Consider the following 55,872-nt stretch of genomic DNA (forward strand, 5'->3'; position numbering starts at 1 on the left):
ACGCGGCCCTCGGCTTCGAGTACGGCTACTCCGTGGAGCGGCCGGACGCGCTCGTGCTGTGGGAGGCCCAGTTCGGCGACTTCGTCAACGGCGCCCAGACCGTCATCGACGAGTTCATCTCGTCGGCCGAGCAGAAGTGGGGACAGAACTCGTCCCTGGTCATGCTGCTCCCGCACGGCTACGAGGGCCAGGGGCCGGACCACTCGTCCGCGCGGATCGAGCGGTTCCTGCAGCTCGCCGCCGAGAACAACATGACGATCGCCCAGCCGTCCACGCCCGCGTCGTACTTCCACCTGCTGCGCAAGCAGGCGTACGACCGCCCGCGCCGCCCGCTGGTCGTCTTCACGCCCAAGCAGCTGCTGCGCCTCAAGGCCGCGGGGTCGAGCGTCGAGGACTTCACGACCGGCACGTTCGAGCCCGTCCTCCCGGACCCGGACGTCGACGCCGCCGCCGTGGACCGCGTCCTGCTGTGCACCGGCCGCCTCTACTACGACCTGCTGGCCGAGCGCCGCAAGCGGCAGGACGAGAAGACCGCGATCGTGCGCCTCGAGCAGCTCTACCCGTTCCCCGAGGAGCAGGTCCGCCGCGAGCTTGCGAAGTACCCCGCAGCCGACGTGCTGTGGGTACAGGACGAGCCGGAGAACCAGGGCGCCTGGTCGTTCCTGCACCTCGCCATGCCGGAGGACCTCCCCCGCGTCGCCGTCGCGTCGCGACCGGCGTCGGCCTCGACCGCCGCCGGCACGGCCAAGCGGCACAAGGAGCAGCAGGAGGTCCTGCTCGCGCAGGCCTTCGACCGCGTCTGACGCGCACACGGCGAGGGCCCCGCAGGTCGGGCCCGTCGAACCCCTTTCGAGGGTCTGACGGGCTCAACCGGCGGGGCCCTCGCCGTCCGGGGTCACCACTTCTCGTGCACGTGCTCCCGGATGGAGTCGTCGTAGATCTCCCGCACGCCGGACGAGAACAGCGGGCCGAGCACCTCGGCGGCGCCGGCGGCGGCGTTGAGGTGGGCCTGCTCAGCCGTCCGCGCGCCGGGGATGACCGTGGAGACGCCCGGCTGCTGCCACACCCAGGCGATCGCGGCCTGGGCGGGCATGAGGTTCTGAGTCAGGGACGTGCGCGTGAGCTCCGCGAACCGGTCCGCCGCGTCGACGCCGGTCTCGAACGGGACGCCGGAGAAGGTCTCGCCGACGTCGAACGACTCGCCCTTCCGGTTGAACTTCCGGTGGTCGTCGTCGGCGAACTCCGTCTCCCGGGTGTACCGGCCGGACAGCAGGCCCGACGCGAGGGGCACGCGGGCGACGACGCCGACGCCCGCCTCGGACGCCGCGGGGAGCACCTTCTCCAGCGGCTTGAGCCGGAACGCGTTGAGGATGATCTGCACGGTGGCGACGCCGGGCCGGGCGATCGCTGTGAGCGCCTCGTCCACCGTCTCGACGGACACGCCGTAGGCCGCCACGGCGCCGTCGGCCACGAGCGTGTCGAGGGCGTCGTAGACCTCGTCGTCGGAGTAGACGGCGGTGGGCGGGCAGTGCAGCTGCACCAGGTCCAGCGTCTCGACGCCGAGGTTGCGGCGCGACCGGTCCGTCCACTCGCGGAAGTTCGCCAGCACGTAGTTCTCGGGCACCTGGTCCATCCGGCGCCCCATCTTCGTGGCGACGGTGATCCCGGCGTCCGGGTGGTCGGCGAGGAACGCGCCCACGGCTTTCTCGCTGCGGCCGTCGCCGTAGACGTCCGCGGTGTCGTAGAACGTCACCCCGGACTCGAGCGAGGCCTCCAGGACGTCCCGGGCCTGGTCGTCGGTGACCGTGCCCCAGTCCGCGCCCAGCTGCCAGGTTCCCAGGCCGACGACCGACACCAGCCGGCCCGTACGGCCGAGCACCTGTTTCTCCATCGTTCCTCCGTTCGTGGCGCACCACGCGTCCCCGCGTGACGCCATGCAGCCCGCGGCGCGCGGGGATGCGCCTGCTGTCAAGGCTGCCCCCACGCTACGTCGCCCGCACCGATCTGGCGTCCCGACTACGGTGTGAGCGTGAACACCGCATATCCCCCCGCCGTCCCCGCCCCGTCGGGCCGGCAGCTCCGCATCGCCTCGGGCGCCCACCGGGCCACGATCACCGAGGTCGGCGCGATGGTCCGCGAGTACTCCGTGGACGGGCACGACGTCTTCGTGCCGTTCGGCGAGGACGAGGCCGCCCCCGTCTTCAACGCCGCCGTCCTGCTGCCCTGGCCGAACCGGCTGCGCGACGGCGCCTACGTCGCCGACGGGACCCGGTACCAGGTCGCGGTGAGCGAGCCCGACCGGGGCACCGCCCTGCACGGGCTGGCCTGCTGGTACCGGTGGGACGTCGTGGCGGTCGCCGACGACGCCGTGACGCTCGAGCTGGCGCTGCCGGCGCAGAAGGGCTGGCCCTTCCAGCTCGTCTCGACCGTGACCTACCGGCTCTCGGACGCCGGGCTGGAGGTCGTGGTGCGCACGCGCAACGTCGGTGCGGGCACCGCGCCCTACGGCGTCGGCTTCCATCCCTGGCTGTCGACGGGCGGCGCGGCCCTCGACGACTGCACGGTGCGCCTCGACGCGCGCGAGCACGTCACCGTCGACGGCCGGCTGCTGCCCACCGGCACCGAGCCGGTCGCCGGGCCGTACGACCTGCGCGAGACCCGCACCCTCGCAGGGCTGGACCTCGACGACGCGTGGATCGGCGCCACCCGCGACGACGACGGCCTGTCCTGGGCCCGGCTCGGCCGCCCCGACGGGCGGACGGCGGCCGTGTGGATGGACGACTCGATGGACTGCTGGCAGGTGTGCTCGGCCGACCACATCTCCGGCCACGAGCGGTTCGGGCTCGCGGCCGAGCCGATGAGCTGCGTCGCCGACGCCTTCAACACCGGCGACGACCTGGTCCGGCTCGCGCCCGGAGAGGAGCACACCGTCCGGTGGGGCGCGACACTGCTGTGACCGGCCCGGCGTGGGAGCCCCGGGCCCCGCGCCCGGGTGCCCCACAATGGCCGCGCACCGGCGATCAGGGACCAGCCGGTGAACAGCCCCAGGAACCCCGAGGAACAGGACGGTGAGGGATCGGTGACCGAGCCGGAGGTGCGCATCTGCGTCGTCGGTGACGAGCTCAGCGTGGGGGTCGGCGACGCCCGCGCGCTCGGCTGGACGGGGCGCGTCCTGGCACGCTCCCGGTTCACGCGCCCGGCGATGTCGTTCACGCTCGCCGTCCCCGGGGAGACGACGTCGGGCCTCGGCGCCCGCTGGAAGGCGGAGGCGGAGTCCAGATTCGGTCCCGAGGCCACGTGCGACAACCGGCTGGTCGTGGCGCTCGGGCGGCACGACCTGGGTTCGGGCCTCTCGCTGGCGCGGTCGCGTCTCAACCTGGCGAACATCCTGGACCAGGCCGAGACGAGCCGGGTCGCGTCGTTCGTCGTCGGCCCGCCGCCCGGCCGCGAGGAGGACGGCGAACGCATCGCCGAGCTATCGGCCGCCTTCGCCGACGTCGCGGCGCGACGCCGCGTGCCGTACGTCGACACGTACACGCCGCTCGCGCAGCACGAGCAGTGGCTGGCCGACCTCGCGACCAACGGGAGCACCTACCCCGGGCAGGCCGGGTACGGGCTCATCGCCTGGCTGGTGCTGCACACGGGCTGGCACGCCTGGCTGGGGCTGCCCGTCGACGAGTGACCGTTGCCCGGGCCGGGTCCCCGGACCGGACCGGAGCCGTCATCCGGCCCGGACGCCGGCGCGCTCGGCCAGGCCGCGGACGTACGCGGCCTGGCCGACGTGCTGCAGGTCGTCCGCGACGACGCTCACGAGCCGCACCGCGAGCGTGACCGGCGGGTCCCAGCGCGTGTCGACGACCCGGTCCAGGTCCTGACCGGTGAGCGTCGCCACGTACGCCGCGGTGGCCGCGTGCACGTCGTCCAGGTAGCCGCGCAGCAGGCCCCCGTCCGGCCGCACCGCGGCGACCTCGTCCGGCGAGTGCCCGTAGCCCGTGTCGGACCGGCCCAGCGGGAGCCCGAACCGCTCGGCCCACCCGCCGGCCGTCCAGCGCTGCTCGGCTCCGGCGACGTCGGCGACATGGTCGTCCTGCACCCGCGTCAGGTGCCAGACGAGCCACGCGACGGTGTTGGAGTCCGGGTCGGGCCGGTATCCGAGCAGCTCGGGCGTGGCGCCGTCGAGCACGCGGTGGGCCTCCTCGGCCACCCGACCGAAAGCGTCGGTGAGCAGGGCGACGTGCGGTGCGGACATGGTGGCGACTCCTCGGTTGTCGGTGGGTGTGCCGCTCGGCGTGGTCAGCGCCGGTCGACGGTCACGTGCGCGCTGGTCACGGTGGCGGACAGGTAGGCGGCGGAGCGCCCCTCGGCCGGCTGCTCCGCGTGGTCGACGACGAGCGTGGCGCCGCTGCTCGGCAGCACGGACCCGTCGAGCACGACCTGCCCGGAGGCCCCGCGCACCTTCACGTTCACGGGGGTGCCGGGCAGGAGCCGGAGGTCGAGGGCGCCCGAGACCGTCTTCGCGGTGATCATCGGGCTGGTCGTGGGCGCCACCGTGGCCGCGCCGGAGACCGACGTGAGCGAGACGCGGCCCAGCGCGCCGTCGAGCGCCAGGCGCCCGGAGACGACCGACGCGCTGGCGTCGCCCGTGTGGTCGGTCACCGCGACCTCCCCGGAGACCGTCCTGACCGACATCGGGCCGGTCGTGCCGGCGGTGCGGATCGTGCCGGTCACCGTGCGCACCGCGACCTTCCGCCCGCCGGAGACCTCCACGTCGGCGTCGACCGTGCCGACGTCGACGGCGGCGTCCGGCGGGACGACGAGCCGCACCACGGCCCGCTCGCTGCGGCGGGGGCTCTTCACCCTGGCCACGACCGAGTCGAACCACGAGCTCTCGTACCCGACGCGCAGCCGGTCGCCGTCGCGGACCACCTGCAGCGGCTTGTCGGACACCTCGAGGACGTCGATCCTCGTGACCGTCGCGGCGGCGTCGGCGACCACCTCCGCGCGGCCGCCCTGGAGGCGCACGTCCACCCCCGTGACACCCTCGACCTCGATCGTCTGCGGGGCGGCGACCGCCCAGGTCTCCGTGCTCATGCGGCTCCTCGTGCTGGCTGTGACGTGCTGGCTGTGACGTTCCCTTCGAAGCCACCCTGCCAGACGTCGGCGACACCCGGGATCGGGGAGAACCCGGATCCCGGCCCCGATCCTGGCCGGGATTCCGAGGGCGGGGTCCCCGTGTGGGATCATGGGTCCGACCCCTCGTCCACAGTTTGAGGAGACCACCATGAGCAAGCGCGGTCGCAAGCGCCGTAGCCGCAAGGGCAACGGCGCGAACCACGGCAAGCGTCCCAACGCCTGAGGCACGCTGCACACGAAAGGGCCGGACCCCGTGGGGTCCGGCCCTTCGTCGTTCCCGGGCGTCGTTCGCGGTCAGGCGCCGAACGACATCACGGTGAGCTGCTCGTGGATGCGCACCCGCAGCGTCTCCGGCGCGCGCTCGGCGCACGAGCGCTTCACGAGCCGCTTGACGAGCTCCTCCACGCTCAGCTCGGCGAGGCACGGCGAGCAGTGCGCCACGTGGGCGCGCATGCGCTGCTCGTCGTCGGCCGTCATCTCCGAGTCGAGGAACTCGTAGAGGTGGACGAGCGCGTGCTCGCACTCGCTCTCCCCCTCGGCCGGCTCGTGCGGGATCGGGGTGATCGGATCGGTCATGACGTTCCTCCACGGGCAGCGACCAGCCCACGCTTCGCGGCGTAGTCGGCGAGCAGCTCGCGCAGCTGCCGGCGGCCACGATGCAGCCGGGACATCACCGTCCCGATCGGCGTACCCATGATCTCGGCGATCTCCTTGTAGGGGAAGCCCTCGACGTCGGCGTAGTACACGACCATGCGCCGGTCCTCGGGGAGCTCCTGCAACGCGCGCTTGACGTCGGAGTCGGGCAACCGGTCCAGCGCCTCCGCCTCGGCGGAGCGCAGGCCCTGCGACGTGTGCGACGCCGCCCGGGCGATCTGCCAGTCCTCGATCTCCTCGGCCTGGGACTGCTTGGGCTCGCGCTGCTTCTTGCGGTAGCTGTTGATGAACGTGTTGGTGAGGATCCGGTACAGCCAGGCCTTGAGGTTCGTGCCGGGCTTGTACTGGTGGAACGCGGCGAACGCCTTGGCGAACGTCTCCTGGACCAGGTCCTCGGCGTCGGCGGGGTTGCGCGTCATCCGCAGGGCCGCCGAGTAGAGCTGGTCGAGGTACTGGAGCGCGTCCCGCTCGAAGCGGGCGGCGCGCGCGGTCGAGGACTCCTCCTCCGGCGCGCGCTCGGTGTCCTCGGGGATCTCCACGACCCCCGGGGTGTCGTCGTGCTCCGTGTTCCCGCGCGGCCCGTCCGGGGCCGTCGCGCCCGTCGGGTCCAGGTTCTGGGTCATCACCGTCGAGCCTAGTCGAGCCACCGAGGCTGGTCCTCCGATCCACGAGGGGTGCGGTCCTGCGGCGCCCTGGTGCGGGTCGCCGGGTCGTGTGCCGTCACCGGGGACGGCGAACAACCGCACGTGCTCGGCGGGGTCGTGTCCGACGGCGGTCGGCGCGATGGGTGAGAGGGCTGCCACGTCGTGGTGCAACCTACGGGGGGCCCGCGGCATTCCCGCCGGGTCCCTGCACCATCCTGCGGATCTCCGAGGGATGACAACGATCCGTCGCCTCGCCCGCCGACCTGGACGGGCTCGAGGCGGCCCTCGACCTGACTCAGGACGCGACGTCGTCGGCGCAGGCGAACCGGCGCCGGTACGCCAGGGGGCTGGTGCCGAGGTGGCGGGCGAAGTGGTGCCGCAGCACCGCGGCCGTGCCGAACCCGACGAGACGTGCGACCTCGTCCACGGAGGCGTCGGTGGTCTCCAGCAGCTCCTGCGCCCGCGCCACGCGCTGGCGGGCGAGCCAGGCCGCCGGCGTCGTGCCGGTCTCCTGCCGGAACCGGCGGGCGAACGTGCGCTCGGACATCGCCGCCCGTCGCGCCAGCAGAGGCACGCTGTGCTCGGCGCCCAGGTGCTCCCGCATCCAGGCGAGCAGGCCGGCGAGCGACTCGCCCTCGCGCGGCAGCGGGTCGACGACGAACTGCGCCTGCCCGCCCTCCCGCTGGGGCGGTACCACCATGCGACGGGCCACCTGGCGCGCGGCGTCCGCGCCGAGCTCGGTGCGGACCAGGTGCAGCGCGGCGTCGATGCCCGCCCCCGTGCCCGCGCTGGTGAGGATCCGACCGTCCTCCGCGAACAGCACCCCGGCGTCCACGTCCGCCGTCGGGACGAGCGCGGCGAGGCGGTCGGTGTACATCCAATGGGTGGTGCAGCGGCGGCCGTCGAGCAGGCCCGCGTGAGCGAGCGCGAACGCGCCGGAGCAGATCGCGAACAGCCAGGCGCCGCGCTCGTGCGCACGGCGCAGCGCGTCAAGCATCGGGGCCGGCGCGGCGTCGTCGTCCTCCTCGATCCCGTACGCGACCACCAGGACGACGTCCGCGTCCTCGGTGGCCTCGAGCCCCGCGTCGACGACCACCGGGAAGCCCCCCTTGGTCATCACGGGCCCCGGCACGGGGGTGCACAGCGTGAAGTCGAACGACGGGCCGCCGGTGTCGCGGCGGTCGATGCCGAACACCTCGTACGCGACGCCGAGCTCGAACGGAGCGACACCCGGGACCACCACGGCGGCGACCTTCTGGATCATGACCCCAGCCTCCCACGCCTTCGGCAGGATGTCGACGCATGTTGGCACTTCTGCCACTCGTGGCGGGATAGCAGTGCGCGCACGATTGCTGCCATGAGCGCGATCCTCGTCATCCTCCTCGTCCTGTTCCTGGCCGCCTACGCCGTCCGGCTCGCCCAGGTCGTCGGTCGCGACGGCCTCGGCTCCCGCCGCCCGCCACGGTCGCACCCCGACTGGTGGGAAGGTGCGCACCCGACCTGACGGCACGCCGCACCCGCCGACGCGCAAGGTCCTGCGGGCTCTGCCACAGTGGCTCCATGCTGCTGCGTCGTATCGCCCGACCCCTGCTGGCCGCCCCGTTCGTGTACGACGGCGTGCAGGCCGCGCTGCACCCGGCCGAGCACGTCGACGCCGCGCGCGACGGCGCCGCGCTCGTCACCGGGGCGCTCGGCACCGAGCCGCTGAGCGACCGGCAGGTGTCGCTCCTGGTCCGGGTGCACGGCGCCGCGACGGCGTTCGCGGGCCTGCTCCTCGCCGTCGGGCGTACCCCCCGCACCGCCGCGCTGACCCTCGCCGCGCTCACCGCGCCGCTCGCCGTCGCGCACCAGCCGTTCACGAGCAAGGGCGACGAGCGCCGCCTGCGCACCGCCGCCTTCGTCAAGGACCTCGGCAAGGTGGGCGCGGCCGTCATCGCCGGCATCGACCTCGAGGGCAAGCCCGGCCTCACGTACCGCGTGCAGGCGGCGCGCAGGAAGGCCTCACGCGAGCTCGAGCACGCCAAGGGCAGCGGCGCGCGCGAGCTGAAGCACGCCAAGCACCGCGGGGCGCGCGAGCTGAAGCACGCGAAGCACGCGGCCGCCCACCAGGTCGAGCACGCCAAGGCGGCGGCGGAGCGCGAGCTGCACCGCGCGGCGAGCTGATCGTCGCGGCCCGACGCCGAGACCTCCCGCCGTCGCCCGGCACCGGTGAACTAGCCTCGGGGGCATGAGCGCACCCGAGCCGCCGCACCCGCAGCCCGCCGCCCAGCCCGCGCCCGTGCCGGCGCGCGAGGACGCCTGGGCGGCACCGGTCGCCATCGGCCCCCTGGACGCGACGGTGCAGGTCCCGGGCAGCAAGTCGCTGACGAACCGGCTCCTGGTGCTCGCCGCGCTCGCGGCCGGGCCCGGGACGTTGCGCGGCGCGCTGCGCTCCCGCGACGCCGACCTCATGATCGCGGCGCTACGGACCCTCGGCGTCGCCGTCGCCGAGGGCGGCGACCCCGGCACCCTGCACGTCACCCCGGGCCCCCTGCGCGGCGACGTAGCGATCGACACGGGCCTCGCCGGGACCGTCATGCGCTTCCTGCCCCCCGTCGCCGCGCTGGCCGGCGGCCCGGTGCGCTTCGACGGCGACCCGCAGGCCCGGGTGCGGCCCATGGGTCCGGTGCTCGCGGCGCTGCACGCCCTGGGCGTGAAGGTCACCGGCGACGGACCCGGGATCCCCACGCACCTGCCGTTCATCGTGCACGGCACCGGCCGGGTCGCGGGTGGGTCGGTGGACGTCGACGCGTCGGCGTCGTCCCAGTTCGTCTCGGGCCTGCTGCTGGCCGCCGCCCGGTTCGAGCGCGGGCTGACCCTGCGCCACACCGGGAGCACGCTGCCCAGCCTCCCGCACATCGAGATGACGGTCGCCACGCTGCGCGACGTCGGGGTCCACGTGGACGACTCCCGCAGCGGCATCTGGCAGGTCGCGCCGGGTCCGGTCGCGGCACGCGACGTGCGGGTCGAGCCCGACCTGTCCAACGCGGCACCCTTCCTCGCCGCCGCGCTGGTCGCGGGCGGCACCGTGCGCGTGCCCGGCTGGCCGGCGTCCACCACCCAGCCCGGCGCCCTCGTGCCGGGGCTGCTCGAGCGGATGGGCGCGACCACCGCCGTCGAGCCGGGGCCCGGCGGCGACGTCCTGGCCGTGACCGGCACCGGCGAGATCCGGGGCATCGACGTCGACCTGCGCGCCGCCGGCGAGCTCGCCCCGACCGTCGCCGCGCTCGCCGCCCTGGCCGACTCCCCCAGCCGGCTGCGCGGCATCGCCCACCTCCGCGGTCATGAGACCGACCGGCTGGCCGCGCTCGCCACCGAGATCACGCGCCTGGGCGGGCAGTGCGAGGAGACGCGCGACGGGCTCGTCGTCACGCCCCGCCCGCTGCACGGCGCCGTCTTCCGCACCTACGCCGACCACCGCATGGCCACGTCCGGGGCGCTGCTCGGCCTGCGGGTGCCGGGGATCGAGGTCGAGGACGTCGCGACGACGGCGAAGACGCTGCCGGGCTTCGACGCGATGTGGCAGCGCATGCTCGACGGCACCCGGGACGGCGCACCGGCCCACGGCTCCGACGGCCGCGCCGGCGGCAGCCCGCACGGCAGGGGGGCCGGCGCCTGATGGCCCGGTCCCGCGACGAGCACGCACGGTTCGCCCGCCCCTCGAAGAAGGGCTCGCGCCCGCGCACCAAGCAGCGTCCCGAGCACGCCGATGCCGTCACCGGGCTGGTCACGGGCGTCGACCGAGGCCGCTACACGCTCGTCGTCGCGGACGGCTCGGTCGACGAGCACGCCGTCGTCGCCATGAAGGCCCGCGAGCTGACGCGCACACGCGTCGTCGTCGGTGACCGGGTGGACGTCGTCGGCGACACCACCGGCGACCAGGGCTCGCTCGCGCGGATCGTGCGCATCCAGGACCGCACCTCCGTGCTGCGCCGCACCGCCGACGACACCGACCCTTACGAGCGGATCGTCGTGGCGAACGCGGACCAGCTCGTCGTGGTCACCGCGCTCGCGCAGCCCGAGCCCCGCACCGGCATGATCGACCGCTGCGTCGTCGCCGCCTACGACGCCGGGATGCACGTGCTGCTGTGCCTCACCAAGGCGGATCTCGCCCCCGCGGACGACCTGCGGGCGCTGTACGAGCCGCTCGGGGTCGACGTCGTCGTGACGCGGAGCGACGACGACGCGTCGGTCGAGACCGTGCGTGCGCGGCTGCTCCGGCGGACGTCGGTGCTGGTCGGGCACTCGGGCGTGGGCAAGTCGACGCTCATCAACGCGCTCGTGCCCGCCGCCCGGCGCGCCACCGGCGTCGTCAACGACGTCACCGGCCGCGGCCGGCACACGTCGACGTCGGCAGTGGCGCTGCGGCTGCCCGTCCGGGCCGAGGGCGAGGAGCACGACGGCTGGGTCATCGACACCCCCGGGGTGCGGTCGTTCGGCCTGGCGCACGTGGAGACGGGGCACCTGCTGGCCGCCTTCGAGGACCTGGACGAGGTGGCCGCCGACTGCCCCCGCGGCTGCACCCACCTGGCGGACGCGCCCGACTGCGCGCTCGACCCGTGGGTCGACGCCGCCCCCGACGACGACGCGCGGGCGGCGCGGGCCGCACGGCTGGCGTCGTTCCGGCGCCTGCTCACCGCCCGGACCGCGGCCGCCTGAGCGGGCCCGGCCCCGCCCGCGCGCCTGGGTGCCCTGTCGGCGCGCGGACCGCTAGCGTGTGAGGCGTGTCCCACACCCAGCCGTCTCCCCGCCCCACCAGCGGGCCCGCGCGCACGTACGAGGACGACCTGCGCCTGGCCCACGTCATCGCCGACCAGGTGGACGCCATCACCATGTCCCGCTTCAGGGCGGTCGATCTGCACGTGGAGCGCAAGCCCGACGACACCCCGGTGTCCGACGCCGACCGGTCCGCAGAGGAGTTCATCCGCGCCCAGCTGCACCGAGCACGCACCCGCGACGCCATCGTCGGCGAGGAGTACGGCTCCGCCGGCAGCGGGGCGCGCCGCTGGATCATCGACCCGATCGACGGCACCAAGAACTTCGTGCGCGGCGTGCCCGTGTGGGCCACGCTGATCGCGCTGGCCGACGGCGAGGAGGTCGTGATGGGCCTGGTCTCGGCGCCCGCGCTGGGCCGGCGCTGGTGGGCGGCCAAGGGCTCCGGCGCCTGGACCGGCAAGTCGCTCGCGGCCGCCACCCGGATGTCGGTGTCGGGAGTCGGCACGCTCGACGACGCCTCGTTCGCCTACTCGTCGCTCTCGGGGTGGGAGGAGCACGACAAGCTCGACGGGTTCCTCGACCTGACCCGGCAGTGCTGGCGCACCCGCGGCTACGGCGACTTCTGGTCGTACATGCTGGTCGCCGAGGGCGCGGCCGACATCGCCGCCGAGCCCGAGCTCGAGGTGTACGACATGGCTGCGCTCGTGCCCATCGTCACCGAGGCCGGCGGCCGGTTCACGTCGCTCGACGGCGCCCACGGGCCGTGGGGCGGCAACGCGATGGCGACCAACGGCCACCTGCACGACGCCGCGATGGTCTACCTGGGCTGACCCTGCTCATGTTGTGAGCATGAATATGGCCCACTTTCGGTGACGAAAGTGGGCCACATTCATGCTCACAGCACGGGGTGGCGGGTCACGGGCGGGGGATGCTGGCGAGCTCCGTCGGGTCGTACCAGAGCAGGTCGCGGTCGGTGACGCGCTCCAGCGCCTCGTCCAGCGCCCCGCCGGACGTCGCGCCCAGCGCGGCCACGGAGTCGGCGTCGTTCTCCTCGTCGGCGGCGGCGAGCACGGCGCGCACGTCGTCGGCAGCCTCGGGCTCGTCGACGTGCACCGCGACGATCTCGACGCCCGGCACGCCCGCGACCTCCACCGCGCTCTCGGCCACGTCCTCCCCGGGCGCGGCGGCGGCCGGGGCGACGACGCCGTCGGCGACGTCCACGGAGACCACCACCCGCAGCGGCGGGACCCCGGGCCGGGCAGCCACGAGAGCCAGGGAGTCGTCGGCGGCGGCGAGGAACGCCGCGTACTCCCGCCCCTCCTCGTCGTCGTCCGGGAGCGCCGTCGCGAGGGCCGCGGTGACGGCGTGCACCTGGCGCGCGGGCAGGTCCCACCGCGCACCCCCGGCGACGACGGTGGCGTCCTCGAGCTCGTCGAGGGTTGCTGGCACGTAGATGCGCATGGGCACAGTCTGCCGTGCCGGCCAGGGACAAGCCCTACCGAGGGCCGGCACCCCCGAGGGCGTGCCCGGCCGACGGCGACCTCAGGCGACGACGGCCGCGGCGGCCGGCTCCCCGCTGTCGGCGGTGAGCGCCGCCGCGACGAGCTCCCGCACCCGGTCCGCGAGACCGTCGAGGGCGCCCGCCACGGGCGAGCCCGGGGCGTGCTCGGCAAGCGTGCGACCGACGAGCAGGGCGGCGTCGAGCGACGCCGGGTCGTCCGGCACGACGTGCGCGTCGTCCACGCCCGCGTACCGGGCGAGGGCGTCGAGCACCGCCGCCTCGGGGTGCGGACCGACCGCCGACGACCGGACCCGGTTCGCGACGACCACCCGCGACGCCGCGACGGGCACCGGAACCTCGGCCAGGTCCTCCAGGCCGCGGACCAGCCGCTGGATGCCGACCGGGTCGGCCGCCCCCACCACGACCACGACGTCGGCCGCCTGGAGGGCCGCGAGCGTGGCGGCGTTGCGCTGCGGCGCGTGGGTGTCGTACATGAGGAGCTCGTCCGACTCGAGCACGGCCCCGCAGTCGACCACGGTCCAGTCCGCCAGCTCCCGGGACCGATCGAGCACGACCTCCAGCGCGCTGGCGGACAGCTCGGGCCAGCGGGCGGCACGCGTGATGCCGGTGAGCACCCGCAGACGCCCGCCGACCACCGGGCTGTGCCGGGCGAGCGTCGGCAGGTCGAGGGTCCCCTGAGCGGCGGCCCGGGACGCGGCGGCCAGGCCCGGGGCGTCGTCGAGCAGCCCGAGCCGGGCGGCCACCGAGGCGCCGTAGGTGTCGGCGTCGACCAGCAGCACGGTCTCGGTGGCGCGGGGCGTCGCCGCGCGGCGACGGCGTCCCCGGCGTCCGGCCCGCGTCCCGAGCCCGGCGAGGCTCGCCGCGAGCTCCGTCGCCGTCGTCGTGCGCCCGGGCGCGCCGACCGGGCCCCACACGGCCACGACGTGGCCGCGCCTGTCACCGGGACCCTCCGGGCCCTGCGCGGCCGGGGCGTCGCTCGGATCGCGCGACTCGGGCTCCCGCCCCTCGCCGCCGTGACCGAGGAGCATGCCCGCGGCGGACGCCGAAGGGGCCGCGTCGCGCACCGCGGCGAGCACGACGGCCTCGTCGAACCGCTCGACCACGACGTCGACGCCCAGGGCCCGGAGCCGATCGGTCGGGACGGCGGGTTCGCCGAGCGCGACCAGCCGCACCCCGTCGGCGTGCAGCCGCGCGACGACCTCCCGGTCCAGCCCCGGCAGGTCCGCGGAGACGACGGCGACCGCCCCGGCGCCCGCGGCCGCCGCGGCCATCAGCTCGGCGACGTCGCCGCACCGGCGCGTGACCGTCACACCCGAGCCGGTCGCGCCCAGGGCCAGCACGACGTCAGTCTCTGCCGGCCCGCGCACCGCGCACAGGACGGTGAGGCTCGCGGCCATCAGACGCCGGCCCCCGCCTGCGGCACGACGGTCACGCTGGCACGGGACCCGAGGGCCCGAAGGACGGCGGGCAGCTCGTCGGCGGGGACCAGCACGTGCAGCGTCGCGCCGTCGGCCACGACCAGCCCGGCGTCGGACGCGTCGACCTGCTCCACGACGACGCCGCTCACGAGCGGGGTCGGCTCGCCCGCGGCCGCGGCGCCGGCCTCGGGCTCCGGGACCGACCAGAGATCCACCACGGCGCCGGCCCTGATGCGCTCGGAGACGCCCCGCTCGACGGGGACGGCGACGGACCGCACGTCGACGTCCTCCCCGGCCCCGAGCGCGGTGCGCGCCACGAGCTCGCCCTCGTCGACGACGCGCAGCGCCACCAGGTCCGCCGGGAGCGGCTCGTCGGCGCGGAGGTAGAGGTCGGCGCCGGAGCCGAGGCGCACGTCCACGGTGCGCAGCCGGTCGGGGTCGACGGGCTCGCCCGGCGTGAGCGTGCCGTCCGCCGCGTAGACGGGGACGGTCTGGCCCGCGCTCGAGACGGCCCAGGAGCCGAGCGCCACCGAGGCGGCGACGATGACGACCCCGACGACCAGTCGGGGGTCGCGCCACGTGGGTCGGCGCAGGCGCGGGGCGGCCGGGGCGGGCAGGTGGTCGGCGGGCACGGACGTCCTCCGGAGGTCGGGTTCAGCACGGCGCGTCGTCGCGCCGGACAACTATCATCCGCGATCTGTGGAGTGCTTCCGACCACCCCTGTGGACAAATCCGGTCAACCACGACCAACTCTGTGCCAGAATGCCCGTATGACCAGCCGTTTCCTCTCTCTTGCCGACGTGCAGGAGATGCTCAACATCTCGAGCACCCAGGCCTACTCCCTGGTGCGCTCGGGCGAGCTGCCGGCCATCCAGGTCGGCCCCAAGAAGGTCTGGCGGGTCGAGGCGAGCAAGCTCGAGGAGTACATCGAGGACCAGTACGCCCGCACCCGGGAGCGGATCGCCTCGGGCGATGCCTGAGCGGACCGAGGCCCGACCGAGCTCCACCTGAACCCGGGGCGCCGCACCGCCGCACGCCCACGGACCGCGCTCACGCCTCGCTGACGCGCAGCACCGCCGCGAACGGCACCGTGCGGACCACGGGCCGCGCCCGGTCGATCTCCTCGACGTCGAGGTGGTCCGCGCCGACGCGACCGATCCGACCCGTCGCCGCGCCGCCGGTCGTGCGGACCAGGACGCGGGCGCGGTCGCGCTGGAGGCCCCGCAGCACGTGCCCCAGCCCGAGCCGGTCGGTGCGCGCGGCCGACGGCACGCCCTGTCGCCCCAGCCCGACGACGCCGGTCAGCGCCGTCCGGGGCACGAGATGCTGCACCCGGCCCCGGGCGCCGCGCCCCTCCAACAGCAGCCAGGTGTCGGCGATCCGCTGCAGCGTCCCGTCGAGGGCCTCGCCGTCGGCCAGGTCGAGGCGCACCTGCCGCCCGACGACGGCCCGCAGCCTGTCGGAGAGTCCGATCGAGGCGTGCTCTGCGCGGGTCAGCTCGGCGACCGCTCCCTCGCGGACCGCGGCCTCCTCGGCCGCGAACCGGGCCTCGAGGTCGGCGAAGAGCAGCTCCCACCGCGTCGGCCCGGTGCCGGTCATGCCGCCCCCCTCGGTCGGTCGTCAGACGTCCACAGCATGCCCGGGTGGACAACCCGGCACCAGTCGGCTTCAATATCGGTCACCAGAGCACATCAACCGCTATCAAACGACATCACCGATGATGATTCGGGACCGATAGCCGGGACGAGGGAGACCTGATGTCCAGCACCACCGGGCGCGGCGGGCGCGGCACGGCACGGCTCGCGCTCGTCCTCCTGACGGGGGCCGCCACCTCGGCCGCGCTCGCGCTCCGCGCGTGGACGCTGCTCCCGACCCGCCTCGAGGACGTGCGGGCGATGCCGGTCGACCGGCTGGTCGAGCCCGTGGTGCTCGTCGTCGGGTGCCTCGCCGCCGCCTGGCTGGCGCTGAGTGCCGCGGTCGGCCTGGCGTACGTCGTCGCGGGCCGGCGGGGGCACCGCTGGCGCGCCGGCGAGGCCCTGCTCGACCGCGCGGCCCCGGCCCTCGTGCGGCGGCTCGCTCGCTCCGCGGTGGGGATCGGCGTGGGCACCGGCCTCGCGCTCTCCCCGACGGCAGCCCTCGCCGCAGACGCCGACATTCCGGGTCCGGAGACCGCTCCCGCGTCCGTCGTCCTCGACCTCGGCTGGCAGCCCGCGTCCGACGCCCGGACCGCCACGGGCCCTGGGGTTTCCGCCCCTCGTGCCGCCGAGGCACGGTCCGGCGGCGCGGCCGCCGACGACGCCGCCCAGCCACGGCAGCGCGGCGCCGTCGCCGCGGCGGCAGACGACGTCTCCGACCGGGCGGCCCGTTCGACGTCCGCGTCGCACGTCGACAGCACTCGCGGCACCGCCGCCCCGGCACCGCCGCGCGACGCCTCGGCCGTCCGTGGCGACGACGACGGCACGCTCGTCGTGCTGCGCGGGGACACGCTCTGGGACATCGCCGCCGACTCGCTCGGCGGGTCCGCCTCGGACGCCGACGTCCTGCGCGAGATGACCCGGTGGCACGACGCGAACCGGGACGTCGTCGGAGGCGACCCCGACCTCATCCTGCCGGGTCAGGTGCTCCGCGTGCCCGGCTGACCCACGCCGGCTCCCCGCCGTCCGCTCGCTTGCCCCCCCGCTCCCCTCCCCGCTCGCCCGCCCGACCCGGTGCCTCGACGACGCCGGCCCCTTCGGAGGACCTCATGACCACGACAGCCACCCCGGCCCGTACCGAGCCCGCGCCGGCGGGCGCGCCGACGCTCCCGGCCGCGGACGCCCCGGACGCACCGGGCTGCACCGCCGCTCGCGCACCAGACGCGCCGACGGCACCGGCCACCTCCGCGGCCATCGTCGTCCCCGAGGTCGACGCAGTCGGGGCCCCGGCGGACGAGGCGCGCACGACCACGCCCGACGCGAGGTCCGACCGGCCCGTGCCGCGCGTCGCCGCGGCACCACGCCGGTCCCGGCCGGCGAGCTATCCGCAGGCTGCCGTACGCCCACGGGTGCGCAAGGTCCAGGTCGGGGCGGCCTCGGCGCGCCGGCCGATCGCGCTCGAGGACGAGCCCGAGGAGCGCCCGCTGCGGGACGAGCCGCCGGCGCCGCTGCCCGACCCCACGGCACAGTGCTGCTCGGTGGTGCGCGCGGCCCTCGAGGTGCTGCGAGGCGAGCGCCCGGCGGCACACCTCGCCCGCTGGGTGACGCCGCAGGTCCGCGACCAGCTCGAGGAGCGGGCGAGGCTGCTGCGCGAGCACGCGGCGCGCGGTGTGGCCGAGGGAGCGACGCGTGCCGGGAGCCGGCCGGCGCTCGTGCGGCGGGTACGGCTGATGCGGCTCGGGGAGGACGTCGCGGAGGCGACCGTGGTGCTCGACGACGACGGCCGGGTGCGCGCCGCCGCAGTGCGGCTGGAGGCGAGGCGCGGCACCTGGCGCGTCGCCGTCCTCGAGATCGGCTGACCCGTCCCGGATAGAAGAAATCCCGCCGGAGGAGAACGCAGGTTCTCCCCCGGCGGGATTCGTCGCTGCTACGGCGCGAACGTCACTCGTTCATGCCGTGGCAGACCTTGTACTTCTTGCCCGACCCGCACGGGCACTGCGCGTTGCGCGGGGTGCCGGGGAACGTCCGGCCGTCGCTCTCGGCGGCAGCGGCCTCGCCGTGCAGGGCGGCACGGCGGGCACGGCGGGAGTCGCCGGCCACCGTCGTCGACCCGTCCTCGCTGGGCGCCGAGTACTGGAGGTTCTGCGGCGGGCGGGGGGTCTCCAGGCCCTTCGCGATGAGGACCGGCTCGCCGGCGGCCACCGGCTCGGGCGCCGGGCCCGCCTCGTCCACGGCAACGTCGTCGGACTCAGCGACGGGCGCGCCGCCGTCGGCGGCACCGGACGCGGCGCCACCACCGAACGCTGCCGGGACAGCCGGCTCCGCCGGGGCGTCGTCGTCGGTCGCGGCCGGCACGCCGCCCGCCACCGGGGCCAAGCCTCCGTCCGCGGGGGCCTCGGCCCGGGCAGGTGCGGGCGAACCCGACGTCGTCCCGCCCAGCAGCTGACCGGCCGCCGACTGCGCCGCCGCGGCGGCACCGGCGGTCGAGATCGCCGGACCGGCGCCGGGCGCGCCACCCTGCTGAACCTGGACGTCGAGGTTGAAGAGGAAGCCGACCGACTCCTCCTTGATGGCCTCGGTCATCGCCTGGAAGAGCTGGAACCCCTCGCGCTGGTACTCGACCAGCGGGTCGCGCTGCGCCATCGCGCGCAGGCCGATGCCCTCCTTGAGGTAGTCCATCTCGTACAGGTGCTCGCGCCACTTGCGGTCGAGCACCGAGAGCACGACCCGACGTTCGAGCTGACGCATCGCGGCCTCGCCCAGCGACTCCTCGCGCGCCTCGTACGCCACCCGGGCGTCGGACAGCAGCTCGTCGAGGACCATGTCGTGGGTCAGCCGGCCGACGCCGCCCGCCTCCTCGACGACGTCGTCGGGCGTGATCGACACGGGGAAGACGGACTTCAGGGCCGTCCACAGCGAGTCGAGGTCCCACGACTCCGGGTTGCCCTCGCCCGTGGCGCCGTCGACGTACGCCGTGACCACGTCGGTGAGGAAGTGCTGCACCTGCTCCTGCAGGTCCTCTCCCTCGAGCACGCGGCGGCGCTCGGCGTAGATGACGGAGCGCTGCCGGGAAAGCACGTCGTCGTACTTGAGCACGTTCTTGCGGATCTCGAAGTTGCGCGCCTCGACCTGCGACTGCGCGCTCTGGATGCCGCGCGTCACCATCTTCGACTCGAGCGGCATGTCGTCCGGGAAGCCGGCGCGGTCCATCATCGACGAGGCGAGGCCCGAGTTGAACAGCCGCATCAGGTCGTCCTGCATCGACAGGTAGAACCGGGACTCGCCCGGGTCGCCCTGACGGCCGGAACGACCGCGCAGCTGGTTGTCGATGCGGCGCGACTCGTGCCGCTCGGTGCCCAGCACGTACAGGCCCCCGAGCGCGACGACCTCCTCGTGCTCGGCCGCGACCGACTCCTCGGCCTTGGCCAGGACGCCGGGCCACGCGGCCTCGTAGGCGTCCGCGTCCTCGGCGGCGTCGAGCCCCTGCTCGGCCATCGCCGACACGGCGGTGAACTCGGCGTTGCCGCCGAGCATGATGTCGGTACCGCGACCAGCCATGTTGGTCGCGACGGTGACGGCGCCCTTGCGGCCGGCCTGGGCGACGACCGCCGCCTCCCGCTCGTGCTCCTTCGCGTTGAGCACGCTGTGCGGCACGCCGGCGCGCTTGAGCAGGCCCGACAGCAGCTCGGACTTCTCCACGCTGGTGGTGCCGACGAGCACCGGCTGGCCCTTCGCGTGCCGCTCGACGATGTCCGCGACCACGGCGCCGAACTTGCCGTCCTCGTTCTTGTAGACCAGGTCCGCCTGGTCGATCCGGACCATCGGGCGGTTGGTCGGGATCGGCACGACGCCGAGCTTGTAGGTGCCCTGGAACTCGGCCGCCTCGGTCTCGGCGGTACCGGTCATGCCCGCGAGCTTGCCGTAGAGGCGGAAGTAGTTCTGCAGCGTGATCGTGGCGAGCGTCTGGTTCTCCGCCTTGATCTGCACGCCCTCCTTGGCCTCGATGGCCTGGTGCATGCCCTCGTTGTAGCGGCGGCCCGCCAGGATGCGGCCGGTGTGCTCGTCGACGATCATCACCTCGCCGTTCAGCACGACGTAGTCCTTGTCGCGCTTGAACAGCTCCTTGGCCTTGATCGCGTTGTTGAGGAATCCGATCAGCGGGGTGTTCAGCGACTCGTACAGGTTGTCGATGCCGAGGTAGTCCTCGACCTTCTCGATGCCCGGCTCGAGGACGCCGACGGTCTTCTTCTTCTCGTCGACCTCGTAGTCCTTCTCGCCGTCGAGGCGTCGCACCACCTTGGCGAACTCCGTGTACCAGCGGTTCGCGTCTCCCGACGCCGGGCCGGAGATGATGAGCGGCGTGCGGGCCTCGTCGATGAGGATCGAGTCGACCTCGTCGACGATGGCGAAGTGGTGGCCGCGCTGCACGAGGTCGTCCGGCGACCAGGCCATGTTGTCGCGCAGGTAGTCGAAGCCGAACTCGTTGTTGGTGCCGTACGTGATGTCGGCGGCGTACTGCTTGCGGCGCTCGTCGGGGGTCTGGCCGGACAGGATGACGCCCGTGGTCATCCCGAGGAACCGGAAGACGCGTCCCATGAGGTCGCCCTGGTACTTCGCGAGGAAGTCGTTGGTGGTGATGACGTGCACGCCCTTGCCCTCGAGGGCGTTGAGGTACGCGGCCGTGGTCGCGACGAGGGTCTTGCCCTCACCGGTCTTCATCTCGGCGATGTTGCCGAGGTGCAGGGCCGCGCCGCCCATGAGCTGGACGTCGAAGTGGCGCTGGCCGAGGGTGCGGCGGGCGGCCTCGCGGACGGCGGCGAACGCCTCCGGCAGCAGCTCGTCGAGCGACGCCCCGTGCTCGAGCCGCTCCTTGAACCGATCCGTCTCCTCGTGCAGCTCGGCGTCGCTGAGCTCCGAGAAGCTCGGCTCGAGCCGGTTGACCTGCTCGGCCAGGCTGTTGAGCTTCTTCAGGATCCGGCCCTCGCCGAAACGCAGGACCTTCTCGAGGATCGCAGGCACGCAGTACTCCAGGGTCGGTGACGCCCCGGGGGGATCCCGGGACCGAACGGTTGCGGCGAGGGCGGCCGATCGCTCGACCGCGCCGTCGCCTGGGTCACACCGAAGCCATCCTAGGCCGATCGGCCGACCCCGATGCCCAGGTTCGCGCCGGACGAACGGGTCACGGGTCGCCGCCGGCCGGTGGACCGGCGCCCGGACCGGCGGCCAGGTCGCCCGCCGCCCGGTCCGCGAGCTCCGCGCCGGCCGCGCCGTACAGGTGGAAGACGGCGTCCGCGCCGTGCCGACGCAGCTCGGCGGCGTCCTCGTCGTACCGGGCGATCGCCGCCACCCGGCCCTCGAAGCCCACGGCCTGCAGCCGCGCGAGCGCAATGAGGTTCGCCTTGTGGAACGGCATCGCGAGCACGGCGAGACGCACGTGCCCTGCGCGCTTCACCCGCGCCCAGAACTCCGAGTCGGTCGCGTCCGCGGGGACGACGGCGATGCCCTCGTCGCGCAGCGCCTGCACCCGGGTCCGGTCGTGCTCGACGCCGATGACGGACAGCCCGTAGGCGTCGCGCAGGCGGCGGTACGTCGCGGATCCCACCCGGCCCAGCCCCAGGACCACCGCGTCCGCGTCACCCACGTCGACCGGCCGGTCGTCCGGGTGCAGCCGGGTGACGTCGCGGGCGGGGAGCAGCCGGGTCAGCCGGCCGGCGAGCTCGACGCCGCGTCGGTTCACGACCGCCGAGACGACGAAGCTCGCCGCGACCGCCAGCGAGACGATGACGGTCCACTCCTCGTCGAGCAGCCCGGTCGAGGCGCCGAAGGCGACGACGATGATGCCGAACTCCGAGAAGTTCCCGAGCGCGAGCCCGGCGAGGAACGACGTGCGCCGGCGCAGCCGCATGAGCCACAGCAGCACGGCGTAGACGCCGATCTGCAGCGGCAGCATCAACAGGAGCAGCGCGGCGAGCAGCACGTCGACGCCGCCCGGGACGCCGTGCAGGCCGATCTGCAGGAAGAACGCGACGAGCGCGAGGTCCTTGACCGTGAGCAGCGACCGGGACAGCTCGGTGGCGTGGGGGTGCCCGGCCAGCAGCGCCCCCATCACGAGTGCGCCGAGGTCCCCCGACAGCCCTACCAGCTCGAACAGCCAGAACCCGGGCACCAGGGCCACGAACGCGCCGAACAGCGCCTGCAGCTCGCCGTGCCCGGCGCGGTCCCACACGCGGCGCAGCACCCACGCGCCCGGCACCAGCGCCACCAGCGCGAACGCCCAGGGGCTCGGCGGCTCGCCGGTGGACACGGCGAGAAACGCCACGGCGACGACGTCCTGCACGACCAGCACGCCGACCGCGATGCGCCCGTACAGCGCCGTCGCGTCCGAGCGGTCCTCGAGCACCTTGACGACGAACACCGTCGAGGAGAACGAGAGCGCGAGCCCGACGAGGGCAAGCGACCCCAGCGTCTCGTCGGCGAGCAGCGTGATGCCCGCGACCGCGAGCAGACCCAGGAAGCCGATCGCGACGGCGACGCTCACCACCAGGTGCACGAGCGTGGTGAGCCAGATCTCCGGCCGCAGCAGCGACCGGACGTCGAGCTTCAGCCCGATCGCGAACAGCAGCAGCGCCACCCCGAGCTCGGCGACCGTCTCGAGCCCCGGCAGCTCCGGCGCGCCCGCCGCGCCCAGCGCGAAGCCCGCGGCGAGGAACCCCACGAGCGGCGGCAGCCGCAGGAGAGTCGCCCCGAACCCGCCGACCAGCGCGGCGGCGAGGTACAGCCCAGCCGTGGCCATCAGCGCTCCTCACCCGGGGGACGCGCCGATCCTACGAGGCCGACAGGCGGGCGGCAGGTCAGGCGGCGCGCACCGCGGTCGCGAGGGCGGGCGCCAGCTCCCCCGGCCCCGCGACCACCGTGGCGCCCAGCCCGAGCCAGCCCGCGAGCGTGTCGAGCTCGCCGCCGAGCGCCGCGGCCGTGCCCGGCGTCGTGTGCCGGGTGGGGTGGGCGGCCTGGACCCGCAGGACGCCCGTCTGCCGGTCGGCCTTGAGGTCGACGAACGCCGTGATCGCGTCGCCCTCGAGGAACGGCAGGACGTAGTACCCGAGGGTGCGCTTCGGCGCGGGCACGTAGATCTCGATGCGGTAGTACACGTCGAAGAGCGCCTCGAGGCGTCGCCGCTCCCAGACCAGCGGGTCGAACGGGCTGAGCAGCGTGCGGCCGGCGGCCCGGCGCGGCAGGCGCGCGTCGCGGTGCCGGTACGTGCGCTCGTCCCAGCCCTCGACGGTGACGGGCTGCAGCGTCCCGTCCTCCACGAGCTCGGCCAGCGCCTGGCGCGCCGCCGGCCCCCTGAGCCGGAAGTAGTCGGCGAAGCACCGCGCCGTGCCGACGCCGTGCGCCCGGGCCCCGAGCTCGAGCAGCTGACGGACGGCCTCGTCGTCGTCGACCGGCGCGGCGGCCCGCACGGCCGGTGGCAGGACACGTTCCGGCAGGTCGTAGCAGCGCTCGAACGCGGCGTTGCGCCGGGCGGACATGACCTCGCCGGTGAAGAAGAGGAACTCGAGGCAGCGTTTGGCCATCGTCCAGTTCCACCCCCACTCCTCGCGCGAGCGCGGGGCCGAGCGCCCGGTCGCCTCGAGCTCGTCGTGGATCTCGCGCGCCGTCACGGGCCCGCGCTCGGCGACCATCTGCCGCACGAGGTCGACCTCGCCCGCGTGCTCGAGGGGCGTCCCGGCGATCGTGCCCCACGCCTCCGTCAGGTAGCCGCGCCGGCGCCACTCCAGCAACGGGTACGTGGCGGCCGGCACGAACGACGCGACGTGCGCCCAGGTCTCCACCAACCGGCGGGGCGCGCGGCCGGACGCCCGGTCGAGCAGGCCCACGTCGTACGGGCCGAGCCTCGAGTACAGGGGCACGAGGTGCGCGCGGGCGAGCACGTTGACCGAGTCGATCTGCAGCAGGCCCAGGCGGTCGACCTCGGAGGTGAGGCGCCGCATCGTGACCGCGCCGTCCCGCGCGGAGGCGTCCGGCCGGGGCCGGTGCAGGCCCTGCGCGGCGAGGGCGACCCGGCGGGCCTGGGCGAGCGAGAGGGAGTCCACGTTCGCATCCTGCCCGCCCCCACCGACACCGGCGCGAGCCCGGCGAACGTTGGCAGAAGTGGCGGGCCGCGAGCCACAGCAGACGAGGCGGGCGGGACCTTCTCCGCGGGGACGTATCCCTCCCGAAGCGGAGGGCACCTCGGCGCCCGTGAACGCGTCCCCGCGGAGAAGGTCCCGACCGGCTCGGGACGCAACCGTGGCTCGATGCGCCACCACGGGCGAGCCCGCCGAGACCGCGGCGGGTCTCGGCGGGCTCGCCCGGGGCGTCAGGTGAGCTCGGTGACGGGCTCGACCCCGTCGACCTGGGAGTCGAGCTCGATCACGCCGTACGTCCAGCCCTTGCGGCGGTAGACGGCGGCCGGGCGGGCGGACTCCTTGTCGATGAAGAGGAAGAAGTCGTGGCCCACCATCTCCATCTGGTAGACCGCGTCGTCGACGGTCATGGGCTCGGCGCGGTGAAGCTTCTGCCGGATGATCACCGGCGAGTCGCCGAGCTGGTGCTCGACGGCGTCGCCCGGCTCCGCGAGCGTCGCTGGCTCCGGTTCCGCGGCCTCCGCGGCCGCGACCTCGTCGTAGGGGCGGACGTCCACGGACGCGAGGACGCCGTTGGCACGACGGCGGTGGTCCTTGCGGCGGTCACGCGATCGCCGCAGCCGTTCGGAGAGCTTGTCGAGAGCCATGTCGAGCGCGCCGAACCGGTCGTCCGCGGCCGCCTCGGCGCGGATCACGGGGCCCTTCTCCCGGACGGTGAGCTCCACCCGCTCGCGAACCTCGGAGAGGCGCGGGTTGTTCTCGCGCGTGACCTCCACGTCCACGCGGCGTGCGTGGGGCGCGAGCTGGGTGACCTTGGCGAGCTTGTCCTCCACGTGACGGCGGAACCGGTCCGCCACCTCCGTGTGCCTGCCGACGACGACGATCTCCATCGTGATGCTCCACTTCGTCGTGGGGCCGCCCGCTGCTCGAGCGGCCCGGTGATCTCTGGGCACCCCTGGGGGGTACCAGAATCGGCACCACCTCCCGGTCGCCGGGCTCTCGGCCCGGCCCGCTCGCGGGTCGGACGGGCTGTGCGCGGTCCGCGTGTCACCCGCCGTCGGATCCTCAGGCTAACCCCACGCCGCCCGCCGGGTACACCGGGAACGGTGGTTCCCGTGTGCAGGTCTCGCGATCTCCCGGCGGGGGCGTCGCGGCGACCACCAGAGCGGCCACGACGTCCGCCCCGGCGGCCTCCAGCGCGCGCTCGGCGGCGGCGAGCGTGGCGCCCGTCGTGAGGACGTCGTCGACCAGCAGACAGATCGGGCGCCCGGCATCGACGGGCAGCGCGCGCGGGCGCACCACGACCCCGCCGGCGAGGTTGCGACCCCGTGCCCGCGCGCCGAGCCCCACCTGGTCGCGGCCCCGGCCGCGGCGGCGCAGCGCAGTCCGCACGCACGCCGGTACCCCGCCGTCACGCAGCCCCAGGGCCACCGCCGCGGCGAGCACCGCGACGTGCTCCCGCCCGCGGGAGCGGCGCGCGGCCCCCGTCGACGGCGCCGGCACCACGAGCACCGTCCTCCCGCCCGCCGCCGGGCGCACCGCTGACGCGACCTCGCCGCCCGCGCGCCGGAGCGCCGGGCCGAGCACCCGGTCCAGGTCGAGGCGGCCGTGGTCCTTCCAGGCGACCACGACCTCCCGCACCGGCCCCGCGTACCGGGCCGCCGCCCAGACCGGCAGCGGCGGCACCCCGTCGAGCCGGTCGAGGCGCGGCGCCGTGCGCTCGACACGCCGGAGCGCGCCGCCGAGCAGCGCGGCGCACGCGCGGCAGCAGCGCACGTCAGCACGACCGCACCCGGGGCACGACACGGGCAGCACCAGGCGCGCGAGCTCCCGGGCCCACCGCAACGGCGGCGCGGGGACGCCGGCGGTGGTGCGGAAGAGTGTCCGGGTGACCGTGTCGGCGTGCGTCATGCACCGATGCTGGCAGCCGGCCGTGGGGCGAGCCGGCATCGGATCGCCGCCCGTGGACGACGGCGCGCGGCGCCCGGCTGGGGACGGGCTCGCCGCGACCGCGCGGGTCGCGACGACGCCCGGGTGCGTCAGCCCCGGTCCGTCAGCCCGGGTACGCGACCAGGTCGACGCCCTCGGCCACCGGGGGCCACAGCGACGAGGTCTGCCGCGCGTGGAGCGTGTCGTCGCCGTCTAGCACCAGCATCGCCCCGGAGCCGACGGACGCGGTGACCCAGGTCGGCTCGGTGACGCCCGTCAGCACCCGCGCGAGGCCTCCCGTGCCCGCCTGGCCGCCGACCCCGGCGACGAAGACCGCCCGGTCGCCGTCCTGCTCGGCCCCGATGAGCGCGAGGACGGTGTCCTCCTGCCACACCGCGACGTCCACCTGGTCCACCGAGGCCCCGACCTGCACCGGCGTGGACAGCCCCGTCGGGACGCTGTCGGCGTCGCGCTGGATGCCGGCCACGTGCACGAGCCGGCCGCTGGGCCCCGAGCTCACGATGGCGACCCGCGCCCCCTCCGGCGACACCCGCACGGACCGCACGGTGCGGGTGTCCAGCCAGTCGACGTCGAGCGTCTGCACCCCGCCGGAGGCGAGCCCCACGAGCAGCGTGTTGCCGCGGGCGCTCCACACCGACTCGAAGCGGTCCACCGACGGCGGCACGAGGTCCCGGCCCGTCATCACGACGTCCGGTACCCCGGTCCCCGACAGCCGCAGGATCCGGTCCGAGCCGTCGCGCACCACGATCGGGCGGTCCCCTGGTCCGGTCGCGAGCGCCGTCGGGTCGAGCCCGTCGAGCGACGGGGCGTCCTCGAGGTCGACGAGCGACTGGCCGACGACCCGGTACAGCGCGCCGTCGGACACGGCGAGCGCGTCGCCACGGGTCTGCGGCGTCGAGATCACCGCATTGTCGGGCACGGGCAGCGGCGACGTGCCGTCGGAGAGCTCCACGTCGCGGCCCTCGCCCTCGACGAGCGTGGCCTCCAGCTGCGCGACAGCGAGGGCGCGCTGGTCGGCCGTGGCCTGGGTGATCGTGGAGGTCAGGCTGACGTCGATCGTGCCGTCGTCGGTCACCGTCACCGCGTCGATCGCGAGGCTCGTGCCCTCGGGGATCACGGTGGTGGTGGAGTCGGCGAGCCACTCCGGCGGGCCCGCGAGGATCTCGCTCGTCGCGTCGGTCCGCCAGGTCTGGCGGGGGAACCAGCGCACGTCCGGGACCCACCAGGCGAGATCGGGCGTCGGGAAGTAGAGCCGGGTCAGGTGGAACGCCTGGCTGAAGAAGCCGGTCGTGATCATCAGCCCGTTCTCGAGCTGCGAGATGCGCCACTCCCCGTCCGCGCGCTTCGTCAGCGCGAACGTCACCGGGACCGTGCTCGGGTCGGTCTCCTCGGTGTAGACGCCGCGCTCGTCGACGGTCGCGACCACGACCGCCGACCCCGTGACGGTCGTCGAGGTGGCGCCCTCCTCCAGGTCCTCGGGGACGAGCTGGGGGTCGCCGTCGAGCACCAGGACGCGCACGTAGCGGTCCCAGGCGCGCCAGGCGGCCGGCGTGAGGTACTCCTGCGCCGCGGCGAACGACGCGGCGGAGGTCGGCCCGGCCTGCGCGTTGGTGAGGAACCCCTGGACGATCGCGTCGGGCGACGCGCCGGGGGTCGGGCCGGCCGGGATGAACCCGATCTCGCTCGCCTGCTCCAGCTCGGTGGTCCCGTCGCGGACGGCACCGTCGGTCGGGATGCGGGCGCAGCCCGTCACCAGGCCGATCAGCACGACAAGCAGGGTCGTCAGCGCCGGTGTGGCGAGACGTCGGTCGAGGCTCATCGCGGCTCCTTCTCGCGCACGTCGTCCGCCACCGCCTCGCCGTCGTACGGGACGACGGGGAGGTCGGTGGCCGCCAGGTCGGGGATCGACGTCGGGGTCGGGCCCGTCGGCGGGTTGACCACCGGGATCTGGCCGGTCGGCAGGGACGTCACGCCCCGCGAGGGGCCGGTCAGCGGCACCGGCGAACGCTCCAGCCGGATGCCGGCGCGGCGCGGCAGCGTGAGGCGGAAGCTCGCGCCCTCGCCCGTCCTGCCCCACGCCTCCAGCCAGCCCGCGTGCAGCCGGGCGTCCTCGAGCGAGATCGCCAGGCCGAGGCCCGTGCCGCCGGTGGTGCGCGCCCGGGCGGGGTCGGCGCGCCAGAACCGGTCGAAGACCCGGTGCAGCTGCTCGGTGGTGAGGCCGACGCCGTGGTCGCGCACGACGACCGCCACCGCGCTCGGGTCGGCGGCGACGGTCACTTCCACGGGCTTGCCCTCCGCGTGCTCCAGCGCGTTGATCACCAGGTTGCGCACGACGCGCTCGACGCGGCGCTGGTCGACGTCGGCGGTCGCCGGGTCCTCGGGCAGCGTGACCGACAGGAACACGTTCTTGGACTCCGCGAGCGGCATCGCCGACTCGACGACGCCCGCCACGAGGTCGCGCAGGTCGCGCTGCTCGGCGTCGAGCACGGCCGCGCCGGCGTCGAACCGGCTGATCTCGAGCAGGTCGGTCAGCAGCGACTCGAAGCGGTCGAGCTGCGTGACGAGGAGCTCGGCCGACCGCCCCGCGGCGGGGTCGAGGTCCTCCCGGGAGGCGTGGATGACGTCGCCCGCCATCCGGATGGTCGTCAGGGGGGTGCGCAGCTCGTGCGAGACGTCGGAGACGAACCGGCGCTGGGCGGCCGAGAGCTCCTCCATGCGGGCGATCTGGTCCTCGAGGTTGGCCGCCATCTCGTTGAAGGTGCGCGCGAGGGTCGCCATCTCGTCGTGCCCCTTGCTGCCCGCCATCCGCTCGTCCAGGTGCCCGTCGGCCAGCCGGGCCGCGACGGTGGCCGCGCGGCGCACCGGCGCCACGGTCTGCAGGGTCACCACCCAGGTGATCACGCCGAGGAGGGCGAGGATCGCGAGCGCGCCGATCGCGAGGATCCGCTGCACGAACGCGAGCGTCTCCTGCTCCGCCTGGAGCGAGTAGATCGCGTACAGCTCGTAGGTGCCGATCGTGGGGACCTCGACCGTCGACCCGACGACCACCCCGGGCTCCGCCAGGTCGGAGTCCGCGTACTCGGCGGGGATGAGCACGGACTGCAGCACCTGCCCGCCCGAGGAGACCGTCGCGGCGCGCAGCTCCGGGCTGATCAGGCTCCGCAGCTCCGGCTCCGTGGCCGGCTCCAGCGGTCGCACCGTCAGGCCGGGAGTGCCGAGCAGCAGGAAGTCCTGGGCGCTGGACGCCCCGGCGGCCAGCGTCACCACGACCGTGTTGAGCAGGGTCTGCAGCTCGGACGTGGTCGTGGCGGGCGACACCTCGAGCGTGCCGCGCACCTGCTCGGTCATCGCGGCGTTCTCCTGCTCGATGCGGTCGACCCGCTGCTCGAACAGCCCGTCCCGGATCGAGAGCGACAGGTACAGCCCGAGGAGCGCGACCGCCACGACGCCCAGGGCCAGGGCCGACGTCACGACCCGCAGCTGCAGGGAGGCACGCCACCGGCGCGCGAGGGCGCGCGAGCGCACGACGACCGCGACCCGCGCCCGCCGCCACACGCGGCGGACGCGGTCCACGGCCGTCTCAGCGGGGGGCACCGGCCTTGTAACCCACGCCCCGGACCGTCAGCACGACCGACGGGTTCTCGGGGTCGCGCTCGACCTTCGACCGCAGGCGCTGCACGTGCACGTTGACCAGGCGGGTGTCGGCGCTGTGCCGGTAGCCCCACACCTTCTCCAGCAGCACCTCGCGGGTGAACACCTGCCAGGGCTTGCGGGCGAGCGCGACGAGGAGGTCGAACTCGAGCGGGGTGAGGCTGATGCGCGCCCCGTCGCGCACGACGCTGTGCCCGGTGACGTCGATCTCGACGTCGCCGACGCGCAGCCGCTCCGGGCCGGGCTCGTCCGTGTCGCGCAGCCGCGCCCGGATGCGGGCCACGAGCTCCTTCGGCTTGAAGGGCTTCGTCACGTAGTCGTCGGCGCCGGACTCCAGGCCCAGCACCACGTCCACCGTGTCGGTCTTGGCGGTGAGCATGATGATGGGCACGCCCGACTCGCCGCGGATCTCGCGCGCGACCTCGATGCCGTCCTTGCCGGGGAGCATGAGGTCGAGCAGCACCAGGTCGGGCTGCTCGTCGCGGAACGCCGCGAGCGCACCGTCGCCGTCCGAGCAGAACGCCGGATCGAACCCCTCGGAACGCAGGACGATGCCGATCATCTCGGACAGGGCGGTGTCGTCGTCGACCACCAGGACACGGGACTTCATGGGGTCATGATGCCAGGTGCGCGGATACCCACGTGGGACGCGTCGCACGCGCGTACTAGGGTCGTGCCACCGGTGGACCGCGACGTCCCGCCGGTGCCGCCGCCCGGCTCACGACCCGTGCCCGGGCCCACCGACCGCCCTGCAGCCCGGGAGGCCGCGATGTCCACGCCCGACCAGCCCGCCCCGCCGTCCGGCTGGGGCGACGCCCCCGAGCCGCCCCGGTACGGCCAGCGCGTGCCGGGTGCCGCGCCCGGCGGCCCGCCCCCGGGCGGGCCCGGGGGCCAGTACGGGCAGGGTCAGTACGGCTCCGGGCAGTACGGCTCGGGTCCGCACGGGCAGGGCGGGCCCAGCCCCTACGGCTCGCCGTACGGGCCGCCGGCCGGCAAGCCCGGCATCGTGCCGCTGCGTCCCCTGTCGCTCGGCGAGATCTACGACGGCGCGTTCACCGCGATCCGCCACAACCCGGGGGTGATGCTCGGCGTCGCCACGCTCGTCCTGCTCGTCGCCACCGTGCTGGGCGTGCTGGTCGGACAGCTGCTCGTGCCGCAGCTCGCGGCCACGTTCGGCTCGCTGGTCGCCCAGGAGCCGACGCTCGCCGGCATGGACACGCTCTACGCGCAGCTCGTCGCCACGTCGCTCGGCTCCCTCGTGACCGTGCTGCTCGCGACGCCGGTGGTCGAGGGCGTCCTCACCGTCTCGGTCAGCCAGTCGGTCATCGGGCGCAAGCTCACGGTCGGGGAGGTCTGGACCCGCGTCCGCCCGCGCGTCTGGGTGCTCATCGGGTGGACGCTGCTGCGCACGCTGGGCGCCGCGGTGCTGGTCGCGGCCTGGAGCGTCGTGCTGGTGCTCGCCGTGGCGGGCCTCGCCGAGCAGTCGCCGGGCGCCGCCGTGGTCGTCGTCGTGCTCCTCATCGCGGCCCTGGTGGCCGGGCTGGTGTGGCTCGGCGTCCGCGTGGGGCTCGTCGCCCCCGCGCTCGCGCTGGAGGGCCGCGGGCTCGGCAGCACGGTCGCCCGCGCGTGGCGGCTCACCCGCGGCTCGTTCTGGCGCCTCTTCGGGATCTACCTGCTCGCGACGATCATCGTGAACGTCGCCGCGAGCATCGTCTCGTACCCGATCCAGCTCGCGTCCGGGTTCCTGAGCACGTCCGGGGCCGCGGGCGCCACGTTCGGCACCGTCGCCCTGCTGGTGGCGTCCATGGTGGTGTCGACGGCGATCACCACGATCTTCCTCTCCTCCGTCGTCGCGCTGCTGTACGTCGACGTGCGCATGCGCCGCGAGGGGCTCGACGTGCAGCTCGCGGCCGCGGCGGCGCAGACCGCCGACCCGCACGGCACCGGGCGGTGACAGCCCTGCAGGGGCCGGCCGGGTCCGCGCTCGCGGTCCTCGCGTCGGCCGTGCCCGCAGCCGCGCCCGTGGAGCCCGACCGCGAGACCGCGCACCGCTGGCTGCTGGAGGAGCTGTCCCGGCCGGAGTACGCGCAGTCCCCGTCACTGCTGGAGCGTCTGTGGGGGTGGTTCGCCGGCCTCTTCGACGGCCTGCCCGGCTTCGACGCGGGCCGCCTGCCGCTGGCCGTCCTGCTGGTGGCGGTCGTCGCCGTGGTCGCCCTGGTCGCGTGGCGGGTCGCCGGGCCCGTCCGGGTCTCGCGCCGCTCCCGCCCGTCGGTCGCCGTGCTGGGGGACGACGCGCGCACCGCCGCCGAGCTGCGTGCCGCCGCCGACGCGGCCGCCGCCCGCGACGACTGGGCCGCCGCGGTGCTCGACCGGTTCCGCGCGGTCGTGCGCTCCCTCGAGGAGCGCGTGGTGCTCCAGGAGCGACCGGGACGCACGGCCCAGGAGGCCGCCGCGGCCGCGGGCGCCCGGCTGCCGTCCGTCGAGGCCTCACTGCACGACGCCGCCCGCCTGTTCGACGACGTCTGCTACGGCACGCTGCCCGCCACGCCCGGCGACGACGCCGCGATGCGCGAGCTCGACGCGCGGGTCGCCGCCCTGCGTCCCCTGCGGCCCGCCGCGGCGGCGACGTCCGGCCGGGGGTGGGCCCCATGACCGTCGGCACCTCGGGCCCCACGAGCCCCCCGCGCGCCGCGCCCGCCGAACCCGACGCGCGCCCCGGCGCCGCGCCCGTGATCGGCGACGGCACCACCGGGCGCACCCGGGCGGCCGGGCGCTGGCGGCGCGCACGCTGGGCCGCGCTGGTGCTCGCGCTCCTCGCCCTGGTGGTCGCGGTGCTCGCGGTCTCGCGGCCCGCCACGTCGACCACCCCGTACGCGCCGGACAACCCCGGTCCGGCCGGGGCGCGCGCGCTCGCCGAGGTGCTCGGGCGCCAGGGCGTCGACGTCCGGTACGTCACGCGAGTGGGAGACGCGCTCGCCGCGGCGGGCCCCGGGACCACCCTGCTCGTCACGCCCGCCCCGTTCCTGCTGCCCGAGCAGGCGGACGCCCTCGCCGGCTCCGGGGCCGACCTCGTCGTCGCGGGCGGCGACGACCCGCTGGTCCGCGCGGTCTCCGACGGCGCCGTCGGCCGCGCCCCGGCGTCCCTCCCGCCGGAGCCCTTCGCACCCCGGTGCGACCTGCCCGCGGCCCGTGCGGCGGGCGACCTGCGGCTCTCGACGGGCCTGCAGGTCGTGCCAGGCTCCGGGCACGACGTCACGAGGTGCTGGCCCGCCGGCGACGGCGCGTCCCTCGCGCACCTCGCCCTGCCCCCGGCCTCCGGCGGCGCGGACGGCGACGACGCCGCCGGGGAAGCCCGGGACGTGACCCTGGTCGACGACCCGTCCTTCCTGCGCAACGACACGGTGCTGGACGACGGCGACGCCGCGCTCGCGCTCTGGCTGCTCGGCACCCACGACCGGCTGGTGTGGCTCGTGCAGGACCCGCTCGACGTCACGACCTCGGGCGACGAGGCCTCGGCGCCGACGGGCTCCGTGCTCCCGTCCTGGGCGGGCGTCGTCGGGCTGTGGGCGCTGCTCGTCGCCGTCGTCGCGGCCGTGTGGCGCGTCCGTCGGCTCGGCCCGGTCGTGCCCGAGGAGCTGCCGGTGGTGGTGCGTGCCTCCGAGACCACGCGGGGACGCGGGCGGCTGTACCGGCGATCGCGCTCCGCCGGCCACGCCGCAGCCGGGCTGCGGGCCGCGACAGCGGATCGCCTCGCACGGCGGCTCGGCCTGGCCCGGTCCGCCGACCCGACCGCCCTCACCGACGCCGTCGGGCGCGCCACCGGCCGCACTGCCCGCGAGATCGCCGACCTGCTGTACGGTCCCCCACCCGCCGACGACGACGCGCTCGCCGCGCTCGCCCGTCGGCTCGACACCCTCGAGAGCGAGGTCCACCGATCGTGACGACCCCCGACGACACCCCGGCTGCCCGGCCGGCCGAGCCCTACCGCCCTGCCGTGCCTGCCGTGGCCACCCCCGCGGCCGAGCCCGACAGGGCCACGCCGCCCCCGCCCGGCACCGCGCCGGTCGAGCCCGCGACCGACGCCGCACCTGCACCGCCCGTCGAACCTGTCGAGCCGGTCGAGCCCGCCGAGACCCGGATGTCGACGGGTCCGACCGGCGAGGGCCCGACCCTTCGACCGGCTCGGGACGGCGCCGGCCCGGCCGACGTCACCGCTCCGTCCCGCGAGCTGCGCACGGCTCTGGCGGGCGTGCGCGGCGAGGTGGGCAAGGCCGTCGTCGGGCAGGACTCCGCCGTGACGAGCCTGCTCATCGCGCTGCTGTGCTCGGGCCACGTGCTGCTGGAGGGCGTGCCGGGCGTGGCCAAGACGCTCCTGGTGCGGGCACTGGGCGCGTCGCTCGACCTGGCCACGAAGCGGGTGCAGTTCACGCCCGACCTCATGCCCGGCGACGTCACGGGCTCCCTGGTCTACGACGCCCGCACGGCCGAGTTCTCGTTCCGCGAGGGCCCGGTCTTCACGAACCTGCTGCTCGCCGACGAGATCAACCGCACGCCCCCCAAGACGCAGGCTTCCCTGCTCGAGGCGATGGAGGAGCGGCAGGTCTCGGTCGACGGCGTCCCGCGCCCGCTGCCGAGCCCGTTCGTCGTGATCGCGACGCAGAACCCGGTGGAGCACGAGGGCACCTACCCGCTGCCCGAGGCGCAGCTCGACCGCTTCCTGCTCAAGGTGGTGCTGCCCGTCCCTGACCGCGACCACGAGATCGAGGTGCTCGCGCGCCACGCCGCCGGGTTCGACCCGCGCGACCTCGCCGCGGCGGGCGTGCACGCCGTCGCCGGCGAGGACGTCCTCGCGCGTGCCCGCGCCGAGGTGCGGCGGGTACAGGTCGCACCCGAGGTGCTCGGCTACGCGGTGGACGTGTGCCGCGCGACCCGGCAGTCGCCGTCCCTGTCGCTGGGGGTGTCGCCCCGCGGCGCCACGGCCCTGCTCGCGACGTCGCGCGCCTGGGCCTGGCTGTCCGGGCGGTCCTACGTGACGCCGGACGACGTCAAGGCGCTCGCCCACCCCACGCTGCGCCACCGCGTGCAGCTGCGGCCCGAGGCGGAGCTGGAGGGGGTCACGGCCGAGAGCGTGCTGTCGTCGGTGCTCGCCTCCGTCCCGGTCCCCCGATGACCGCCCTCGACACCGGGTCGTGCGGACGGATCGCACGATGGCGCTGACCTGGCGGGCCGTCGCCCTGGCGGCGCTCGGCATCGTCCCGGTGGCGCTGTTCCCGGCCCCGGGGACAGTCGTGCTGTGGGCCCTGGTCGTGATCGCGGCGTGCGTTCTCGACGTGGCGTGGGCGGCGTCGCCCCGCCAGGTCGCGCTGCAGCGGTCGGTGCCGCGAGCCGTGCGGCTCGGTGTGCCCACGCGGTCCGAGCTCGTCGCGACCAATGCCGCGCGGCGACGGCTGCGCGCCGTCGTGCGCGACGCGTGGCCGCCGTCCCTCGTGATCGACGTCCCCGCCCGCACGGCCGGCGGTCCGGTGCTCGCCCGGTCGGCGAGGCACGCCGTCGACCTGCCGCCCGGGGAGTCGGCGCGGCTGCGCACCCCGCTGCGACCCACCCGCCGGGGCGACCGGCCGGCGGGCCCGGTGACGATCCGGTCCTTCGGGCCGCTCGGCCTGGCCGCCCGGCAGGCGTCGCTGCCCGTCCCGGGGTCGATCCGCGTGCTGCCCGAGTTCGCCAGCCGCCGCCACCTGCCCTCGCGGCTGGCCCGGCTGCGCGAGATGGACGGCCGGGCCGCCGTCCAGGTGCGCGGCGAGGGCACCGAGTTCGACTCCCTGCGCGAGTACGTCGTCGGGGACGACGTCCGCTCGATCGACTGGCGGGCCACCGCCCGGCGCGGCGACGTCGTCGTGCGCACCTGGCGCCCGGAGCGCGACCGCCGCGTCGTCGTCGTGCTCGACACCGGCCGGACGTCCGCGGCGCGGATCGGCGACTCCGACCCGGCCGCCGGTGCCGACCCGGCGCCGGAGGATCCGGCCGGCGCGGGCGGGACCGGCGCGGGCGGGACCGGCGCGGGCGGGACCGGCGCGGGCGGGACCGGCGCGGAGGACGGGTCCACGGTCGGGGGCACCCGGCTCGAGGCGAGCGTGGAGGCGGCGCTGCTGCTGGCGGCCCTCGCGGACCGTGCGGGCGACCGCGTCCAGGTGCTCGCGTACGACCGCGCGCTGCGCGCCCGGGTCGCCGGCGCGTCCGGGCCCCGGCTGCTGCCGGCCCTGGCCGAGGCGCTCGCCATCGTCACCCCGGCGCTGCTGGAGACCGACTGGCCCGGGCTCGTGGGGCAGGTGCGGTCCCGCGTCTCGCAGCGCGCGCTGGTCGTGCTGCTCACGACGCTGGACCCCGCCTCCGTCGAGACCGGGCTGCTGCCCGTCGTCGGGCGGCTCACCGACGCGCACCAGGTGGTGGTCGCCTCCGTCGCGGACGCCGACGTGGCCCGGCTGCGCGCCGACCGCGCGTCGTCGGCCGCCGTCTACGACGCCGCCGCGGCGGCACGCGCCGACCTCGAGCGCTCGGCCGTCTCCGCGGTGCTGCGCCAGCAGGGCGTGGAGGTCGTCGAGGCCCTGCCGGACGACCTGGCGCCGCGGCTCGCCGACACCTACCTCGCCCTCAAGGCCGCCGGACGCCTCTGACCGCCGGGCAACCCCGTCAAGACCTGCGGTCGAGCCTGTCGAGACCCCCACGTCGGTCGAGCCCGTCGAGACCCCCACGTCGGTCGAGCCCGTCGAGACCCCCACGTCGGTCGAGCCCGTCGAGACCCCACCCGTCGATCCCCACGTCGGTCGAGCCTGTCGAGACCCCACCCGTCGATCGGGGCATCGGTCTATCCCGACGCTGGCGCCGCCGCTCGACAGGAAGGCCCGACCTGCTGCGTGAGAGCGACACGAGGTCGCTCAGCCGGCCCTCGATGAGCGCGCGCCGCTTGGCACGCGACCACCCTTGAACCTGCTTCTCGAACGCATAGGCCTCGTCGACACGATCGAACTCGGCGGCGTAGACGAGGCGCACCGGGCGGCGTCGACGCGTGTACGTAGCGCCCTCACCCGACTGGTGCTGGGCGATTCGACGGTCGAGGTCGATAGTGCTGCCGACGTAGAACGAGCCGTCGGCGCACTCGAGGACGTACATGTGGGCCATGGCGGCATCATGGTCGTGCCGCGATTGCCGCGGGTGCTAGATGCGGTCCTCCGGGGACAGTCACCACATGAGGACAGCCTCAACGTCTCGACAGGCTCGACCGACGGGCGGATCTCGACAAGCTCGACCGACGGGCAGGGCTCGACCGACGGGCAGGTCTCGACAAGCTCGACCGACGGGCGGGTCTCGACAGGCTCGACCGACGGGCGGTCTCGACAAGCTCGACCGACGGGCAGGGCTCGACCGGCGCGGGTGGGGGCGTCAGCCCGCGGTCGGGACGACCTCGCCGGCGCGGTCGGCGTCCAGGTCGCCGGTGAACCCCGCGTCGGCAGCCCGGCGCCCGAGCACCAGCACGTACGCCCAGAACCCCGCGAGCGCCAGCGCGCCGATGGCGATCTTGAGCCACCAGGGCAGCGTCGAGCCGGTCACGAAACCCTCGATCAGGCCGGAGACGGCGAGCGCCCCGGCGAGCCCGATCGCCACCGTGATCAGCGCGCGTCCCTCCTGCGCGAGCGCCACCGTGCGACGCCGCGGCCCCGGGTCGACCCACGTCCAGAAGATCTTGAGCCCTGCGGCGCCGGCGACGAAGACCGCGGTGAGCTCGAGCAGCCCGTGCGGCGCGATGAGCTGCAGGAACACGTCCAGCTCGCCGTAGGCGGCCATCATGCCGCCGGTGGCTCCGACGGACACGGCGTTCTGCAGCAGCACCCACGCCGGCCAGACGCCGGTGATCCCGAGGCCGACGCACTGCGCCGCGATCCACGCGTTGTTCGTCCAGACCATGGTCGCGAAGGAGACGCCCGGGTCGTAGTAGGACGCGAACGCGTCCTCGACGTACGCCTCCCGATCCTCGGGCGGGCCCATCGCGTCGAGGGCGGCCGGGTCGGTGGCGACGTGCACGCCCGCGACGACGCCGATCGCCAGGCACACGACGATCACGCCGAGGGACCACCACCGCACGCGGTACAGGGCGGCAGGGACGGTGACGACGACGAACCGGGCGACGTCGGACCACGCCGGGTCGTGCGCGCCGCCGATCCGCACCCGCGCGCGGGTGAGCAGGTCGGACAGGCGGGTGACCAGCACCGGGTCGGGCGCGGCGGACCGGACGGTGGACAGGTGCGTGGCGACCGCCTGGTAGAGGCGCACCAGCTCGTCCGCCTCGGCACCGTCGAGCCGACGCTTCCGGGTGAGCCGGTGCAGCCGGTCCCACTCGTCGCTGTGCACGGCGGTGAAGGCGTCGAGGTCCACGGCCGCTAGCCTTCCACACGGGCCAGGTCGCGACGAGACACGGTGCACCGGCGGGGCACCGCTACGTGCACGGGACGGGAGAGGCGCATGCACGACGGGATCCTCATCGGCGAGGGCGTGCTCCTCGACGCGCGCCCCGCGTCGTTCGTGACGAGGTCGCTGGCGGCGCTGCTCGACCTGGCGGTCGTGGGGATCGCCGTGCTCGGCGTGTTCCTCGTGGGGTACTGGCAGCTCGGCGCCCTGGACGACCAGTGGCTGCGGGTCGCGTTCGTCGTCGTGTCGGTGGTCGTGATGGTCGTGGTGCCGGTGACGGTCGAGACGCTCACTCGCGGCCGCTCCCTGGGCAAGCTCGCCGCCGGCCTGCGGGTGGTGCGCGACGACGGCGGGCCCGTCCGCTTCCGGCACGCGTTCGCGCGCGCCCTGGTCGGGGTGGGCGAGCTGTGGCTGACGTTCGGCAGCGTCGCCCTCGTCACATCGCTGGCGAACTCGCGGGGCAAGCGCCTCGGCGACCTGCTCGCGGGCACGTACGTCATCCGGGTGCGCGGCGGCCGCGGCTGGTCGACGCCGCTGGCGATGCCGCCGGAGCTCGCGGGGTGGGCCGCGAGGGCCGACATCCGCCGCCTGCCCGACGGGCTCGCGCTTGCCGCCCGCCAGTACCTCGACCGGGCGCCCCGCCTCGCGCCCGTGTCCCGCGCCGGCCTCGCGGACGAGCTCGCCGGCCGCGTCGAGCCGTACGTCGCCCCGGGGCCCCCGCCGGGCACGCCCGCCGAGGCGTTCCTGCAGGCCGTCCTGCACGAGCGCCGCGACCGCGAGCTGGCGCGCGGCCGCGCCGAGCACGAGCGCGCGCACGCGCGCGCCGAGACGCTGCACCGGCTGCCGTACGCCGTCCCCGACCCCCGCTCCTGACCCACCCGTGCTGCGAGCATGAAAATGGCCCGCTTCGGTCGTCCAAAGTGGGCCATTTTCATGCTCACAGCACCCGACGGGGGCGGTCCTCGAACCGGCCGAAGAGCCGGACGAGCACCAGCAGCACCAGCAGGTAGGCCGCGAACCAGACGGGCCGCGACGCCCACCAGTCGGCGCCCCAGGCCGCGGGGAGCTGCTGCCCGAGCCCGAGCAGCGCCACCCCGACGACCGTGAACATCGCCGTGAGGTGCCACAGGTAGACGGTCATCGACCGGCCGGCCAGGGAGGCGACCACGCGCCGGCCGCGGCGCGACGACGCCCGGCGCACCACCGCGTCCCGGGCCAGCAGCGCCGCGCACACCAGCGCCACCGCGTGCGCCACCACGGGCGCCGTCGGCGGGCCGAGGTTCGAGATCTCGTCGCCCGGCAGGCCGATCATGCTCGGCGGGTACGGCCCGACGGCGACCAGCGCCGCCGCCGCGGCGAGCCCGGCGACGACCCCGACGGCGAGCAGCAGGTGCCCGGCCCGGCCGTCGGCCGCGGGGACCCTGTGCCCGCGCGTCCGCGCCGCCCGCACGGCCCCGGGCCGCCGGCCCGCCGCGCGCTCGGTGGCGTACGCGACGCCCGCGAGGAACGGCGCCGCCCAGGCGAGGATCACGTTCGCCCAGGCCAGCACAGCCGTCGGCTCGCCAGGCAGGCCGAACCGCAGCCCGTCCACGGCCAGCGGCAGCGCAACCGCGACGCCGAGCGCGCCCCACCGCCAGCGGCGCCAGGCGGCCTGCAGCACGGGGGTCAGCGCCATGAGCGCCACCCACACCGCGAGGAACCACAGGAGCTGCGGGGCCATGCGCGCCATCCGCCACACCGCGTCGTCGGGCACGCCGGCCGCCAGCAGCGCGGCCACCCCGACGCCCCACGCGGCGACGAACGCGCCGACCGGCCGCGCGGTCGCGCGGAACCGGCCGACGAACACCCCGCCCCAGCCGCGGCCGGCCGTGACCGTGGCGAGCCGCTGGTAGGCCGCGGACGCGCCGGCCGCGAAGAAGAGCAGCGCCAGCGGCTGCGCCCAGGTAAGGATCCACGCGCCGCCGTGGCCGAGGGCGTTGCCGACGCGCAGCGTCGTCCCGTCCCGGGCGGCCTCCGCCATGAGCCAGTGCAGCAGCACGACGCCCAGGGTGCCGATCGCCCGTACGGCGTCGACGAACGGGTCGCGGGGCGCGCGGGCCGACGACGGCGCGGAGCCCGCCGATCGCGGGTCGCCCACGGCGTGCCGCCCGGCGGGCGGTGGCGCCGGCTGCCGGCCGGGCGGCGCGGCAGGCTGCGGGACAGGACGGGAGATGGGCGGTGCTGGCGCGACGACGGCCATGACGGGCTCCACGGTCTCGGGGCTGGGACTCGTCCAGCCTCGTGACCTGCGACGTCACCCGACATGGGCCTGGCCTCCCCGCCGGCGCGACTCCTCCCCCGGATCGCCGCGGGGGACAACCCCCGGGATGTTGTGAGCATGATCTTGGCCCACTTCGGACTGCCGAAGTGGGCCAAGATCATGCTCACAACATCGCCGGGGCGCTCGGTCAGCCTGTCGTCAGCGCGTCGATCCCCTGCGCGACGAGGTCACGCAGGTCGGCCTCGCCGTCGGACTCCAGCCAGGCGTCGACGGCGACGGCGAGCATCGCGGCGACGGCCCTCCCCCGCACCCGCGCCGGGTACGGCGCCAGCCCCGTGGCTGCTGCGGACTCCGCCGCGCCCAGCGCATCCCCGAGCGTGGACGTCGCGCGCTCGAAGGTCGCGTGCAACGACGGCGTGGCGCGCAGCAGCCGCATCTTGCGCAGCCACCCGCCGGCCTCCGCGCCCTCGCCGCGCCAGGCTTCGGGCGGGACGGCGGCGAGCGCCTCCCGGACGCCCGCGATCGCGCCGACCGTCGTCGCGCGCCGCACGACGTCGCCGATGAAGGCAGCGTCGAGCTCGTCGTGGACGACGAGCATCTCCTTGGTCCCGAAGTGGCGGTAGACCGTGCGCTCCGCGACCTGCGCCTCGGCGGCGATCTGCGCGATCGACACCGCGTCGTAGCCGCGCCGCTCGAACAGGTCGAGGGCGACCCGCTGCACGGCGCGCATCGTGTCCGCGCGACGCCGCTCCCGCAGGTTCATGCTTCGCTCCCCGTCCCGCACGCCCGCCCGTGCGGACCCACGCCGACCAGCGTACGGTGACTGCCAATTGGCAGTCACTGACAGTAGGGAGCGGGACGATGTCGGAGCGGGTCGTCGACGTCCAGGGTCTCGTCAAGACGTTCGGGTCGTTCCGAGCCCTCGACGGGCTGGACCTTGCCCTCGAACGTGGCGAAGTGCGCGGGTTCCTCGGCCCGAACGGGGCGGGCAAGTCCACCACCATCCGCATCCTGCTCGGGATGGTGCGCGCCTCGAGCGGGCACGTGCGGCTGTTCGGCGCCGACCCGTGGCGCCGAGCGGTCGGGCTGCACCGGCACCTCACGTACGTGCCGGGCGACGTCTCGCTGTGGCCCGGCCTGACGGGCGGGCAGTGCGTCGACGTGCTCGGAGCGTCCGGCGCCCCGCTCGACCGCACGCGCAGGGGCACGTTGATCGAACGCTTCGACCTCGACCCCACCAAGCGCGTGCGCGACTACTCCAAGGGCAACCGGCAGAAGGTCGCGCTCGTGGCGGCCTTCGCCGCCCAGGCCGACCTGCTGGTGCTCGACGAGCCGACGTCCGGTCTCGACCCCCTCATGGAGGAGGTGTTCCGCGAGTGCGTCGCCGAGCGGGCCGCCGACGGCGCCACCGTCCTGCTGTCCAGCCACATCCTGTCGGAGGTCGAGGCGCTGTGCTCGACCGTGACGATCATCCGGCACGGCCGCACGGTGCGCGCCGGCACCGTCGCCGAGCTGCGCGGGCTCGCGCGCACCCGGGTGCACGCCGTGACCCGTTCCGCACCTCCGGACCTCGGCGTGTTCGACCTCCACGACGTCGCGGTGACAGGGCAGGACGTCACCTTCACCGTCGACCCCGGCGACCTGGACCGGGTGCTGAAGCCGCTGGTCGAGGGCGGTCTGGAGTCCCTCACGGTGCGCCCGCCGAGCCTGGACGAGCTGTTCCTCAGCGAGTACGACGGGGCGTCGGCGTGAACGCGAGGAGCCCCCGCAGAGGTACGACGAGGAACGAGGTGTGCCGAAGCGAGGCACCACAGCGTTCATGCAGAGGGGGAACCACGTGACCTCCGGTCTCGACTCCGTGCTGCGCCTCCAGCTGCGCACGGGGCGGGTGGTGCTGCTCGCCTGGGTGCTCGGCGTGGTTGCGACCTACGCCGCGACCGTCGCCGCCATCGACACCACGTACGGCTCCCCCGAGGAGCTCGCGTCGTACGAGGCGACTGTCGGCTCCGACCCCACGATGGCCGCGATCAACGGCACGCCGTACGGCGCCGACACCCTCGGCGGCGTCGTGGCCAACGAGTTCGGGTTCATCGCCGCGGTCGCGATCCCCCTCATGGGCCTGATGCTGGTCGTGCGCGGCACGCGTGCCGCGGAGGAGACCGGGCGCCTGGAGCTGCTGCGCTCGCGCGCGGTGGGCTCGCGGGCGCCGTGGCTCGCTGCACTGCTGATCACGGGCGGCGCGCTGGCGCTCGTCGGGCTCGGGATGGCCGTGTCCCTCGTCGCCTACGGCGTCGAGGCCGCCGACGCCGCGCTGTACGGCGCGTCGGTCGCCGGGCTCGGGCTCGTCTTCGCGGGCGTCGCGACGCTCGCCGGCCAGCTGCTGCGCCGGGCGGCGGGCGTGGTCGGCGTCGGCATCGTGGTGCTCGGCGCGGCATACGTCTTCCGGGCGATCGGTGACGTCAAGGACAACGGGTGGCGCTGGCTCTCGCCGCTCGCCTGGCAGCAGGAGACCCGCCCGTTCGCCGACGACGCGCGCGTCTGGCCGCTGCTGCTGGCGCTCGGGGTCGCCGCGGCGCTGGTCGCCGCCGGCCTGGTCCTGGTCGGACGGCGCGACCTCGGCAGCGCGGCCGTGGCCAGCCGGCCGGGCCCGGCCACCGCCGGCCGGGCGCTCGCCAGCGGGCTCGGCCTAGCCCTGCGCCAGCACGGACCCGTGCTCCTCGCGTGGGCGGCGGGCGCGGCGCTCGTGGGCGCCGTCTTCGGCGCGTTCACGGACGACGTCGCCGACGTGGTGGCCGCGAACCCCGATCTGCAGGCCGCGTTCTCCGCCGGCGCGGCGGGCGACCCGACGCGCTGGTACGTGTCGTTCACCCTGGTCCTGCTCGTGCTGATGGCGCTGGGCGCCGCGGCCCAGGTGGTGGGTCGGGTGCGCGTCGAGGAGACGGGCGGCCGGCTGGAGGCGGTGCTGGCGCGCACGGTGTCGCGCGTGCGCTGGCTGGCCACCCACGCCGCCGTCGCGCTCGCGGGCGGGGCGCTGGTGGCGCTCGCCGGCGGCGCCGGGCTCGCGGCCGTGACCGCGGGGGCGACCGGGGACGCCGCCGGCACCCTCGAGGCGACCGTGGACTACCTGCCGGCGGTCGCCGCGCTGACGGGGCTCGGCGTCGCGCTGTTCGGCCTCGCGCCGCGCGCCACCGGCCTGCGGTGGGCGGCGCTCGGCTACGTCGCCGTCGTCGAGATGCTCGGCGAGACGCTGAAGCTCCCGGACGCTGCGCTGCAGGTCTCGCCGCTGCACGCCATCGGGCGGCTGCCCACCGAGCCGGCGTCGGGCGCCGGGGTGCTGGTGGTCTGCGGCGTCGCCGCGCTGCTGCTGGCGGCCGGCCTCGCCGGCTTCCGTCGTCGCGACGTCCCCCGCTGACGCCGGTGGTTGAGCTTGTCGAAGCCAAGGCGGGTCTCGTCAGGCTCGACCGGCGGAGGCAGTCAGGCGTCGACGTCGAGGTACCGCAGCACCGCGCGCACGCGCCGGTGGTCGGCGGAGTCCTGCGGCAGGTCGAGCTTGGTGAAGATCGACGCCACGTTCTTCTCGACCGCGCCGTACGACAGGAACAGCGTCTCGGCGATCGCGCCGTTGGAGCGGCCCTCGGCCATGAGCTCGAGCACCTCGCGCTCGCGGGGCGTCAGCCGGGCGACGCCGTCGTCCTGGGTGCGGTGGGCGCCCATGAGCTGGCGCACCACCTCCGGATCGAGCACCGTCTCCCCCGCGGCCACCCGGCCCAGCGCGGCGACGAACTCGCCGACGTCCGCCACCCGGTCCTTGAGCAGGTAGCCGACGCCCCGCGGGTCGCCCTCGAGCAGCCGTGCCGCGTATCGCGTCTCGACCCACTGGGAGAACACCAGCACGGGCAGCCCCGCGTGGGCGGCCCGCAGGGCCTCGGCGGCGCGCAGCCCCTCGTCGGTGTGCGAGGGCGGCATCCGGATGTCCGCGACGATGACGTCGGGCAGCGCGCCCGCGGCGGCGAGCGTCGTCACCTCCCGCACCAGCGCGTCGCCGTCGCCCACCGCCGCGACGACGTCGTGACCTCGTCGGGCGAGGAGCGCGACGAGACCGTCGCGCAGGATGGCGGAGTCCTCGGCGACGACGACGCGCAGGGCTGCGGCGGGGTCCTGCGCGGTCATCGGCGTGCACCCCCGGGGGCGGGCAGCGGGATCGTCACGGTGATCACCGTAGGCCCTCCGGCCGGGCTGACCACCCGGAGCGTGCCGTCGACGCCGGAGAGCCGGTCGGTGAGCCCGGCCAGCCCGCTCCCGCGGCCGGAGGCGTCGGGGGCGCGCACGGCGGCGCCGCCCACCCCGTCGTCGTGCACCCGCAGCACGAGGGCCGTGAGGGCGGCGCCCGTGGCCGCGTCGGCGACCGGTTCGACGCCGGCGACGACGTCCACGCCCGTCGCGCGCGCGTGCTTCGTCGCGTTGGCGACCAGCTCCGCGACGGCGAAGTAGGAGATCGCGGTCACGCTGGGCGGCAGGTCGGCACCGTCGAGCCCGACGGCGTGCACCCGCACGGGCAGCGCGGCGCGCGCGGCGAGGGTCTCGAGGGCGACGGCGAGCCCGGCGTCGAGCGCCGGGGGCCGGATGCCGCGGGCGAGCTCCCGCAGCTCGGCGAGCGTGTCCTTGGTGCTCGAGTGCGCCGTCTCCAGCACCGCGGCGAGCTCCGCGGTGTCGACGCCGTCGGCGTCGTCGCGCAGGAGCTCGCGCGCCTCCCCGATCTGCATCGCGACGGCCACGAGGTGCGCCTGGGTGCCGTCGTGCAGGTCGCGCTCGATGCGGCGCAGGCGCTCGTCCGCGTCCTCGACGGTCACGGCGCGGGCCCGCTCGGCGTACGCGACGCGCAGGCTGGCGCGCGTCGGGCTGAGCAGCCCGGTGGCCAGCAGCCGGAACAGCCCGAGGAACAGGCGCTGCACCTGCGGCCACAGGTACAGCAGGACGATGCCCCCGGCGACGAGCAGGAGATGGCGCGCCGGGGTGTCCACGAACCAGTCGGTGCCGAACGACGCGCCCCGGTGCCACGTGCCGTCGCTCGCCTGCTGCAGCGGCAGCCAGCGCGACCAGAACCAGTGGGTCATGAAGCCGGCGGCGACGGCGAGGAACGTCGTGCTCACGACGAAGCCGGCGATGGCCAGGGGGAACGTCACGACCATGTAGAGCAGCGAGCGCCACGCGGTCGAGTCGCCGAGCATGCTGCCCAGCCGCCGCCAGAACCCGCGGCGCGGGGCCCGCGCCGCGGGTTCGGCGATCTCCACGCCCAGCCACCGCACGGCCATCCGCCGGTACATGGAGCCCCACCCTCGGGCGCCGAGCAGGACGCCGCCCGCGACGAAGAGCCCCACGACCGTCACCGCGACGCCCGCCATGAACGACACCGTGAACAGCGCGTAAGCGAGGGCGAACGGGGCGAGCAGGAGCGCGAGCCACAGGAACCCGTACCCCTGCCAGGTGCGCCGGTCGTACGGGGCCAGGAGGAACGGCGCGGCGACGCCGGTGCCCGCGGCGGTCGGCGACGTCGAACCCGCCCCGGGGAGCCTCGGGGCGGCGGAGGGCATGGTCATGCTGGTCATGCTCCCAGCCTGGCGGCCCCGCCGTCGCGGAGGAACGGGGCCAGCCACCGACCCGGGGCGGGGGACGTCCCCCGCGACGGCCGGTCGCGCCCGGCGAGACCGGCGGGGGTCTCGTCGGGCTCGACCGGGGGTTCATATCAGTAGCGGTAGTGCTCCGGCTTGAACGGGCCCTCGACGGGGACGCCGAGGTACTCGGCCTGCTCCTTGCTCAGCTCGGTGAGCCGCACGCCCAGCGCGTCCAGGTGCAGGCGCGCGACCTTCTCGTCGAGCACCTTCGGCAGCCGGTACACCTGGCGGGCGTACTGCCGCTCGTCGGCCGGGCGGGCCATGTCCGCGAACAGCTCGAGCTGGCCGATCACCTGGTTGGCGAACGAGTTCGACATGACGAACGACGGGTGGCCGGTCGCGTTGCCCAGGTTGAGCAGCCGCCCCTCGGACAGCACGATGATCGACCGCTCGGCGCGCTCGACGCCGTCGGGCCCGACGCCGCCCGGCAGCGTCCACTCGTGCACCTGCGGCTTGATCTCGGTCTTGACCACGCCCGGCACGGCGGCGAGGCCGGCCATGTCGATCTCGTTGTCGAAGTGGCCGATGTTGCCCACGACGGCCTTGTCCTTGAGCGCGAGCATGTGCGAGGTGCGCACCACGTCCTTGTTGCCCGTCGTGGTGATGACGAAGTCGGCCTCGCCGATCACGTCCTCGAGCCGCGCGACCTGAAAGCCGTCCATCGCGGCCTGCAGCGCGCAGATCGGGTCCACCTCGGACACGATGACGCGCGCGCCTTGACCGCGGAACGCCTCGGCCGCGCCCTTGCCGACGTCGCCGTAGCCGGCGACGAACGCGACCTTGCCGCCGATGAGGATGTCGGTGGCGCGGTTGATGCCGTCGGGCAGCGAGTGCCGGATGCCGTACTTGTTGTCGAACTTCGACTTGGTCACCGAGTCGTTGACGTTGATCGCCGGGAAGATCAGCTCCCCCGCCTCGGCGAGGTGGTAGAGACGGTGCACGCCCGTCGTGGTCTCCTCGGTGACGCCGCCGATCGCCTGCGCGACGGTGGTCCAGCGCAGCGGGTCTGACTCCAGCGCCCGGCGCAGCACCCCGCGCACGACGTTCATCTCGTGCGTGTGGTCCGGCTCGCCGGGCAGCGTGTCCGGCGGGACGACGCCGGCGCGCTCGTACTGCAGCCCCAGGTGCACCAGCATCGTGGCGTCGCCGCCGTCGTCGAGGATGAGGTTCGGGCCGCCCTGCCCGTTCTCGCCCTGCCCGTCCGCACCGGCCGGCCAGACGAGGATCTGCTCCGTGCAGTCCCAGTACTCCTCGAGGCTCTCGCCCTTCCAGGCGAAGACGGGCACGCCCTGGGGGTCGTCGGGCGTGCCGTGCGGCCCGACGGCGATCGCGGCCGCGGCCTCGTCCTGCGTGGAGAAGATGTTGCAGCTCGCCCAGCGCACCTGCGCGCCGAGCGCGACGAGCGTCTCGATGAGGACGGCGGTCTGCACCGTCATGTGCAGGGAGCCTGCGATGCGGGCGCCGGCCAGCGGCTGGGCGTCGCCGTACTCGGCGCGGAGCGCCATGAGGCCGGGCATCTCGTGCTCGGCCAGGCGGATCTGGTGGCGGCCTGCCTCGGCGAGCGCGAGCGAGCGGACCTTGTAGCGGCCCGGCGCCTCGTCGAAGCCGGGCGTGGACGTGGGTGCCTCAGCGGTGGTGGACACGGTGACCCTCCCAGGGGGTTGTCGGCGTCATGTCTGCGCGCTGGGGGCTCCCGTCTGCGCGGTGGGCGCGCCGCCGCGCGGCGCGGGCCCGCACCCAGGGTAGTCGGCACCCGTGACGGCGGCGAGGACGACGCGAGGCCGGCACCCGAACGGGTGCCGGCCTCGTCGGGGACGCCTCGGGCTCAGCCCGCCCTGGACGCGCGGTAGCCGGCGTCGCGGGCGGCCGACTCGGTGGTGAAGCACTCCTCGGGCGTGGTCTGGTCGTAGAAGTTGCCGCCCGGCACGTGGTAGATGCCCGACTGGTTGCCCTTGATGGGCGCCCAGCTCGGGCAGTCGTACGTGCTGACCGGCGTGGTGCGCGACGGCCGCTTGCCCTGGCGGACGACGAGCTTCTGCGCCTTCGTCTTCACCTTGACCGCGGACCAGACCTTGGCACCGGTGGACGCCTTGACGGTGTACGTGCGGTAGCGGACCTTCGTCGCCACCTTGTACGTGCCCGCCTTCAGCCTCACCTGCCTGACGTTCGACGCGATCTTCTTGCCGTCGTGCCGGACGGAGATGGTCTTCGACTTCACGGCCACCTGGCCGGACCTGGTGACCCGCGGCTTGACGGTCACCTTCTTCTTGTACGGCGCCGTCTTCGTGCCGATGTTCTTGATCGTCACCGACCCCGCCGGCTTGGTCGCCGTGGCCACGGCCGTCGACACGGCGGTGGGGGCCGGGGCGGCGGTCGCGGCGGGCGCCAGGAGCGGCGCCGCCAGCAGGGTCACGGCGGCGGCGATCGCGGCGAGGCGACCGGCGCGCCTCGAGGGCAGGGTGGACTTCACGGGCTTCTCCACGGAAGAGGGCCGACCACGTCGGCAGAACGTGCGGGAGCGCGACGGCGGGACCTAGCCCGCCCCCGCCGCGGTGGCCTGTCGGCCGCCGGGCGACGTCGCACCCTCAGTATGCGAGAGGCAACCGTGCGTTCTGCCTGTTCTGCGCCGATCTTCACCCGCTCCCGGGCTGTGATGTTCGCCCGCCGGACCACGGGCGGGCGCAGCAGCTCGTCGCGGCGACCGATCCGCGACGAGCTGCGACGTTCATCTGCGACGGATCGTCAGTTGAGCGTGGGGCCGAGGCCTCGCGGCGTCGGCCCAACGCCGTCACGAACCAATCCGCCGCCAGACGCAGCCGTAGGCCTCGAACCCCTTGTCCGTGCTCCGGATACGCACGGTCTTGGCGCCGCGTGGCTCACCGCTCGCGATGACCGATCCCCCGCCCTTCGTTCCGGCGAAGGAGCTCAGCCGCGCCCAGAAGCACGCCTGGTTGCTGAATGACGGGCCGGACGTCGTGTAGACCCCGGGCTTGAGCTGGGTACTCACGGCGTAGACGCCGTCGGGCGCGGTCTTCGTGCGAACCCCGCCGATCGGGTAGAACTTGCGCCACGACCCGCAGCCGACGGTACGGAAGTACTCGTCCGAGGACTTGATGGTGACGATGCGCTGGCCGTACCCGATGTCGGAGCCGCGCCGGCCACGAACCCCCGTGCCGCTGTTCGACCGGCGCTCCCACTGGCACCAGTACTTGCCGTCTACGTACGCGACGTAGGTCCCGGGCTTGATGTCCCGGCCCACCCGGTACAGGCCCGCGCCGCTGATCACCGGCGCCGGGAGCATGACCTTCGCCGTCGCGGCGCTCGTGCGGGTGGTCGTCACGTATCCCTTGCGGCGTGCCGTCACCGTGACCGTGATGCGCTTGCCCTTGTCGGCGGCGCGCAGCGTGTGCTTGCGACCGGTCGCGCCGGGGACTGGCTTGCCGTTCGCCTTCCACTGGAAGCGGAACGACGGGTCGGGGCGCCAGTCGCCGACGCGGGCGCTGACGGTCGAGCCGACGCGGACCGTACCGGTGATCTTGGGTCGCGGCGCCCGGACGAACGCCCGCGACACGACCGCGGAGGCACTCGTCGCCTGCCGGGCCGCGTAGCCGGACCTCGTGCCCGTGACGGTCACGGCGACCCGCTTGCCGACCTGCGACGCCTTGGGCGTGTAGGTCGACGCCGTCGCCCCGGCGATCGCCCTGCCGTTCAGCGTCCAGCGGTAGGTCACACGGGTCGGGTCCGGCGACCAGGCGGTCGCTCGCGCGTTCGCCCGTAGCGTCGACCCGACCTTCACCCGGCCCTCGGTGACGCCGGAGATCCTCGGTCGGGCGGGGCTCAGCACGCCGGCCGCGACGACGCGGCCGGTGCTCGTCCTCGTCACCTCTTCGTACCCGGGTCGGGCGGCCGTGACGCGCACCGTGAGCACCTTGTCGCGGTGCGCAGGCTCGGGGACGAACGAGCGCTGCCAGGTCTGGAGGAAGGTGCGCCCCCCGAGCTGCCACTCGTAGTAGTAGGTGGTGCCCGAGGGCCAGCCGGCGAGCGAGGCCGTCACCTTGGAACCGACCCGCACGATCCCCGAGAGCGCAACGGAACCACCGGTCGTGCTCCCCACGTCGATGATCACGAAGTCGCTCTCGACGGTCGCAGCGGCGTACCCGTCCAGGGTCCCGGTCACCGCGACGGTCAGGGGCATCCCTTGGTCGTCGGCGGTGGGCTCGTACGTCCGCCCGGTGCCGACCTCGGAACCGGCGACCCGCCAGGAGTAGGCGAACGTCGTCCCGGGCGTCCACCCGGCGAGGTCCACGCTCGCCGGCGAACCGACGCGCACGGGCGCGACGATGACCGGCGGTGGCGTCGTCAGCGTGCCCTCGGCGATCGTCCCGGCATCGACGGTGACCGACGCCGACGACGCGGCATCGCCCTCGCCGGCAGTGCCGGTGACCACGACCGACACGGTCGCGCCCTGCAGGCCGGGTGCCAGCGCGAGCGTGGTGCCGACCTGCCCCTCGAGGGCCGCACCGTCGGCGTACCACTGGTAGGAGAGCCCGAGACTGTCGGCCGGCGCCGGTGTCCACGCGTCAGCCGCGGGGTCGACGGTGAGCTCACCGCCCACCGCCCGCTCGCCCGAGATCGTCAGGGCCGAGGAAGGCGGGCCGACGACGCCGGCCGCGGCGACCACCTCGGCTCCGACCGCCGGAGGGTCGGCCGCGATCGCGGGCAGGACACCCAGGAGCGGCGTGACGGCCAGGGCGACCGTCGTGGTCCACGTGAGGAACGCGTGAGGTCGACGCCGTCGTACGACGCCGGGGTGGGAGGAGGACAACGGGCATCCCTTCGGTCCGGGCGCCGGGCGACGTCGCCGGCGCTGCCCGAACATATCGGTACACAAACCCCGCACAGAGGTTGTTCAGGGAAAGTTCATGGCGGGCCGCAGGTTTCACCCGCTCCCGAGGGGCTCCAGGGAGGCGCCGAGAGGCGATCACACGTGCGCATGGGCCGGTCGAGAACCGACACAGACGATGGGTTGACCCGATTCTGGCCGACAGCGACGCCCGGACAGTCGCCGGCCGTCTGACGAACGCCCAGATCGTGAGGCGCGTCACGCTCAAGATCACGGTCGAATAACGATCGCTCGTGTCAAATCGGACCCGTTTCCGCCACGAAATCCCCGGGATGCTGCGGGAGAACGGGGCACGACCACCCGCGGCGACCGGTTCGCCACGGCAACGCTCGCCGTTGCAGGGTGATTGTTGCCCTTGTGCCCACCCGATCCCGGAAGCACGGCAACCCGTGACCGGCGCTCGACGCCGACCGGAGAAACCGTGGGTGCATCCGAACGTGATGGAAGGTGGCGAGTCCTGCCCGCATGACGGCAGACAGCAGTACCACCACGACACCCGCCGAGCCCTCCGGGGTCGCCCCCGCGGTCTCGGTGCGCGGTGTCTACAAGGTCTTCGGCCCCAAGCCCGGCGAGGCGGTCCGACGCCTCCAGGCGGGCGCCACCCGCGACGAGGTCAAGAGCCTCGGCACCGCCGCGGTGATCGACGCGAGCTTCGACGTCGCGCCCGGCGAGATCTTCGTCGTCATGGGCCTGTCCGGGTCCGGCAAGTCCACCCTCATCCGCATGCTCAACGGCCTGTGGGCCCCGTCGGCGGGCGACGTCCTCCTCGGGGACGCCAACCTCGCCAAGGTCGACGGCAAGCAGCTGCGCGCCCTGCGCCGCAGCCGCGTGAGCATGGTGTTCCAGCACTTCGCGCTGCTGCCGCACCGCACGGTGCTCGACAACGCCGCCTACCCGCTGGAGATCCAGGGCATCGGCAGGAGCGAGCGCCAGGAGAAGGCGCGCGAGGCGCTCGAGCTGGTCGGCCTCGGCGGCTGGGCGGACTCGCTGCCGTCGCAGCTGTCCGGCGGCATGCGTCAACGCGTCGGCCTCGCCCGCGCGCTGGCCGCCGACACCGACGTGCTGCTGATGGACGAGGCGTTCAGCGCCCTCGACCCGCTGATCCGCTCCGAGATGCAGGAGCAGCTCCTGGAGCTGCAGGAGAAGCTCGGCAAGACGATCGTCTTCATCACCCACGACCTCAACGAGGCCATGCACCTTGGGGACCGGATCGCGGTCATGCGCGACGGGCGGATCGTGCAGATCGGTACCGCCGAGCAGATCCTGTCCGACCCGGCGAACGACTACGTCGAGAAGTTCGTCGCGGACGTCGACCGCTCCCGCGTGCTCACCGCGTCCTCCGTCATGCAGCGGCCGCGCGTCACCGTGACGATCAGCGGCGGCCCCCGCCTCGCCGCCCGCGAGATGCGCGAGGCCGAGGTGTCGGGCGCCTACGTCGTGGACCGCAAGCGCACCCTCAAGGGCCTGGTCCGCGCCGACGACGCCGTGCGTGCCGCCAAGGAGGGCGTCGAGAAGCTCGAGGGCGTCGTCGACCCCGACGTCACCGCGGTGCACCGCGACACCCCGCTGGCCGAGCTGTTCGCGCCCGCGGCCGAGTCCGCCGTGCCGCTCGCGGTGGTCGACGACGAGGGTCGCCTCGTCGGCGTGGTTCCCCGCGTGACCCTGCTGGAGGCGATGGTCCCCGCCGACAACGGCGACGCCGCCGCCGACGCCGGCACGGGGATCCCCGCGCCGGCCGACGACGAACCCGCCGGGACGACCGAAGGAGCCTCGGCATGATCGCCGCCGCCACGGACACCGGGACCCTCGTCCCCCGCATCAACGTCGGCGACTGGGTCGACACCTTCATCGACTGGATGACCGACACGTTCGACCCGTTCTTCGACGCGGTCAAGACGTTCTTCGAGTCGATCTACGACGGCCTCGCATGGGCGCTGAGCACGCCCCCGTTCTTCGTCGTCGCCCTCGTGCTGGCCGCCCTCGCCTTCTGGGTGCGCGGGTGGAAGCTCGGCGTCGGCACGCTGCTCGGCTTCGTGCTCATCGCCGGCATGGACCAGTGGGACAACGCCATGGAGTCCCTGGCGCTGGTGATCGTGGCGTCGGTGGTCGCGCTCCTGCTCGGCATCCCGCTGGGGATCTGGGCGGCGCGGAACGAGCACGTCTCCCGCGTGGTGCGGCCGATCCTCGACTTCATGCAGACGATGCCGGCCTTCGTGTACCTCATCCCGACGGTCGTCATCTTCCTCACCGGGCCCGTGCCGGGCATCATCGCGACCGTCGTCTTCGCGATCGCGCCGGGCGTCCGGTTCACCGAGCTCGGCATCCGTCAGGTCGACGGGGAGGTGGTCGAGGCCGGCCGCGCGTTCGGCTCCACCGACCGGCGCATCCTGCGCCAGATCCAGATCCCGCTGGCGATGCCCACGATCATGGCGGGCATCAACCAGGTGATCATGCTGGCGCTGTCCATGGTCGTCATCTCCGGCATGGTCGGGGCCGGCGGCCTGGGGGACGACGTCGTCGCCGCCCTGCAGCGCGTGGACGTCGCCCTCGGCTTCGAGGCCGGCCTCGCCGTGGTCATCCTCGCCATCTTCCTCGACCGCGTGACCTCCGCCCTGGCCGACCGCGCCCCCGTCGCGAAGGCGCTCAAGGCGACCCGCTGAGCCGTCTCACCAGTCCCGCGGCCGGACGGCTCGCCCGGCCGCGGGGGAAACCTCAGGAAGGACATCATGACTTTCGGACGTAGCACCAAGCGTCTCGCCGCCGTCGGCGGCACCCTCGCCCTCACCGCATCCCTCGCCGCCTGTGCCTCGGAGGAACCGGCCACGAACGGCGACGGCGGGGACGAGAAGGAGATCTCCATCGGCATCCCGTCCGGCTGGGACGAGGGCATCGCGGTCTCGAACCTGTGGATGTCGATCCTGGAGGAGAAGGGGTACGAGGTCGAGTCGCAGACCGCGGACGTCGGCGTCATCTACACCGGCCTGGCCGGCGGCGACTTCGACGTCACCTTCGACGTCTGGCTGCCCTACACGCACGCCGAGTACAAGAAGGAGTACGGGGAGCAGGTCTCCGACCTCGGCGTCTGGTACGACAACGCGAAGCTCACCATCGCGGTGAACGAGGACTCCCCCGCGCAGACCATCGGCGACCTCGCCGAGATGGCCGACGAGTACGGCAACAAGCTCGTGGGCATCGAGGCCGGGGCCGGCCTGACCCAGATCACCCAGGACGAGGTCATCCCGACCTACGGCCTGGAGGACATGGACTACTCGATCTCCTCCACCCCGGCGATGCTCGCCGAGCTCAAGGGTGCGACCGACGCCGGCGAGAACGTCGCCGTCACGCTGTGGCGCCCGCACTGGGCCTACGACGAGTTCCCGGTCCGCGACCTCGAGGACCCGGAGGGCGCGCTCGGCGAGGCCGAGGAAATCCACATGTGGGGCGCCGCGGACTTCGCCGACCGCTACCCGGAGCTCGCGGGCTGGCTGAAGAACTTCACGCTCACCGACGAGCAGCTGTTCTCGCTGGAGAACCTCATGTTCAACGACGAGGAGTACGCGGACGACCCGGAGGCCGCCGTCGACGCGTGGCTCGAGGAGAACCCCGACTTCGTCGACCAGGTGACCGGCGGCGCCGCGGCGAGCGACACGGCCGAGTGACGGCCGCTGGTTGAGCCTGTCGAAACCCGCTGGTTGAGCCTGTCGAAGCCCGCTGGTTGAGCCTGTCGAAGCCCGCTGGTTGAGCCTGTCGAAACCCGCTGGTTGAGCCTGTCGAAACCCGCTGGTTGAGCCTGTCGAAACCCGCTGGTTGAGCCTGTCGAAACCCAGATCTTGGTTTCGACAAGCTCAACCAGCGGGCTTCCGCGTTCCACCGGCGGGTCGTCGTCGCCGGTACGGTGACCTGGTGCCTCGCTCGTACCTCGGACCCCTCGGCCGCGACCGCGACCGGCTGCACCTGGTCCTCATGCTGGTCCTGACGTTCTCGACGGGGATCGCGGACGCCGTCGGCTACCTCGGACTGGACCGCGTCTTCACCGGCAACATGACGGGCAACGTCGTGATCCTCGGGATGGCGCTCGCGGGCGGCGACGACCTGCCGGTCGTCGGGCCGCTGCTGGCGCTCGGCACGTTCATGGCCGGGGCGGCGCTCGCGGGGGTCGTGCTGCGCCCGGTCCACGTGGGCTGGACGGCGCGCACGACGGGGCTGCTCGCGGCGGTCGGGCTGGTGCTGGCCGCGATCACGGTGCTGCTCGCGGCCAGCGACGACGACCTGCCGCCCGCCGTGCAGCTCACCGTCACCGGGCTGCTGGCCCTCGCGATGGGGATGCAGGCCGCGACTGCGCGGCACCTGTCGGTCAAGGACGTCACGACCGTCGTCGTCACCTCGACCATCACGGGCCTCGCCGCCGACTCCCGCCTCGCCGGCGGGTCCGGCAAGCACGCCGGGCGACGCCTCGGCGCTATCGCCCTCATCTGCGCCGGCGCCGCCGCGGGCGCGCTGCTGCTGCAGGCCCACCTCGCGTGGGGCGTGGCGGTGAGCGCCGTCCTCACCCTCGCCGTCGCCGCCCTCGGACACACCACGGAGGAAGCCTCGTGACGTTCACTCCCCCGCCCACCCACCCCACGCGCCCCGACCTGCGCGGCACCTTCGGCATGGTCGCCTCGACGCACTGGCTCGCCAGCGCGAGCGCCCAGTCGGTGCTGGAGCGGGGCGGCAACGCGTTCGACGCCGCCGTGGCGGGCGCCTTCGTGCTGCACGTCGTCGAGCCGCACCTCAACGGGCCCGGCGGGGACCTGACCGCGATCTTCGCGACGGCCACCGAGCCGGGCCGTCCGCGGGTGCTCGTGGGGCAGGGGCCCGCACCCGCCGGCGCGACGATCGCGCACTACCGCGACGTCGAGGGCCTCGACCTGGTCCCCGGCTCCGGCGCCCTGGCCGCCGCCGTGCCGGGCGCCGTCGACGCCTGGCTGACGCTGCTGCGCGACCACGGCACCTGGACCGTCGCGGACGTGCTCGCCGCCGCGATCGGCTACGCGCGCGACGGGCACCCCGTGCTCGACGCTGTGTGCCGCACGGTCGACGCCGTCGCC

Annotated in this window: 51 protein-coding genes and 1 pseudogene (2 of these 52 cut by a window edge); 25 read left to right on the plus strand and 27 right to left on the minus strand. The window is 74.7% G+C overall.

Features of this window, described 5'->3' with window-relative positions; translation table 11 throughout:
• Positions 1–803, plus strand: the end of a protein-coding gene (locus ABD254_RS01265) for a multifunctional oxoglutarate decarboxylase/oxoglutarate dehydrogenase thiamine pyrophosphate-binding subunit/dihydrolipoyllysine-residue succinyltransferase subunit (protein WP_344244843.1). Its footprint begins 2,974 nt before the window's first position; the window shows 803 of its 3,777 coding nt (coding positions 2,975–3,777); the start codon falls outside the window, past its left edge; it ends in the stop codon at positions 801–803.
• Between the two features lie 92 nt (positions 804–895).
• Here the strand turns inward: ABD254_RS01265 and ABD254_RS01270 are convergent, their stop codons facing one another.
• Positions 896–1,891, minus strand: a complete 996-nt coding sequence (locus ABD254_RS01270) for an aldo/keto reductase (RefSeq protein ID WP_344244845.1) — start codon at positions 1,889–1,891, stop codon at positions 896–898.
• 138 nt (positions 1,892–2,029) lie between these two features.
• On the opposite strand from ABD254_RS01270, the gene ABD254_RS01275 reads away from it, so the two are divergent.
• Positions 2,030–2,956: an aldose 1-epimerase family protein gene (locus ABD254_RS01275; RefSeq protein WP_344244847.1), complete on the plus strand. Its 927-nt coding sequence runs from the start codon at positions 2,030–2,032 to the stop codon at positions 2,954–2,956.
• A gap of 123 nt (positions 2,957–3,079) precedes the next feature.
• Entirely contained in the window at positions 3,080–3,682 is a 603-nt protein-coding gene (locus tag ABD254_RS01280) for a GDSL-type esterase/lipase family protein (RefSeq protein WP_344244849.1), read from the plus strand.
• Positions 3,683–3,721: 39 nt separating this feature from the next.
• Here ABD254_RS01280 and ABD254_RS01285 read toward each other — a convergent pair whose 3' ends face one another.
• Together ABD254_RS01285 and ABD254_RS01290 are read right to left on the minus strand one after the other, a co-directional pair.
• On the minus strand, positions 3,722–4,249 hold the full coding sequence (locus ABD254_RS01285; RefSeq protein ID WP_344244851.1) for a mycothiol transferase: 528 nt from the start codon (positions 4,247–4,249) through the stop codon (positions 3,722–3,724).
• A 44-nt stretch (positions 4,250–4,293) separates the two neighbouring features.
• Positions 4,294–5,091, minus strand: coding sequence for a DUF4097 family beta strand repeat-containing protein (locus ABD254_RS01290; RefSeq protein ID WP_344244853.1), 798 nt, complete (start codon positions 5,089–5,091; stop codon positions 4,294–4,296).
• Positions 5,092–5,281: 190 nt separating this feature from the next.
• Here ABD254_RS01290 and ABD254_RS21415 point away from each other — a divergent pair, with 190 nt between their 5' ends.
• On the plus strand, positions 5,282–5,356 hold the full coding sequence (locus ABD254_RS21415; protein WP_375791718.1) for a 50S ribosomal protein bL37: 75 nt from the start codon (positions 5,282–5,284) through the stop codon (positions 5,354–5,356).
• Positions 5,357–5,427: 71 nt separating this feature from the next.
• Here the strand turns inward: ABD254_RS21415 and rsrA are convergent, their stop codons facing one another.
• From rsrA to ABD254_RS01305, 3 genes are all read right to left on the minus strand, one after another.
• Complete coding sequence (gene rsrA, locus ABD254_RS01295; protein WP_344244855.1) at positions 5,428–5,709, minus strand: mycothiol system anti-sigma-R factor; 282 nt, start codon at positions 5,707–5,709, stop codon at positions 5,428–5,430.
• Positions 5,706–6,623, minus strand: coding sequence for a sigma-70 family RNA polymerase sigma factor (locus tag ABD254_RS01300; protein WP_344244857.1), 918 nt, complete (start codon positions 6,621–6,623; stop codon positions 5,706–5,708). The genes rsrA and ABD254_RS01300 overlap by 4 nt, the downstream gene beginning before the upstream one ends.
• A 103-nt stretch (positions 6,624–6,726) precedes the next feature.
• Positions 6,727–7,695, minus strand: a complete 969-nt coding sequence (locus ABD254_RS01305; protein WP_344244859.1) for a helix-turn-helix domain-containing protein — start codon at positions 7,693–7,695, stop codon at positions 6,727–6,729.
• 93 nt (positions 7,696–7,788) lie between these two features.
• Here ABD254_RS01305 and ABD254_RS01310 point away from each other — a divergent pair, with 93 nt between their 5' ends.
• From ABD254_RS01310 to hisN, 5 genes are all read left to right on the plus strand, one after another.
• A complete protein-coding gene (locus tag ABD254_RS01310; protein WP_344244861.1) occupies positions 7,789–7,935 on the plus strand; it encodes a hypothetical protein in 147 nt (48 codons plus the stop codon).
• 56 nt (positions 7,936–7,991) lie between these two features.
• Positions 7,992–8,594: a DoxX family protein gene (locus ABD254_RS01315; RefSeq protein WP_344244863.1), complete on the plus strand. Its 603-nt coding sequence runs from the start codon at positions 7,992–7,994 to the stop codon at positions 8,592–8,594.
• 64 nt (positions 8,595–8,658) lie between these two features.
• Positions 8,659–10,089: a 3-phosphoshikimate 1-carboxyvinyltransferase gene (gene aroA, locus ABD254_RS01320; protein WP_344244865.1), complete on the plus strand. Its 1,431-nt coding sequence runs from the start codon at positions 8,659–8,661 to the stop codon at positions 10,087–10,089.
• The gene (gene rsgA, locus ABD254_RS01325) at positions 10,089–11,129 is read left to right on the plus strand and encodes a ribosome small subunit-dependent GTPase A (protein ID WP_344244867.1); all 1,041 of its coding nucleotides are present in this window, start codon (positions 10,089–10,091) and stop codon (positions 11,127–11,129) included. Before aroA ends, rsgA begins: the two co-directional genes overlap by 1 nt.
• Before the next feature lie 65 nt (positions 11,130–11,194).
• Positions 11,195–12,016, plus strand: a complete 822-nt coding sequence (hisN, locus tag ABD254_RS01330) for a histidinol-phosphatase (protein WP_344244869.1) — start codon at positions 11,195–11,197, stop codon at positions 12,014–12,016.
• Positions 12,017–12,101: 85 nt separating this feature from the next.
• On the opposite strand, the gene ABD254_RS01335 is transcribed toward hisN, so the two are convergent.
• The 3 genes from ABD254_RS01335 to ABD254_RS01345 form a co-directional block, all read right to left on the minus strand.
• Positions 12,102–12,647 carry a DUF6912 family protein gene (locus ABD254_RS01335; protein WP_344244871.1) on the minus strand — a complete coding sequence of 182 codons (546 nt, stop codon included), beginning with the start codon at positions 12,645–12,647 and terminating at the stop codon, positions 12,102–12,104.
• An 81-nt stretch (positions 12,648–12,728) separates the two neighbouring features.
• On the minus strand, positions 12,729–14,105 hold the full coding sequence (locus ABD254_RS01340) for a CpaE/TadZ family protein (protein ID WP_344244873.1): 1,377 nt from the start codon (positions 14,103–14,105) through the stop codon (positions 12,729–12,731).
• Positions 14,105–14,758 (minus strand): CpaB family protein, encoded by a 654-nt coding sequence (locus tag ABD254_RS01345; RefSeq protein WP_344244875.1) that lies wholly within the window; start codon positions 14,756–14,758, stop codon positions 14,105–14,107. The genes ABD254_RS01340 and ABD254_RS01345 overlap by 1 nt, the downstream gene beginning before the upstream one ends.
• A gap of 138 nt (positions 14,759–14,896) precedes the next feature.
• Here ABD254_RS01345 and ABD254_RS01350 point away from each other — a divergent pair, with 138 nt between their 5' ends.
• A complete protein-coding gene (locus tag ABD254_RS01350; protein ID WP_344244877.1) occupies positions 14,897–15,106 on the plus strand; it encodes a helix-turn-helix domain-containing protein in 210 nt (69 codons plus the stop codon).
• 70 nt (positions 15,107–15,176) lie between these two features.
• On the opposite strand, the gene ABD254_RS01355 is transcribed toward ABD254_RS01350, so the two are convergent.
• Positions 15,177–15,725, minus strand: a complete 549-nt coding sequence (locus ABD254_RS01355) for a hypothetical protein (protein ID WP_344244879.1) — start codon at positions 15,723–15,725, stop codon at positions 15,177–15,179.
• Between the two features lie 158 nt (positions 15,726–15,883).
• On the opposite strand from ABD254_RS01355, the gene ABD254_RS01360 reads away from it, so the two are divergent.
• Both ABD254_RS01360 and ABD254_RS01365 read left to right on the plus strand, forming a co-directional pair.
• Positions 15,884–16,765 (plus strand): LysM peptidoglycan-binding domain-containing protein, encoded by an 882-nt coding sequence (locus ABD254_RS01360; RefSeq protein WP_344244881.1) that lies wholly within the window; start codon positions 15,884–15,886, stop codon positions 16,763–16,765.
• Between the two features lie 104 nt (positions 16,766–16,869).
• Entirely contained in the window at positions 16,870–17,619 is a 750-nt protein-coding gene (locus ABD254_RS01365) for an Rv3235 family protein (RefSeq protein WP_344244883.1), read from the plus strand.
• 82 nt (positions 17,620–17,701) lie between these two features.
• Here the strand turns inward: ABD254_RS01365 and secA are convergent, their stop codons facing one another.
• From secA to mtrA, 8 genes are all read right to left on the minus strand, one after another.
• The gene (secA, locus tag ABD254_RS01370; RefSeq protein ID WP_344244885.1) at positions 17,702–20,779 is read right to left on the minus strand and encodes a preprotein translocase subunit SecA; all 3,078 of its coding nucleotides are present in this window, start codon (positions 20,777–20,779) and stop codon (positions 17,702–17,704) included.
• 160 nt (positions 20,780–20,939) lie between these two features.
• Positions 20,940–22,553: a cation:proton antiporter domain-containing protein gene (locus ABD254_RS01375; protein WP_344244887.1), complete on the minus strand. Its 1,614-nt coding sequence runs from the start codon at positions 22,551–22,553 to the stop codon at positions 20,940–20,942.
• 58 nt (positions 22,554–22,611) lie between these two features.
• Positions 22,612–23,853 (minus strand): winged helix-turn-helix domain-containing protein, encoded by a 1,242-nt coding sequence (locus ABD254_RS01380; RefSeq protein WP_344244889.1) that lies wholly within the window; start codon positions 23,851–23,853, stop codon positions 22,612–22,614.
• A gap of 266 nt (positions 23,854–24,119) precedes the next feature.
• Complete coding sequence (hpf, locus tag ABD254_RS01385) at positions 24,120–24,776, minus strand: ribosome hibernation-promoting factor, HPF/YfiA family (protein ID WP_344245238.1); 657 nt, start codon at positions 24,774–24,776, stop codon at positions 24,120–24,122.
• Between the two features lie 175 nt (positions 24,777–24,951).
• Entirely contained in the window at positions 24,952–25,797 is an 846-nt protein-coding gene (locus ABD254_RS01390; RefSeq protein ID WP_344244891.1) for a ComF family protein, read from the minus strand.
• Between the two features lie 142 nt (positions 25,798–25,939).
• Positions 25,940–27,655: an LpqB family beta-propeller domain-containing protein gene (locus ABD254_RS01395; RefSeq protein ID WP_344244893.1), complete on the minus strand. Its 1,716-nt coding sequence runs from the start codon at positions 27,653–27,655 to the stop codon at positions 25,940–25,942.
• Positions 27,652–29,430, minus strand: coding sequence for an MtrAB system histidine kinase MtrB (gene mtrB, locus ABD254_RS01400; RefSeq protein ID WP_344244895.1), 1,779 nt, complete (start codon positions 29,428–29,430; stop codon positions 27,652–27,654). The genes ABD254_RS01395 and mtrB overlap by 4 nt, the downstream gene beginning before the upstream one ends.
• Positions 29,417–30,097, minus strand: a complete 681-nt coding sequence (gene mtrA / locus ABD254_RS01405; protein ID WP_344244897.1) for an MtrAB system response regulator MtrA — start codon at positions 30,095–30,097, stop codon at positions 29,417–29,419. The genes mtrB and mtrA overlap by 14 nt, the downstream gene beginning before the upstream one ends.
• Before the next feature lie 159 nt (positions 30,098–30,256).
• Between mtrA and ABD254_RS01410 the strand changes: the two genes are divergently transcribed.
• The 5 genes from ABD254_RS01410 (at position 30,257) to ABD254_RS01430 (ending at position 36,158) form a co-directional block, all read left to right on the plus strand.
• On the plus strand, positions 30,257–31,441 hold the full coding sequence (locus tag ABD254_RS01410) for a DUF7847 domain-containing protein (RefSeq protein WP_344244899.1): 1,185 nt from the start codon (positions 30,257–30,259) through the stop codon (positions 31,439–31,441).
• A complete protein-coding gene (locus ABD254_RS01415; RefSeq protein ID WP_344244901.1) occupies positions 31,438–32,139 on the plus strand; it encodes a DUF4129 domain-containing protein in 702 nt (233 codons plus the stop codon). The genes ABD254_RS01410 and ABD254_RS01415 overlap by 4 nt, the downstream gene beginning before the upstream one ends.
• Entirely contained in the window at positions 32,136–33,428 is a 1,293-nt protein-coding gene (locus tag ABD254_RS01420; protein WP_344244903.1) for a DUF4350 domain-containing protein, read from the plus strand. Before ABD254_RS01415 ends, ABD254_RS01420 begins: the two co-directional genes overlap by 4 nt.
• A gap of 197 nt (positions 33,429–33,625) precedes the next feature.
• Positions 33,626–34,657 carry an AAA family ATPase gene (locus ABD254_RS01425; protein ID WP_425553620.1) on the plus strand — a complete coding sequence of 344 codons (1,032 nt, stop codon included), beginning with the start codon at positions 33,626–33,628 and terminating at the stop codon, positions 34,655–34,657.
• Between the two features lie 37 nt (positions 34,658–34,694).
• On the plus strand, positions 34,695–36,158 hold the full coding sequence (locus ABD254_RS01430) for a DUF58 domain-containing protein (protein WP_344244907.1): 1,464 nt from the start codon (positions 34,695–34,697) through the stop codon (positions 36,156–36,158).
• Positions 36,159–36,174: 16 nt separating this feature from the next.
• Here the strand turns inward: ABD254_RS01430 and ABD254_RS01435 are convergent, their stop codons facing one another.
• Both ABD254_RS01435 and ABD254_RS01440 read right to left on the minus strand, forming a co-directional pair.
• Positions 36,175–36,654, minus strand: a complete 480-nt coding sequence (locus tag ABD254_RS01435) for a GIY-YIG nuclease family protein (protein ID WP_344244909.1) — start codon at positions 36,652–36,654, stop codon at positions 36,175–36,177.
• A gap of 270 nt (positions 36,655–36,924) precedes the next feature.
• The gene (locus ABD254_RS01440; RefSeq protein ID WP_344244911.1) at positions 36,925–37,914 is read right to left on the minus strand and encodes a stage II sporulation protein M; all 990 of its coding nucleotides are present in this window, start codon (positions 37,912–37,914) and stop codon (positions 36,925–36,927) included.
• Between the two features lie 87 nt (positions 37,915–38,001).
• Between ABD254_RS01440 and ABD254_RS01445 the strand changes: the two genes are divergently transcribed.
• Positions 38,002–38,820, plus strand: coding sequence for an RDD family protein (locus ABD254_RS01445; RefSeq protein WP_344244913.1), 819 nt, complete (start codon positions 38,002–38,004; stop codon positions 38,818–38,820).
• Positions 38,821–38,884: 64 nt separating this feature from the next.
• Here ABD254_RS01445 and ABD254_RS01450 read toward each other — a convergent pair whose 3' ends face one another.
• Both ABD254_RS01450 and ABD254_RS01455 read right to left on the minus strand, forming a co-directional pair.
• The gene (locus ABD254_RS01450) at positions 38,885–40,186 is read right to left on the minus strand and encodes an acyltransferase family protein (protein ID WP_344244915.1); all 1,302 of its coding nucleotides are present in this window, start codon (positions 40,184–40,186) and stop codon (positions 38,885–38,887) included.
• Between the two features lie 208 nt (positions 40,187–40,394).
• Complete coding sequence (locus tag ABD254_RS01455) at positions 40,395–40,970, minus strand: TetR/AcrR family transcriptional regulator (RefSeq protein WP_344244917.1); 576 nt, start codon at positions 40,968–40,970, stop codon at positions 40,395–40,397.
• 98 nt (positions 40,971–41,068) lie between these two features.
• Between ABD254_RS01455 and ABD254_RS01460 the strand changes: the two genes are divergently transcribed.
• Both ABD254_RS01460 and ABD254_RS01465 read left to right on the plus strand, forming a co-directional pair.
• Entirely contained in the window at positions 41,069–41,959 is an 891-nt protein-coding gene (locus tag ABD254_RS01460) for an ABC transporter ATP-binding protein (RefSeq protein ID WP_344244919.1), read from the plus strand.
• An 85-nt stretch (positions 41,960–42,044) separates the two neighbouring features.
• Complete coding sequence (locus tag ABD254_RS01465) at positions 42,045–43,619, plus strand: ABC transporter permease (RefSeq protein ID WP_344244921.1); 1,575 nt, start codon at positions 42,045–42,047, stop codon at positions 43,617–43,619.
• A gap of 62 nt (positions 43,620–43,681) precedes the next feature.
• Here the strand turns inward: ABD254_RS01465 and ABD254_RS01470 are convergent, their stop codons facing one another.
• The 5 genes from ABD254_RS01470 to ABD254_RS01490 all read right to left on the minus strand — a co-directional run bounded on the left by ABD254_RS01470 (position 43,682) and on the right by ABD254_RS01490 (position 50,704).
• On the minus strand, positions 43,682–44,377 hold the full coding sequence (locus ABD254_RS01470) for a response regulator transcription factor (protein ID WP_425553605.1): 696 nt from the start codon (positions 44,375–44,377) through the stop codon (positions 43,682–43,684).
• Positions 44,374–45,813 (minus strand): sensor histidine kinase, encoded by a 1,440-nt coding sequence (locus ABD254_RS01475; RefSeq protein WP_344244923.1) that lies wholly within the window; start codon positions 45,811–45,813, stop codon positions 44,374–44,376. The genes ABD254_RS01470 and ABD254_RS01475 overlap by 4 nt, the downstream gene beginning before the upstream one ends.
• 137 nt (positions 45,814–45,950) lie before the next feature.
• Positions 45,951–47,522: an adenosylhomocysteinase gene (gene ahcY, locus ABD254_RS01480; RefSeq protein ID WP_344244925.1), complete on the minus strand. Its 1,572-nt coding sequence runs from the start codon at positions 47,520–47,522 to the stop codon at positions 45,951–45,953.
• 182 nt (positions 47,523–47,704) lie between these two features.
• On the minus strand, positions 47,705–48,349 hold the full coding sequence (locus tag ABD254_RS01485) for a sunset domain-containing protein (RefSeq protein ID WP_344244927.1): 645 nt from the start codon (positions 48,347–48,349) through the stop codon (positions 47,705–47,707).
• Positions 48,350–48,667: 318 nt separating this feature from the next.
• On the minus strand, positions 48,668–50,704 hold the full coding sequence (locus ABD254_RS01490) for an Rv1352/Rv1906c domain-containing protein (RefSeq protein WP_344244929.1): 2,037 nt from the start codon (positions 50,702–50,704) through the stop codon (positions 48,668–48,670).
• Positions 50,705–51,247: 543 nt separating this feature from the next.
• Here ABD254_RS01490 and ABD254_RS01495 point away from each other — a divergent pair.
• The 5 genes and pseudogenes from ABD254_RS01495 to ABD254_RS01515 all read left to right on the plus strand — a co-directional run.
• Entirely contained in the window at positions 51,248–52,561 is a 1,314-nt protein-coding gene (locus ABD254_RS01495; RefSeq protein WP_344245242.1) for a quaternary amine ABC transporter ATP-binding protein, read from the plus strand.
• A complete protein-coding gene (locus tag ABD254_RS01500) occupies positions 52,558–53,442 on the plus strand; it encodes an ABC transporter permease (RefSeq protein WP_344244932.1) in 885 nt (294 codons plus the stop codon). Before ABD254_RS01495 ends, ABD254_RS01500 begins: the two co-directional genes overlap by 4 nt.
• A gap of 66 nt (positions 53,443–53,508) precedes the next feature.
• Complete coding sequence (locus tag ABD254_RS01505; protein WP_344244934.1) at positions 53,509–54,441, plus strand: glycine betaine ABC transporter substrate-binding protein; 933 nt, start codon at positions 53,509–53,511, stop codon at positions 54,439–54,441.
• A gap of 244 nt (positions 54,442–54,685) precedes the next feature.
• Positions 54,686–55,378: a YoaK family protein gene (locus ABD254_RS01510; protein ID WP_344244936.1), complete on the plus strand. Its 693-nt coding sequence runs from the start codon at positions 54,686–54,688 to the stop codon at positions 55,376–55,378.
• A 56-nt stretch (positions 55,379–55,434) separates the two neighbouring features.
• A pseudogene (locus tag ABD254_RS01515) lies at positions 55,435–55,872 on the plus strand (gamma-glutamyltransferase family protein) (it continues 1,406 nt past the right edge of the window).

Source organism: Isoptericola hypogeus, from assembly GCF_039531145.1.
Classification (GTDB): domain Bacteria; phylum Actinomycetota; class Actinomycetes; order Actinomycetales; family Cellulomonadaceae; genus Isoptericola; species Isoptericola hypogeus.

What these genes read in the sequence shown, in the direction of transcription:
- ABD254_RS01270 (WP_344244845.1), bottom strand. Translation starts at nt 1,891, where the DNA reads ATGGAGAAACAGGTGCTCGGCCGTACGGGCCGGCTGGTGTCGGTCGTC.
- ABD254_RS01285 (WP_344244851.1), bottom strand. Translation starts at nt 4,249, where the DNA reads ATGTCCGCACCGCACGTCGCCCTGCTCACCGACGCTTTCGGTCGGGTG.
- ABD254_RS01290 (WP_344244853.1), bottom strand. Translation starts at nt 5,091, where the DNA reads ATGAGCACGGAGACCTGGGCGGTCGCCGCCCCGCAGACGATCGAGGTC.
- rsrA (WP_344244855.1), bottom strand. Translation starts at nt 5,709, where the DNA reads ATGACCGATCCGATCACCCCGATCCCGCACGAGCCGGCCGAGGGGGAG.
- ABD254_RS01300 (WP_344244857.1), bottom strand. Translation starts at nt 6,623, where the DNA reads ATGCCGCGGGCCCCCCGTAGGTTGCACCACGACGTGGCAGCCCTCTCA.
- ABD254_RS01305 (WP_344244859.1), bottom strand. Translation starts at nt 7,695, where the DNA reads ATGATCCAGAAGGTCGCCGCCGTGGTGGTCCCGGGTGTCGCTCCGTTC.
- ABD254_RS01310 (WP_344244861.1), top strand. Translation starts at nt 7,789, where the DNA reads ATGAGCGCGATCCTCGTCATCCTCCTCGTCCTGTTCCTGGCCGCCTAC.
- ABD254_RS01315 (WP_344244863.1), top strand. Translation starts at nt 7,992, where the DNA reads ATGCTGCTGCGTCGTATCGCCCGACCCCTGCTGGCCGCCCCGTTCGTG.
- aroA (WP_344244865.1), top strand. Translation starts at nt 8,659, where the DNA reads ATGAGCGCACCCGAGCCGCCGCACCCGCAGCCCGCCGCCCAGCCCGCG.
- rsgA (WP_344244867.1), top strand. Translation starts at nt 10,089, where the DNA reads ATGGCCCGGTCCCGCGACGAGCACGCACGGTTCGCCCGCCCCTCGAAG.
- ABD254_RS01335 (WP_344244871.1), bottom strand. Translation starts at nt 12,647, where the DNA reads ATGCGCATCTACGTGCCAGCAACCCTCGACGAGCTCGAGGACGCCACC.
- ABD254_RS01340 (WP_344244873.1), bottom strand. Translation starts at nt 14,105, where the DNA reads ATGGCCGCGAGCCTCACCGTCCTGTGCGCGGTGCGCGGGCCGGCAGAG.
- ABD254_RS01350 (WP_344244877.1), top strand. Translation starts at nt 14,897, where the DNA reads ATGACCAGCCGTTTCCTCTCTCTTGCCGACGTGCAGGAGATGCTCAAC.
- ABD254_RS01355 (WP_344244879.1), bottom strand. Translation starts at nt 15,725, where the DNA reads ATGACCGGCACCGGGCCGACGCGGTGGGAGCTGCTCTTCGCCGACCTC.
- ABD254_RS01360 (WP_344244881.1), top strand. Translation starts at nt 15,884, where the DNA reads ATGTCCAGCACCACCGGGCGCGGCGGGCGCGGCACGGCACGGCTCGCG.
- ABD254_RS01365 (WP_344244883.1), top strand. Translation starts at nt 16,870, where the DNA reads ATGACCACGACAGCCACCCCGGCCCGTACCGAGCCCGCGCCGGCGGGC.
- ABD254_RS01375 (WP_344244887.1), bottom strand. Translation starts at nt 22,553, where the DNA reads ATGGCCACGGCTGGGCTGTACCTCGCCGCCGCGCTGGTCGGCGGGTTC.
- hpf (WP_344245238.1), bottom strand. Translation starts at nt 24,776, where the DNA reads ATGGAGATCGTCGTCGTCGGCAGGCACACGGAGGTGGCGGACCGGTTC.
- ABD254_RS01390 (WP_344244891.1), bottom strand. Translation starts at nt 25,797, where the DNA reads ATGACGCACGCCGACACGGTCACCCGGACACTCTTCCGCACCACCGCC.
- ABD254_RS01395 (WP_344244893.1), bottom strand. Translation starts at nt 27,655, where the DNA reads ATGAGCCTCGACCGACGTCTCGCCACACCGGCGCTGACGACCCTGCTT.
- mtrA (WP_344244897.1), bottom strand. Translation starts at nt 30,097, where the DNA reads ATGAAGTCCCGTGTCCTGGTGGTCGACGACGACACCGCCCTGTCCGAG.
- ABD254_RS01410 (WP_344244899.1), top strand. Translation starts at nt 30,257, where the DNA reads ATGTCCACGCCCGACCAGCCCGCCCCGCCGTCCGGCTGGGGCGACGCC.
- ABD254_RS01420 (WP_344244903.1), top strand. Translation starts at nt 32,136, where the DNA reads ATGACCGTCGGCACCTCGGGCCCCACGAGCCCCCCGCGCGCCGCGCCC.
- ABD254_RS01425 (WP_425553620.1), top strand. Translation starts at nt 33,626, where the DNA reads ATGTCGACGGGTCCGACCGGCGAGGGCCCGACCCTTCGACCGGCTCGG.
- ABD254_RS01430 (WP_344244907.1), top strand. Translation starts at nt 34,695, where the DNA reads ATGGCGCTGACCTGGCGGGCCGTCGCCCTGGCGGCGCTCGGCATCGTC.
- ABD254_RS01435 (WP_344244909.1), bottom strand. Translation starts at nt 36,654, where the DNA reads ATGTACGTCCTCGAGTGCGCCGACGGCTCGTTCTACGTCGGCAGCACT.
- ABD254_RS01445 (WP_344244913.1), top strand. Translation starts at nt 38,002, where the DNA reads ATGCACGACGGGATCCTCATCGGCGAGGGCGTGCTCCTCGACGCGCGC.
- ABD254_RS01450 (WP_344244915.1), bottom strand. Translation starts at nt 40,186, where the DNA reads ATGGCCGTCGTCGCGCCAGCACCGCCCATCTCCCGTCCTGTCCCGCAG.
- ABD254_RS01455 (WP_344244917.1), bottom strand. Translation starts at nt 40,970, where the DNA reads ATGAACCTGCGGGAGCGGCGTCGCGCGGACACGATGCGCGCCGTGCAG.
- ABD254_RS01460 (WP_344244919.1), top strand. Translation starts at nt 41,069, where the DNA reads ATGTCGGAGCGGGTCGTCGACGTCCAGGGTCTCGTCAAGACGTTCGGG.
- ABD254_RS01470 (WP_425553605.1), bottom strand. Translation starts at nt 44,377, where the DNA reads ATGACCGCGCAGGACCCCGCCGCAGCCCTGCGCGTCGTCGTCGCCGAG.
- ABD254_RS01475 (WP_344244923.1), bottom strand. Translation starts at nt 45,813, where the DNA reads ATGACCAGCATGACCATGCCCTCCGCCGCCCCGAGGCTCCCCGGGGCG.
- ABD254_RS01495 (WP_344245242.1), top strand. Translation starts at nt 51,248, where the DNA reads ATGACGGCAGACAGCAGTACCACCACGACACCCGCCGAGCCCTCCGGG.
- ABD254_RS01500 (WP_344244932.1), top strand. Translation starts at nt 52,558, where the DNA reads ATGATCGCCGCCGCCACGGACACCGGGACCCTCGTCCCCCGCATCAAC.
- ABD254_RS01505 (WP_344244934.1), top strand. Translation starts at nt 53,509, where the DNA reads ATGACTTTCGGACGTAGCACCAAGCGTCTCGCCGCCGTCGGCGGCACC.